The organism is Kitasatospora sp. NPDC041917 (assembly GCF_055589745.1).
Window position 1 is genome coordinate 1 of the sequence record NZ_JBVJBI010000054.1, and the last position, 47,161, is coordinate 47,161.

Here is a 47,161-nt window from a genome sequence, read left to right on the forward strand (position 1 = left end):
TTCCGGCTGTCTGTGCGCCGCCAGGGACTCGAACCCCGGACCCGCTGATTAAGAGTCAGCTGCTCTAACCAACTGAGCTAGCGGCGCCTGCTGACGTGGAGAACATTACCTGGTCAGCAGCCGAAACTCACAATCGGCCCGGGGCGGGGAGCCGGGCGCGTTCACATGGTCAGCACCACCTTGCCCCGGACGTGCCCGGCGCCGACCAGCTTGTGGGCCTGGGCGACCCGCTCGATCGGGAACGACTCCGCGATCTCCAGCCGCAGCCCGCCGGCCTCCCAGAGCTCGACCAGCTCGGCCAGCCTTCCGGCCGTCCGCTCGCCCCGCAGCCCCCGGACGCCCAGTCGCTCGGCGCCGGGGTAGTCGACCACGGTGCCGATCCGGGTCCGGTCGGCGACCAGTTCGACGGAGGCCTCCAGGGCGCCCCGCCCGGCGGCGTCGAAGGCCGCGGTCACCCCCTGCGGTGCCACCGCCCGGACCCGCTCGACCAGCCCCTCGCCGTAGGTGACCGGCACCGCGCCCAGCTCCCGCAGGTAGCCGTGGTTGCGCTCGCTCGCGGTGCCGATCACCGTGGCGCCCCAGGCCCGGGCCAGCTGGACGGCGACCGTGCCGACCCCGCCCGCGGCGCCGTGCACCAGCAGGGTGTCACCGGGGCCGACGCCGAGCCCGGTGAGCGCCACGTGCGCGGTCTGGCCGGAGGCGGAGAGGGAGCCGGCCTGCTCCCACGGCATCCCGGCGGGCTTGGCCACCAGCCGGTCGGCGTCCACCGTGACCAGGTCGGCCTGGCCGCCCAGCACCCGGAAGCCCAGCACCTCGTCCCCGACCCGCCAGTGCCCGGCGTCCGGGCCGAGGGCGTCCACCACCCCGGCGAACTCGTTGCCGAGGACGAACGGCGGCTCGACCGCCAGTCCCGGCGGGCGGAACCCCTCGCGGATCGCGAGGTCCACCGGCTGCACGCCGGCGGCGTACACCCGTACCCGCACCTCGCCCGGCCCGGGCCGCGGGTCGGGCACCTCGGCGACCCGCAGGACCTCCGGACCGCCGTTCCCCGTCACGGTGACCGCTTTCATGCTGTTCCCGCCCCTTCTCGATCCCTCCGATGTCGACGATCATCCGACCTGAAGTGTGCTTGAGGTCAAGTCATTGTTCAGCGTGTCGACACCGATGGGCGCATTGTCAGATTTATCCTGGGCGGCGCTCAGCCGTCCGTCGTCGAGAGGAACCTCCCCGTGGGCCAGCTGCCCCTGTTCTTCCTGGTGCTGCTCGCCTCCGTGGTGACCATGCCGCTCGGTCGGAGGATCGGCGTGCCGCAACCGGTGCTGATGACCCTGCTCGGCATCGTCATGGCGCTGGTCCCGCAGATCCCGGACGTCACCATCGAGCCCGAGCTGATCCTGCCGCTGGTCCTGCCGCCGCTGATCTTCGCGGTGGCCCGGCGCTCCTCGGTGCGCTACTTCAAGGCCAACGCCCGCTCGATCCTGCTGCTGGCGGTCGCCCTGGTGGCGGTCACCACGGTCGCCGTGGCCGGCACCGTGCACTGGCTGCTGCCCACCCTGCCGCTGGCCGCCGCCATCGCGGTCGGCGCGCTGGTCTCCCCGCCCGACCCGGTCGCCGCCGTCGCGGTGGCCGGGAGCGTCGGGCTGCCCCGCCGCCTGGTGGCGATCCTGGAGAGCGAGGGGCTGTTCAACGACGTCACCGCGATCGTCATCTACTCGCTGTCCATCGAGGCCATGGTCAGCGGCGACTTCTCGGCCGGCGACGCGGTGCTGCGCTTCGTGCTGTCCGCGGTGCTGGCCGTGGTGGTCGGCGTCGCGCTCGGCTGGGTCAACACCCGGCTCGCCGAGCGCCTGGACGACCCGACCCAGCAGGTCGCGCTCAACCTGCTGGTGCCCTTCGCCGCCTACACCCTGGCCGAGGAGATCCACGGCTCCGGCGTGCTCGCCGTCGTGGTCTGCGCGCTCTACCTCGCCGAGCGGGCCTCCGACGCGGACGCCGTCTCCTACCGGCTGGTCGGCAACGCCTTCTGGGAGGTGGTCGAGATCCTGATCACCGGCGTCGCCTTCGGCCTGATCGGCCTGGAGCTGGCCACCGTGCTCAAGGAGGCCGGCCGCGGCTGGACCGGATTCCTCGGCGACGCCGCCGTGGTCATCGCCGTGGTCGTCCTGGTCCGGCTGCTCTGGCTGCTGCCGGCCGGCTGGCTGTCGAAGAAGCTGCGCTCCGGCGACGACGAGGACACGCCGTTCAGCTGGAAGGAGAGCATGATCCTCTGGTGGTCCGGCATGCGCGGGGTGGCCACCGTCGCCCTGGCGCTCGCCATCCCGCTCACCCTGCACTCCGGCGAGAACTTCCCCGAGCGCGGCCGGCTGGTCTTCATCGCCTTCAGCGTGGTGCTCTTCACCCTGCTGGTGCAGGGCCTCACCCTGCCCTGGCTGGCCAAGCGGTTCGAGCTGGACATCGACCAGGACAAGCACGAGCAGGCCGTGCGCCAGCTCTGGTGGCGGGCCGCCAAGGCCGGGCTCAGCCGGCTCGGCGAGCTGGAGGAGCAGGACCGGCTGCCCGCCGAGGTCGCCGACCGCCTGCGGGACCGTCAGCACGACCGGCTGGCCCGGCTCTGCCCGGAGAACTACGCCGAGGAGGAGGCCGCCGAGGCCAAGCTGCGGATGGCCCAGTGGCGCGCCGCCCGGGACGTCGAGCAGGAGATGATCGCCGCCTCCCGCCGCGAGATGCTCGCCGCCCGCAGTGAGCTCGGCGCCGATCCGGAGCTGGTCGACCAGGTGCTGCGCGGACTCGACCTGCGCTCCGAACGGAAATGACGGGGCGTCCGCTCCCCGCGGGCGCACCGTCCGCGCCCGCGGGGCGGAATGTGCGCGACCGGCCCCGGGGTTGCATAGGCTGAACCCGGGCAGGCCGTCAACGGAGTCGGCGCACCACCAGTACCCGCACGACCTCGGCGAACCCTCACGCCTGGCCCTGCCGGTTTCTGCACCCAGATGAATCGAGGACCCACCGATGTCGGAGACCCGCGCCGACGCCCGCACCCCGCTGGACCGGACCCCGCAGTGGGCCGCCCTGGCCAAGCACCGGGCCGAGCTGGGCGACACCCACCTGCGTGAGCTGTTCGCCGCCGACCCCGAGCGCGGCCGCCGCCACACCCTCCGGGTCGGCGACCTGCACGTGGACTACGCCAAGCACCTGGTCACCGACGAGACGCTGGAGCTGCTGCGCGAGCTGGCCGCCGCCACCGGCGTCGCCGAGCTGCGGGACGCCATGTTCCGCGGCGAGAAGATCAACAACACCGAGCACCGCGCCGTCCTGCACACCGCGCTGCGCGCCCCGCGCGGCGCCGTGATCGAGGTCGACGGCGAGAACGTGGTGCCCGAGGTGCACGCCGTCCTCGACAAGATGGCCGCCTTCGCCGAGCGGGTCCGCAGCGGCGAGTGGAAGGGCCACACCGGCAAGCCGATCCGCGCCGTCGTCAACATCGGCATCGGCGGCTCCGACCTCGGCCCGGCGATGGCCTACGAGGTGCTCCGCTCCTACGCCAAGCGCGACCTCGACGTCCGCTTCGTCTCCAACGTCGACGGCGCCGACCTGCACGAGGCGGTCCGCGACCTCGACCCGGCCGAGACGCTGTTCATCGTCGCCTCGAAGACCTTCACCACCATCGAGACCATCACCAACGCGGTCTCCGCCCGCAACTGGCTGCTCACCGGGCTGCGCGCCGACACCGACGCGGTGGCCAAGCACTTCGTCGCGCTGTCCACCAACGCCCGGGGCGTGCAGGACTTCGGCATCGACACCGCCAACATGTTCGAGTTCTGGGACTGGGTGGGCGGCCGCTACTCCTACGACTCGGCGATCGGCCTGTCGCTGATGATCGCCATCGGCCCGGACGCCTTCCGCGAGATGCTGGACGGCTTCCACCTGGTCGACGAGCACTTCCGCACCGCCCCGCCCGAGCAGAACGTCCCGCTGCTGCTCGGCCTGCTCGGCGTCTGGTACGGCGCGTTCTTCGACGCCCAGGCGCACGCGGTGCTGCCCTACTCGCACTACCTGTCCAAGTTCACCGCCTACCTCCAGCAGCTGGACATGGAGTCCAACGGCAAGTCGGTGACCCGCGACGGCACCCCGGTGGACTGGCAGACCGGCCCGGTGGTCTGGGGCACTCCCGGCACCAACGGCCAGCACGCCTACTACCAGCTGCTGCACCAGGGCACCAAGGTCATCCCGGCCGACTTCATCGGCTTCGCCAAGCCGGTCGCCGACCTGCCCCCCGGCCTGGTCGCCCAGCACGACCTGCTGCTGGCCAACTTCTTCGCCCAGACCCAGGCGCTGGCCTTCGGCAGGACCCCGGAGGAGGTCGCGGCCGAGGGCGTGCCCGCCGATCTCGTCCCGCACAAGACCTTCAAGGGCAACCACCCGACCACCACCATCCTGGCCGGCGAGCTGACCCCCTCGGTGCTCGGCCAGCTGGTCGCGCTCTACGAGCACAAGGTGTTCGTCCAGGGCGCGATCTGGAACATCGACTCCTTCGACCAGTGGGGCGTCGAGCTGGGCAAGGTGCTCGCCAAGCGGATCGAGCCGGTGCTGCTCACCGGCGAGGGCGCCGAGCAGCTGGACAGCTCCACCGCCGAGCTGGTCGCCCGCTACCGCGCGCTGCGCGGCCGCTGAGCCCGGGTCGGGCCGTCCGCTCCGGCGCGGGCGGCCCGGTCGCCCGGGGCCTCGGGCGACCGGGCCGGAAACGCCGGAAGGCCCTTCGCTCTCGCGAAGGGCCTTCCGGCTGTCTGTGCGCCGCCAGGGACTCGAACCCCGGACCCGCTGATTAAGAGTCAGCTGCTCTAACCAACTGAGCTAGCGGCGCCTGCTGACAGAGAAGACTGTAGCAGCGCCGTGCGGCCGAGCCAAAATCGAATACCGGCCGCCCCGCGTTCACCCTCCGGTCACGACGGGCGCCCCGGTGGGAACCGGCTCGCGCGCCGCCCGCACGCAGGCCCAGAGCACCACCGCGGCGCCGGGCAGCCGGGGACTGCGCTGTTCGGGTGCGACGATCCACCGGCCGGCGCCCTGCCCGGGGGAGTCCGGGCTGTTCACCATCCGCTGCAGGGGCGGCACGGTCACCGCGTCGCCCCTGCCGTGGCACAGCAGCGGCGGCACGTCCCGGGCCCACTCCTCCCAGGCCAGCAGCCGGCGCAGCCGGGGCGCGGCGCCCGGCTGGACGAACAGCAGCATCCGCCCCCGGTGGACGGCCACCGGCCCGCAGCCCGGTCCGGAGGCCCACAGCTCGTCCAGCACCCGGCGGCCGAACAGCGCCGGCATGCTGATCACGTCGAAGGCGCGCCCGCAGGGCAGCACCGACGGCGCCCAGGGGCGGCTCTCCCACAGGGCGCGCATGCTGCGCGGGTACTCGCTGGCGGAGGCGAGCCAGGCCTCGCCGGCCGCGCCGACGTACTCCACCGACGGGTGCATCACCGACGGGTATGTCGCCGACGGGTACGTCACCGACTGCTGCGTCACCGACTGCTGTGTCCAGATCTCCACGGGGAGCAGCCTGCGCGGTGCCCGCCCGCGCCGGGACGGAAAGCACGGTTCGCCGGACAGCGCGGCGGGGGACGGCGTACCCTTCCCCGCCGCGCATATGCCAGTGGCCCGTGTCCGGCGGACGGGCGCGGGGCTCAGTCCTCGTGCCGGCGCGGCTGGAGCAGGCTGCGGCCGTACTCGATCATCTTGGCGGCGTAGTCCGGGGTCCAGTCCGCCCGCCGGGCGACCTCGGCGTCGGACAGCGCGTCGAACCGGCGCGGGTCGGCGAGCTGCGCGGCGGCGACCGCCTGGAAGTCCGTGGCCCGCTCGGCGGCGGCCCGGAAGGCCAGGGCCAGTTCCGTGGAGCGGCGCAGCAGCTCCGCCGGGTCCTCGATCGACTCCAGGTCGAAGAATCGTTCCGGCTCGGGTTCGGCGGACTGCGGCTCGAACAGCAACTGCACCGGACGCAGGCGCCTGGTGGGCTCGGACGACTCTGGGGAGTCGGGCATGGACGGACACCTCCGGGTCTCGGGTGGGGGGAAAGAATCTGCTCCGGGCCGCGCCGCCCGGTCGTGGCCGCCGTCCATTGTCTCGCGGCGGTGGCCGGTAGCGGAACGGTGCGCACCCGAGCGCTATTCCCCGGCCCGCGCCGGGCGTGCGCCTCCCGCGCCGCGCTTCCGGATCGCATGCGAACCGGTTGTCCCGGTGTACCCGGTCGTCCGACGAAGCTGGAGAGAACCCCCCATGCGAGTGAGAAGAGGCCTCACGGCCCTCGCCCTGTCCGTCCTGTCCCTGCCGGGCGCGCTGCTCGCGGTCGCCGCCGTCGCCCCGCCCGCCGCGGCCGCCGAGACGGCCCTGGTGGTCACCGGGGAGCCGAGCGGCGCGGACGGCGTCTCGACGGCGACCTGCCCGTCCGGAACCCACCTGACCGGCGGCGGCTACCGGCTCCAGCCGGACGCGGACGGTCCGGTGCGCGCCACCGGCCCCACCGCCGACGGGCGCGGGTGGAGCGCACAGACGGAGCGGGGCCCGGTGGTGGCGTTCGCGGTCTGCGAGACCGAGGACTGACACCGGCGGCTACCTCAGGTGGACCCGGTGGCCGCCCAGGTGGTGCAGCACCTGGTGGTTGGCCTCCCAGCCGTCCGGAAAGGTCACCGGCACGCCCAGCTGCACCGGCTCGGTCGCGGGGTGCTCGTCCAGCAGCTCGGCGATCCCGGCCCGGGCCACCACGATGCAGGCGTGCCGGTGCCGGGAGGCGAGCACGCAGAGCCGGCCGGTCTCCAGGTGGAAGGCGGTCGCGTCGGGGCGCCCGGAGAGCGGGTGCAGCACCACGGTGACGTCGTACTCGCGGCCCTGGAGGCGGTTGGCGGTGTCCACCGTGACGGCCGGACCGGCCGCGCCGTCCACCGGCACGCCCGCCTTGAGCAGCGCCGCGCGCACGGCCGCCGCCTGGTCCCGGTGGGCGGTGCCGACCGCGACCCGGTCCGCGGTGAGCGGGGCCTCGCCCTGCTCGGAGTGGGCGGTCAGCCCCCGCTCCAGCAGCCGGCGGACGGTGGCCGCGACGGCCGCCACGGCCTGCGGGTCGGTCCGTACGGTGTGCCGGGCGGGCAGCTCCAGCAGCGCCCAGCCGTGCTCGGCGGCCCGGTCGATCACCGCGTCCAGGGCCGAGCCGTCCGGGCGCACGGAGGCCGTCAGCCGGCGGTCGTCCGGGCCGGTGCCGGAACGGAACGGCGTGTACGGGTAGAAGGCCCGTGAGATCAGCGGCGCGGCGCTGGCGGGCAGCCGCCAGGAGACCGGCAGCCGGTGCGGCTCGATCTCCGGGTTGTGCGCCAGCATGGTGACCACCGCGCTGCCGGACGGGTCGTACGACAGCCCGGCCCACTGCTCGGTGCCGACCACGGTGAACGGGTCCAGCTGGCCAGGGTCGCCGACGAACAGCGCCCGCTCGAACAGCCGGGCCACCGCGAGCAGGGCGTCCGAGCGCATCTGGTACGCCTCGTCGACGATCGCGTGCCGCCACGGGGCCTCGGCCCGCACCCACTGCCACTTGGCCGAGGTGGAGATCACCACGTCGTGTTCGACCAGGTCGGCGACCTTGTCGGAGGGCGTCACGTTGGCGTGCTTCAGCACCTCCGGGCCGGGCCGGGAGTCCGCGGCGTGCAGTCGGCCGATCGTCAGCTCCGGCGCCTTCCCGGCCAGCCGGCCGACCAGGTCGTCCACCTGGCCGTTGGTCTGGGCGACGATCATCAGCCGCTCGCCGGCCTCGACCAGCTCGCGCGCGGCCCGCACCACGAGCGTCGACTTCCCGGCGCCGGGCGGGGAGTCCACCACCACGCCGCGCGGGGCGCCGGCCGGCGGCCGGACGGTGGCCGCCAGGATCCGGGCCACCGCGGCGTCGGCGGCCTCGCCCGGGGCCTGCTCGGGGGTCATCGGACGGCTCACTCCCACTCCTCGGAGACGGACGGGGCGGACGGGGCGGGTACGGGCGCGGCGCCGGGCGGGCCGCCGTGGGTCCAAGGGGTGTCGTCCGGCTCGGGCAGCGGCGCGGACTGGCGCACCGTCAGCTCGAACAGGGTGAAGGTGACCGACTCGCCGGGCTCGGGCAGGCTGCCCGGCTCCGGCTCCTTCCGGCGGCCCATGCCGGAGAGCACCCGCAGGGTGAGGGTGCCCCCGGCGGTGTCCACCGCGACGATCTCCGCCTTCTGCGCGGACGCGCCGTGCACGCGGTGCACCTCGCGGCCGAGGTCCGCGTGCGGACGGTCGGCGGTGCGCAGGGTGACCAGCGGGCGCGGCTTGGGGGAGCGGCCGGTGGTGTCCCAGTCCGGCACCACCTCCGTGACCACGCCGCTGAACGCCTCGCCGGCCAGCCGGTGCTCGGCCATCGCCAGCGGGTCGTCCAGCGCCTCCTGGACGTCGAGCCGGGCCTGCTCGCGTTCGCGCTGGGCGAGCTTGCGGGCGGCGGTGACGGCGTCGTCCTGCCGGGGCTGCGGCGGCTCGCCGGCCGCCAGCCGGTCCCGGTGGCCGGTGTAGGACCAGCGGTCGCCGGTCCAGCGTTCCTCCAGGTGACCGGCCGGCGGCAGGGTCCGCAGCAGGTCCAGGCCCTGCCAGACGTCCCGCCAGGTGGGCAGCAGGACGGTCGACAGCGCCTCCTCCAGCGCCGTCACCGCGGCCCGCACGGCAGCCCGGGCGCGTGCGGCGGCGGCCTCGTCGCGCTGCTCGGTGCTGTGCTGCAGGGCGCCCACCGCGGAGTCGTAGCGGGTGATCGCCGGGGCGAGCACGAACTCGTCGAAGCGGGGGTCGGTCGTCGGCCCGGCCGGCGGGTGCAGCAGCTGCCCCCGGTCGTCCCGGGCGGACTCGGCCAGCTCGGCCGCCTGCGCGCCGGTCAGACCGGCCGGCGGGTGGTGCCAGGCGAGCCGGGCCGCCAGGTGCTGGTCCTCCAGGTGGCTCTGGCCGGTCGCCCAGTGCCGGGCCAGCAGGCCGGTCATCGGCAGCAGCAGCGAGGACCCGGGCACCTGGGCGCGGTCGGTGAGGTGGGTCAGCCAGCGGCCGAGCAGCGGCACCCGGACCGGCGCCGGGTACGGGCCCGGCTCCGCGTCCTCGGCGGTGCGGCGGAAACGGGTCGAGCGGCCGATCAGGGCGAGGTGGTGCACGCCCGCGCCGTTCGGCACGATCAGCTGCGGGGCGTCCGCGCACAGCTCGCGGAACACCTGGGTCTTCTCGCCGCTCTCCGGGTCCTTCTCGGAGCCCTCGATCTGCTCGACGTCCTCGGCGAAGGACTCCAGGTAGGGCAGCAGGTCGGCGGCCAGCTCGGCCAGGAAGTCGAACCGCAGGGTGCGGTTGAGCGGCTGCGGCACCAGGTGCAGCCGGGGCGCGTCCCGGTCGGTGCCGAGCAGCACCGCGAGCGGCGCGCCGGACTCGCCGGCGGCGGTCAGCGGGACCAGCACCATCGGGCGGTCGGACAGGTGCCGGTGCCGGACGGTGGCCAGCGGCTCGGCCCGGCCGCTGCGGACGGCCTCCAGCCGGGCGAGGGTGGTGAGCAGACTCATGCGCCCGCCCCGCTTCGCCCGGCGGTGCTCTCGCGGCCCTCGGCCGGGGCCGCTCCCGCGTCGCGCCCGCTCATGCGACGGCCCCCGGGGCGCCGGCTCCGGCGGCCGTGGCTGCCGCGGCCGCCGCTTCCAGGGCCTCGGCGCGCAGTGCGGCCGCGTAGGCCAGGCGTTCGGCGGCGTCGTCCGCGCCGTCCAGGTCGTCGCCCTTGGTGCCGGCGGCGGCCAGCGCCCCGGACACCGTCCGGATGCTGCCCAGCTCGCCGCGCACGCCCCGGCCGAGCTGCTCGACCCGGTCGCCGCAGCGGGCCCGGGCACGGCAGTGGAAGCCGAGTTCGCAGGTGGAGAGGCAGTCCGGGCTGTACGCGGCGGGCACCGCCTCGACCGAGGCGGCCAGCTGCTCGGTGGTCCGGGCCGGCGCGCCGTCCTCGTCGGCGGCCAGGTCGAAGCCGGCGTCCGGCGGCAGCGCCTCCAGCAGCCGGCCGATGCCGGTCATCCGGCTCAGCTGGCGCCGGGTGGTGGCCAGTTCGCGGCGGACGTCCACGGCCACCGCGGTCGGCCGGTTGCCGAAGTCCTTCGGGCAGACCAGCAGCACGCTGGTGCGCGGGCTGCCCGCGAGCCGCTGCTCGGTGTACGGGTCCCCGGCGAGCGGCTGCCCGGCCGCCGCGGCGGCGGCCTGCTGGAGCGCCAGCACGTACACGGCGGCCTGCCGGGCGGCGGCGCCGACCTTGGCCGGGTCCGCGCTGCCGTCCAGCACCGGGAAGGACTTGATCTCGACCACGGTGCACCGCCCGCCGTGCACCACCAGGGCGTCCGGCTCCAGGTAGGCGGTGCTGCCGGCCACCGCCAGGCGCAGCATCGGGTGGTCGAGCAGCGTCCAGGCCTCCGGGTCGGCGGCGGCCGCGGCCAGTGCCTCGGCCGTCCGGTCGGCGCGTACGGCCGGGCCGGAGCGGTGCAGCAGGTCCGGCACCCGGAGCGGGGCCCGGTCGTCCGCCGGGAGGCCCAGGTGGTGGCGCAGCGGCTCCAGCAGCGGGGCGTAGCCGTCCGCCTTCAGCCGGGACTCGAAGATCACGCCGCGGGCGATGGCGAAGGGGGACTGGCCGAAGGGGGCGGGCCGGCCGAGCCGGGCCGCCAGCGCGGACTTGTCCACCCCGGCCGCGTCGAGCACGGCGCGGCGGTGGCAGCCCGGATTGGCGGCGAGCGCGGCGAGGGAGCGGGCGTTCAGACTGCGTTGCGGGGCCGGTCCGCGCAGCTCCGCGAGCCGCTGGGCGAGCGGCTCAGCGGGCCCGCCCGGCGGGACGTTCGTCGAGACGTTCATGGTGCGGCCCAGTGTCGCATCCGGGTCCGACAACGCGGTGCGGACCGGCCGTTGGACGACCGGGCGGCACGGCGGTCGACACGCCGGCCGGTGCACCGGCCGGCACCCGGGGCGGCCGTGGTCGGACCCCCCGGCGGACCGCGCCCGCCGGCGTGCGGCCGCGCCCGCCGCCGCGGCCCCGCGATCGTGGCCGCCGTCCGGGTGGGGGATCATGGAGCCCGGTGCTCAATGGTGAGACCGACCGTTGCCACCGCCCTGCTGTCGCTAGGAGCCCCCATGCCCGCCCGCATCGTGCTGGTCCGCCACGGCGAGACCGAGTGGTCCGCCACCGGCCGCCACACCGGCCGCACCGACATCCCGCTGACCGAGGAGGGCCGCGCGATGGCCCGGGCCCTCGGTGCCCGTCTCGCCAAGGCCCCCTGGAACGGGCTGCCGGACGCGCTCGTCCGCACCAGCCCGCTCGGCCGGGCGAAGGAGACCTGCGAGCTGGCCGGTTTCGGCGACCGCGCCGTGGAGCGCCCGGAACTGATGGAGTGGGACTACGGCGCGTACGAGGGCCGCACCGGCGCGGACATCCGGGCCACCGACCACCCCGGCTGGCTGATCTGGCGCGACGGGGTGCCCGGCGGCGAGAAGCTCTCCGACGTGGCCGCCCGGGTGGACGCCTTCCTGGCCGGCCTCAACGAGGAGCACGGCGTCCCGGAGCCGGACACCACCGTGATGCACTGCGCCGACCGGGACGTGGTCCTGTTCGCGCACGGCCACCTGCTGCGCATCCTGGCCGCCCGCTGGCTGGGTCTGCCGCCCGAGTTCGCCCAGCGGTTCAAGCTCGGTACGGCCGCGCTCTGCGTGCTGTCCTGGGAGTACGGAGCGCCGGCGGTGGAGATCTGGAACGACCTGTCCCACCTGGACGGTCTGACCGCCGGGCACTGACCCCGGGCGGGCGCCGACCGCGCCGGTTCCCGGTCCGCCGGGCGGCTCGGGGCTTCCCGCGGGGGTCCTGCCCGGGCCCTGTGCGGGTCCTACGCGGCCGCCGCCCGGTCGTAATCGGTCAGGAACCGGCGCACCTCGGGCACCGCGACGTGCCGGCGCAGCCGTCCCGCGGTGTCCGCGAGCATGCTCCGGATCCGGGCCGAACCGACGGCGTCGAACAGCGCGACGGCGGCCGAGCCGTGGTGCGCCGCGCCCGCCAGGTCCCCGCGGCCGAGCCGGTCGTGGGCCAGCTCGGCGGTGTACAGCACCCGGTTGCGGACGAAGTGCGGCTCCTGGAGCGTTATCGCCAGCACGGCCTGCTCGCTGGCGCGGTCCCAGTCGCCGAGCGCCGACCAGCACTGCGACTGGAGCCCGGCGATCTCGGCCTCGCCGAAGAAGGACATCCACTCCGGGTCCCGCGCACCGGGGCCCCGGTCGAACAGGGCGTACGCCCGGCCGAGGGCGCGCTCGCAGGAGGCGCGGTCCTGGAGCAGGGCCCAGGCACCGGCCTCGCGCATGGTCAGCAGGGCGAGCAGCCGCTCGGAGTCCAGCTCCCGGGCGGCGACCTGCCCGGCCTGGGCGGCGCGCAGCGCCTCGCGCGGGCGGCCGGCGTCCCGGGCGAGGAAGGCGCTGTTGCAGAAGACGTGCGCCTCCAGGCCGGAGTCCCCGGCCATCCGGGCGGTGGCGAGCGCCTCGGAGTAGAACGAGCGGGCGTCCGCGAGACGGTTCGAGTCATGGGCCAACCAGCCGACGGAGATGGCGAGTTCACCCGCCCCGGCCTGGAGTCGGCGCTCCGTCTCGGCGCTGTACTCGCACTCGTTGAGCAACACGTAGGCGTTGCGCAGCGACCGCCCGGCGAGCTCGTACAGGGCGTCGGCGCCGTGCGCGTCGTCGGCCAGCCGGATCTCCCGGACGGCCTGTTCGACGCCGAACACCTCGGCGGCGCCGACCCGGCGCGACGGCGCCACCGGCCCGGGGCGGCCGGGCACCAGCGGTTCGCCGCCGAGCAGCGACGGTGCGGTGAACTCCGCACCGGGGAAGGCGCCTCGGCCGGTGAGCGCACCGGAGGCGCCGTCGGCACCGGCCTGCCGGCCGGCGGCCGATGCGGGTCGGTCGATGCCGATCACGGCGGCCAGCGCGGTGGTGCCGCCGGCCAGGAACGTACGGCGACGCACGTCGTCGTTCTCCTCGTCGAGATAGGGCGATCCATCGAGCCCCCGGGGCGCCGTCCCGGGACTCGGCCACGGGGGCCCGTCCGGAGCGGCTGGATCCGCGTACGGCGAGGCAGCGTACGGGAGTTGAGTGGAGAGTGGTGAGCGCGGGGCGGGCGGGGGCGGGAACGTCGGGTGGAGCGGAGGCGGTTCGCTCCACCCGCCGGATCCGGCCACCGGGCGGCGGCGGACGGAGGTCCGGGGGGCGAAGCCGAGGTCGGTGAGCGTGCGGTCCGGCCACATGTGCCGGAACACCCGCTCGTAGGCGTAGTTGGGGCAGCGGATCTCACCGGATTCGACCCGTCCGACGTAGCGGGCGTCGCAGGACACGTGCTCGCCGATCTCGCGGGCGGCCCTGCGGACGGCCGTGGCGAACTCGCCGGGTGAACGGTCGCCGCGCAGTGCGCGCATCACGGGGTTGGGGGACGGTCGGTTCGGCTCGGCCGGTGGGGTGGCTGCCATGGCGCCGAGAGTACTCGGAGTCACCGAGCGGCCACATTCGGTTGGCTGGACATTCAATGTCAATACAGGGCAAAAGGGGCGATGTTGCTGGGTATCCGCCATGAAATGCCATGCCTTGCTGTAATGCGCCCCGTGGCCTGCGGCGCTGGCCCCGCGTTGTCCTGGTACGCGGAAAAAGCCCATGCCGTCGCCCCGGCCCGTCCCAGCCCGGCGGCCCCGCCCAACGGCTGTGCTTCCGGACCGACGAGGTACAGGAGAGCCCATGATGGCCACCGGACTGCCGCAGTACCGACCCGTCCGCGGGGGAGTGCTCGCCGGCGCGGCTCCCGCCCTGCTCCCCGAACCCGCCGACGACCGGCACTCCGGCCGGGGACCGGTCGAGGGCGGCCGCACCCCCTGCGGCGGCCGCCGGCGCGAGCGCACGACCCCCGACGAGGGGACCTCCGTCACCGCCTGCGACACCGTGACCGTCGCCCTGCGGCACGGCCTGGAAGCCGTCGACATCCTGAGACTGCGCCGCGCCTGCGGAGCCGTCCTGCAGAGCCGCAACGGCAGCACCGTCTCCTTCCTCGTCCCGGCCGGCACCTGGGAGACCTGGCACCTGCCCGGCAGCTCCTGTACCGCGGGCGCGCTCGTGCCCGCCACCACCGACCCGCGCTGGGTGATCCCGCCCTCCGGCGCCGGCCGCACCGCCCGCCCCACCGACGCCTGGGTGCTCCGCTCCGCCCTCTGCGAGGCCGCCTGCACGCTCACCGCAGGCGGCCTCGGCCCGTTCTAGCGGGCGTGCCGCGCGGATCCCGCCGGGCCCCCAACCTCCGGCCGGGTCCCCGGGGCACGCCCCTGACCTGTGGGTGTTCCACCCCGACGGCGATAATGGCCGGTATGGGACGAAGCAGCAGAGCCGCGCGCGGCCCGGAACCGGCGGCCACCACCGGACCGGACGGACGCACCCACGCCCAGGGCCCGCTCAGCCGCCCCGTCGGCTCCGGCCTCGCCGAACTGCGCCCCGACCGCGACCGCCCCGCCGCCTGGTCGCTGCTGATCGACGGCGCCCCGCAGTCCCTGGTCGACCTCGCCGACCCCACCCACCTCGGCTTCGAGTACCAGCGCCGGCTCGGCCACCTGATCGACCTGGTGGCCCCGCCCGGCCGCCCGCTCACCGTCCTGCACCTCGGCGGCGGCGCCCTCACCCTGGCCCGCTACACCGCCGCGACCCGGCCGCGCTCCCGCCAGCAGGTCGCCGAGATCGACACCGCGCTCACCGAACTCGTCCGCACCGAACTCCCCCTGGACCGCGGCTGGCAGATCAAGGTGCGCGGCGCGGACGCCCGCAGCGTGCTGGAGCGCACTCCCGAGGACAGCGTCGACCTGGTGATCACCGACGTCTTCTCCGGGGCCCGCACCCCCGCCCACTGCACCACCGTCGAGTTCACCACCCTCGCCGCCCGGGCCCTCGCCCCCGGCGGCTGGTACGCCGCCAACATCGCCGACGGCGGCGCCCTGCCCTTCGCCCGCTCCCAGGTCGCCACCCTCGGCGCGGTCTTCCCCGAGCTGTGCCTGATCGCCGACCCCGCCGTGCTGCGCGGCAAGCGCTTCGGCAACCTCGTCCTGGCCGCCGCCCACACCCCCCTCCCGGTCGCCGACCTCACCCGCCGCGCCGCCTCGGACTCCGCCCACGCCCGGGTCGAACACGGCCGCGCCCTCACCGACTTCGCGGCCGGAGCCGTTCCGGCGACGGACGCCACGGCGGGCCCGTCCCCGGAACCGCCGCCGGGGGTGTTCCGCTGACGGCCGCGGTCCGGCGCGTCCAGCGGTGAACCCCGGCAGCACCGTGCCGCCCGCCGCAAATCCGTTGGCGGACGACCGGATCGCGGCCGACAATGGCGTTGCCGTCCGGCCACCGACCCGAGGGGGCGCCATGGAGATCAGACCGGCCCGGCCGGACGAGGCCGCGCTGCTCACCGGCATCGCCCTGCGGTCCAAGGCGTACTGGGGCTACGACGAGGCGTTCATGGCCGCCTGCCGGGCGGAGCTGACCGTGGACGCCGGCGTGATCGAGCGGTCGGCCACGGTGGTGGCCGAGCACGGCGGGCGGGTGCTGGGGTTCGTCTCGCTCTCCGGCGCCCCGCCGACCGGGTCGCTGGACCAGCTGTTCGTCGAGCCGGAGTCGATCGGCCGAGGCGTCGGCCGCGCGCTGTTCGAGCAGGCCCGGGGCCTGGCCGTGGAGCTCGGCCTGCGCCGGCTCACCATCGACTCCGACCCGAACGCCGAGCCGTTCTACCTCGCGATGGGTGCCACCCGGATCGGCAGCGTCCCGTCCGGCTCGATCCCGGGACGCGAACTCCCGCTGCTGGTCCTGGACCTGGCCGCGCCATAGGCGGGCTGCCGCTGCCGCTGCCGCTGCCGCTGCTGCTGCCGCTGTCCCGGCCCGCGCCCGGCGGCGGGAGGCGCCTCGGCGGCCCCAGGACGCGCGCAGCCCGACGCCGCGGCTCGACCGACCCGGGACCGTTCGCTGCCGGAGCGGCACCGAGTCCCGGGCCTTCGGTCTTCGGCCGGGCGGTGCCCCCGCCCGTGCCTCGCGATGCGCGTACCCCGGCGTCGGCCCGCTCGTTCTCCGGGCGGACGCCGGGAGTTCGAGTTCAGTGCCCGCGTGGCAGCCCGCGGTGCTTCCACATGGCCGCCCCGGTGAGCAGCAGCCCGGCGGCGATGGGGGCGAGGACGGCGGTCGCGGTGGCGGAGCCGTCATGGGAGGTGGCCGCCGTGGCGGTGTCGGCGATGGCCACCGCCGCGGGCGTCCGGCCGAGGCCGGCTCCGGCGGGGGCCGTGGAGTCCGCCGGCCGGTCGGACTCGGCGGGGGGTCCTGCCTGGTCGACGGTCGTGGCCGTCGCCTCCTGGACCAGCGTTCCCTCCGCGGCCTGGCGCTGCCGGGGAACGGCGGGAAGGGTGCCGTCGGGTCGGCGGCGGGCGGCGGAGGACAGGCCGGCGGGTCCGCCCTCGCGGGAGGCGCGGGGGTCGTCGGGCGGGGCCTGGGCGGGGAGGGTGTCGAGGAGGCCGGATGCGAGCGCGAAGGCGTCGGGGACGGCCGCCCGTTGGCCGGGCAGGGGAAGGCCGCCGGCCCGGATGCGTTCCTGGAGGGTGCCGCCGACCGCGCCGACCGCTCCGGTGGTCCCGTCGGTCGGACCGTTGCCGGCCGGTTCCCCGGCGGCCCCGGGGGAGCGGTCCGGCAGGCCGCCCGCCGACGGTCTGCCGGCCGAGGGTCCGGACCCGACGGGACGTTCGGCTGACTGCCCGTCGAGGGCGGGTCCGTCGAGCACCGGCCGGTCGAGTGCCGGGGCGCCGTGCAGCGCGCGCCGGACGGCGGGCCGGGCCGGGTCCGGCGGTGGGTCGGCGGCGGCCGCGTACGCCCCGGGGGCGCCGACTCCCCAGAGCTGCGTGAGCAGGGCTCCTGCGGCGGCGACGACCCGGGGGCGGGGCAGCCACCGGGCGATCCCGCGGCGGGCACCGGCGCCGCCGCGAGGGGCGGGTTCCTGGGGCTTGGTCGCGTGATTGGCTCGCACGTGAATCGAGAACGAGCGGCCGGGTGGTGAGGTCACGCCCACCGTCACGGACGGTCATCGCGCGGGTGGCCCCGGGGCCGGCGCTCCCGGGGCCAACGGCCGCGTGGTGGTCAGGAGTTGGGGCGCAGGGTCCAGGTGACCGTCATCACGCCGGTGACGGCGCCGTCGGCGCGGGTGATCTCGACGGTGACCGGGAACTCGGGGCGGCCGCCGGCGTCCAGCTCGGCGACGATCTCGGCGGCCGGGCGGCCGAGCACGGCGGTGGCGGTGACGTCGCCCATGGCGAGCTTCTTGTACGCGATCTCGGCGTTCACGGCGAGCGGCACGGCCCGGGACAGCTGGTCGCCGAAGGCGGCGAGCACGATGCAGCCACTGGCGGACTCGGCCAGCGTGAACATCGCGCCGGCGTGCGGGCCGCCGACGTGGTTGTGGTACGCGGTCTGGTCCGGCAGGCGGAGCACGGCCCGCTCCGGGGTGGTCTCCAGGTAGTCCAGGTTGAGGGTGTGCGCCATCGGCACGGTGTCGTCGAGCAGCTTGCCGATCGTGGGTGTGGTCATGGCGACGATGTTACTAGCCGGTAGCTTCCGGCGGCAGGGGGTCGGCCGGAAAGTCGACGTGGCGGGCACGTGTGAGGGAGCGCACATCCGGGTGGGGGGCGTGCAACTGAGGCCGTGCACAGCTGAGGGAACGCGAAAACGCCTGAGGGGCCGATCTCTTGAAGAGATCGGCCCCTCAGGCTCTGGGGTGAGTGACGGGACTCGAACCCGCGGCCACCTGGACCACAACCAGGTGCTCTACCAACTGAGCTACACCCACCATCTGTCCGGTCCGTTCGCGCTCTCGCGTTCCCGTTCCGACAGGAAGAACTCTACAGGATCCGAGAGGGTGCTCGCGCCAGGGTTTCGATCCGGCCGACGCGGGCACCTTCTCCGACCCTGCAGCGGGGTTCCGCCGGGCCGTTCCGGGAGCGGCCCGGACCGGCGGCCCGGGTTCAGCTCGCCGGGGACCGGTACTTCCCGGCGATCGCCCGCGCCGTGTCGGCGTCCGGGCCGGGCTGCGGGACGAACACCGCCTCGCGGTAGTACCGCAGTTCGTCGATGCTCTCCCGGATGTCGGCGAGCGCCCGGTGGTTGCCGCCCTTCGGCGGGCTGTTGTAGTACGCCTTCGGGTACCAGCGGCGGGCCAGCTCCTTGATCGAGGAGACGTCCACGATCCGGTAGTGCAGGTGCTTCTCCAGAGCCGGCATGTCCCGGGCCAGGAAGCCGCGGTCGGTGGCCACCGAGTTGCCGCAGAGCGGGGTCCTCCCCGCCTCCGGTACGTGCTCGCGCACATAGGCGAGCACCCGCTCCTCGGCCTCGGCCAGGGTCACGCCCTGCTCCAGCTCCTCCAGCAGCCCGGAGGCGGTGTGCATCTCGCGCACCACCTCGGGCATGTTCGCCAGCGCCTCCGCCGGCGGCCGGATGATGACGTCCACGCCCTCGCCGAGGATGTTCAGCTCGGAGTCCGTCACCAGCACCGCGACCTCGACCAGGGCGTCCCGGTCGAGGTCGAGGCCGGTCATTTCACAGTCGATCCATACCAAACGGTCATTCACACAACTCACCCTACGGCGCGATCACGCGCCGCGGGGACCGGTGGAGCCGAGCGGGGTGCCTCGGCCTGGTGATCCTCCGGCCCGTCGTGCGTACCGGGGCCGTCCGGGTGCTCGCCCTCCCGGCCGGCCCGGACCGCATGGCCGTCCCGTCCGGCCCGGACCTCGCGCGCCGCCCGGGCGCCCTCGGCCGAGGGCCGGCCGGCCGCCTGGCCGCGGACCTGCGGAGCCCGGGCCTGGCGACCGCGGAGCTCACCCGGCCCGGAGCCCGGCTGCCCGGCCGGGGCCGGCATCCGTCCCGAGGCCGCGCCGTGACCGCGCCCGGCCGCACCCGGCTCGTCCGCGGGCCGCTCGGCCGCGCTCCGGTGCCCCTGGCCCTGACCGCGGACCCCCGGCTGCGGGAGACCGTCCTCCGCCGCCGCGTGCTCCGCGGTGCGCGGCGGACGTCCGGTCCCCGCCCCCGGTCCGGCCTGCGCCGGAACCACCGGCGGCCGCAGCGGACCGCGCCCTGCCGCACCCTGCTGCCCGGGGTGCGACTGCTGCGCGGCCTGCTGGTGCGGGTACGGCTGACCGGCCCGGACGTGGAAGGGCTGGCCGGTCGGCGTCCCGACCTGGCCCGGACCGAACCCGCCGGGCTGGCCGTGCGCTCCCGGCTGCCCGTGACCGATCTGCTGCCCCTGCTGGCCGTGCGGCACCGGTTGCCCGTGCTGCCCGACCGCGAGCGGCGCCCCCGGACCGGCCGGGAACGGCTGCGCCGACGGCACACCGTGCGCCCCGCCGAACAGCGGCCCACCCGCCGGCGCGACCGCGCCCGCCGGGTGCGGCAGCGCTCCGGGCAGCCGCAGGTCGCCGAGCGCACCGGCCGGCGCGCTCGGCTGCTGACCGGGACGGCGGGCCCGGTAGCTGGTCCGGTACGCGGCCGGGGAGACCCCGAGCTGGCGCCGGAAGTGCCCGCGCAGCGCCACCGGCGAACGGAACCCGCACCGGCGCGCGACATCGTCCACCGACAGCTCCGAGGTCTCCAGCAGCCGCTGTGCCTGGAGCACCCGCTGGGTGATCAGCCACTGCAACGGCGCGCTGCCGGTGAGCGTGCGGAACCGCCGGTCGAAGGTGCGCCGGCTCATGTACGCGCGAGCCGCCAGCACCTCGACGTCGAACTGCTGGTTGAGGTTCTCCAGCGCCCACGTGACCACCTCGGCCAGCGGGTCGTTGCCGATCTCCTCCGGTAAAGACTGATCGATGTACTGGGCCTGTCCTCCGCCGCCGCGGCGGCTCGGCACCACCAGGCGGCGGGCCAGCGCGTTGGCCGCCTCGGCGCCGTGGTCGCTGCGCACCACGTGCAGGCACAGGTCGATGCCGGCGGCGGTGCCGGCGGAGGTCAGCACGTCGCCGTCGTCGACGAACAGCTCGCGCGGGTCGACGTGGACCCGCGGGTAGCGCTTGGCCAGCGTCGGCGCGTACATCCAGTGGGTGGTCGCCGGGCGGCCGTCGAGCAGACCGGCGGCGGCCAGCACGAAGGCGCCGGTGCAGAGCCCGATGATCCGGGCGCCCTCGTGGTGGGCCTTGCGCAGGGCGGTGATCGCCTCGACCGGCGGCGGCTGGGAGATCGAGCGCCAGGCCGGAACGACGATCGTGCCGGCCCGGGCGAGCGCCTCCAGGCCGTACGGGGCGGAGAGGGTCAGGCCGCCGGTGGTGGCCAGCGGCCCCTCCTCGCCGGCGCAGACCAGCAGGCGGTAGCGGGGCACCCCGGCGTCCTGACGGTCCACGCCGAAGACGGAGAGCGGGATGGAGCTCTCGAAGATCGGGGCACCGCCGAAGATCAGCACGGCGACGGTCTCCCGGCGGCGCCGGCCGGACAGCTTGCGCGGGGCGGAGGACGTCATCGGGGTCGGGGAGCCGTTCGCGCCGGGCCCGCCGTGGCCCAGCGGGCCGTGGCCGTGGCCGGAGCCGAGGGCGAGGCCGCCGAGCGGACCGCCGCCCGGGCCGGCGGCGGGTGCGCCGTTCAGGCCCGGGGTGCCGCCGCCGTAGCCGGGGTGGCCGGAATGACCGGGGTGGCCGGCGTGGCCGGCGTGGCCGGGATGGCCTCCGTACTGGCCGGGATGGGCGAGGTGCCCGGGGTGGCCGGAATGGCCCGGGTGCTCGCCGCCGTAGGACTGGCCGGGACTGACGGGTCCTCGGCTGACGGGCTGTCCGCCGAACGACGACTGTCCGCCGAAGGCGGGCTGGCCTCCGTAGGGGGACTGGCTCCCGTAGGGCGTCGCCACGCCGTGGTCCGCGGCGGTCGGCGTCGCACCGGGACCGCCGCCGGCGCCCGCCCCGGGGGAGGGCACCGTGGAGTACGAGGAGTGCGAAGCGGCGCCCTGGGGGCCGGAGGTGCGGGTGGTGGCGATCGCGGTGGTGCCAGTGCCTCTCGCGGACCGACCCGCGCCGCCGGCCGCCGCCTGGCCGCTGTCAGGACCCGCGTCGCTCCTGCTCACCCTGCTCAAGGCGCTCAAGCCCCCTCGGTGGTGTGGTGTGGGTGGTGCGGCACTGCTGGCCAAGATCGAAATCTATCGGGTGGACCATTGCCGTTGTGACAAGTTCACCATCCGACGCTATGTCGACATGGCAATTTGGCGTGATGCATTCGATCACGAAGCGTGGCACCCGTCGACCTTTCTGGGAAGAGGGCCGGGGCAACGGTGGCTGGTTGTCGCGGGACGGTTCCTGGGGCGTCCGGCTCCGGTGCGCCCGGCCGGCTGGTCTGGGCTGCGGATTTGCCCAAGCGGGAGGGATCGGCGCGAAATTGACCGAAAATCGGCGGTGCACGAGGGGGCGCACGGGGAGAAGTCGTGCGCCTCCCAGGCTTCATCCGGCCAAGCCCAGAACGGGGGAACCGGGAACCGGACCGCCGGGTTACGGTCCTGCCGTGAACACCAGCAGCCGGCTCGAACGGGCCAACGACAACGCCGCCGCCTTCTGGCTCGCCCAAGCCCGCGTCCACGGCTGGCAGTCCCGCACCCGCCCGGGGCTGACCGCGGTCCGGTGTGCCCGGACCCCGGACGACGCGCACCGCATCGTGGTGACCCGCCCCTACGACGAACCGGCCTCCTTGGCGCAGGAGTTGGCGGACCTGATGGCCGAGTGGTCGACCATACGCTGCACCGTGGAGGACCCGTACGACGGGCTCGACCTCACCGGCCTCGGGGCCACCCGGATGCCGCTCATGCCGGTGATGGTCCGGGACCCAGGACCGGTCGAAGGCGCGACCGCCGTCCTGCCCGCGGTCTCGGAGGCGCGCGGGGGCGGGGTCCTGACGGTGGATGAGGCGCGGGACGGCGACGGCTTCGCCATGGTCGAGCGGGCCATCGTGGAAGGCTTCCCGCTGCCCGCCCGACAGCCCTGGGTCCGGGGCGGAGCCCTCCCGGAGCAACTGCTGGACGTGCCCGGCTGGCGGGGCTGGCTCGGCCACGTCGACGGCGCGGTGGCGGGCACCTGCCTCACCTATGACGACGGCCGGGCCACCGGCGTGTACTGGGTCGCCACCCTGCCCGACCGGCGCGGCCGGGGCGTGGCCGGCGCCGTCCTCCGGACCGCGCTGGCCCACGCACACCCGGACCGCCCGGCCACCCTGGTCGCCACCTCGCTCGGCGAACCGCTCTACCGCAAGCTCGGCTTCGTCGAGCAGGCCCGCACCTGCTGGTGGACCCGCACGTCGACGGAGCCGGTGGGGTAGCCGGAGTGGGGCGGTGGGCGGTGGCTGCCGGGTGCCGGGTGCCGGGTGCCGGCCGCCGGGTGCCGGGCGGCGGGCAAGGGCGCGGTGGCGCTGGGGTGCGGCGGGGACGGTGGGGACGGCGGGGATGTGAAGGGGGCGGCCGGGCGCTACTGGGCGGCCGCCACGGCGGCTGCGGACGCGGTGGTCGCCGAGCGCGATGCGGAAGATGCGGACGATGCCGTGCCGGGCGCAACGGTGAGGGCGACCGGGGCGGGTGCGGCGCCGTCGGGCCTCGGGCGGACGGTCGTGGCTGCGGTCGTGGCTCTGGCCGTCGCTGTGGCCGTCGCTGTGATCGGTGCGGGGCGGAGGCCGTCCGAGGCCGGGCCCGGTCTGCCGGCCGCACGGGTCCCGGAGTCCGCTCCGGTGTCCGTGCGGGCCTCGGCGATCACGGCAAACCCGCCTGATCGGTTTCGGACACCGGGCCCGCCCGCGGGGGCGGGCTCGCCGGCCGGCCCGGTCGTTGCGGAAACGGATGCGCTCGGGCCGTCCAGGGCGGCCATCGCGGGACGTGCGCCGGACCGTGCGCCGACCAGCGCCGTCGTGTAGCCCGGCATCCCCGCCGCCGTCCTCCGGAGCGGCCCGTCGGAGCGGACGCCCGGTCGGGGCGAGGGTGCGTTCCGTGCGGCGAGGACCTGGCCGACCGCCTCCGGCAGGCCGGCCGCCTTCAGCGTCGGCCGGTAGCCGCTCTCCGCCCACGGCCGCCCGTGGTGCAGCCAGACGCTGCGCAGCCCGGTCAGTTCGGCACCGGCGATGTCGGCGGGTGCGTGGTCCCCGATCATCCAGGTGTGTTCGGCCCAGTCCCCGGTGGGTGCGATGCCGCACCGTTGGGCGGCCATCTCGAAGATCAGCGGGTCCGGTTTGACGCAGTCGGCCTCCTCGGAGATGACCCAGCCGTCGACCAGCGGGCCCAGTCCGGTCCGCCGGATCTTCTCCAACTGCGGCCGGGTGCCGCCGTTGCTGACGATCCCGAGCGTCCACCCGGCCGCCCGGGCGGCTCGCAGCGCCTCGATGTGCCTGGGCGGGCAGTGGATATGGGAGTTGATGCCGCGTCGGTAGTGGGCAATCAGGAAGTCGGCGGAGACGTCCAGCCCGTAGCGGCGCCGGACCGCCGACAGTACGGTGCTGCGCGGAACGTATCCGCCGCCGTCGAGGGTGACGAACCACTCGAGGTCGCCCGGCGGGAGATCGTGTTCGGACAGGAAGTCCTGCGCCCAGGCCCGGTAGGCGGCGTCCCGGGGCAACAGGGTGTTGTCGAGGTCGAACAGGAGCAGGGGCATGCCAAGCATGGTGCCAGCGGCCGAGCCTATGCACCTGGCAAATGCCAGACGGCGTCGCGAAGCCGTACGGAGTGGCCGAAACGGCCTCCGTACGCCTGCGGCGGGCGATGACGCGCGGGCTGTCCGGGGCTGTTGGGGCAGGTCGGACGTCACGGTTCGCGACGCGCCGCAACGGATCGTCGCCGATCCATGACAGTCCGGTCACGGTGTCCCGTGAGGCTGTTGCGCCGCCCGGTCCGCTCAGTCAAGCTCCAGGGAACCTCCTTTCCGGAGGGGGCGCGATCGCCTGTGGGCGGGGCGCACTGCCTCGGCGGGCGCATCCCCCTTTCGCGGGAACAACGTCGCTCAGGGGCTTCCTCGCTGGGCGGGGCCCCAGGCCCGTCGTACTCTGAAAGGAACAGGTCCATACGGTGCTGCGCGGCGCAGACCGACGTCATCCCGTGGGCGGGCCTGCTGCCCGGGCAGCGTTGTTCTCCTCTCCTGTCGGCCCCTCTCCATCGAAGAGCCGTGAGCCATGGCTGGTTTTGAGCCTCCCCGACCGGTCGAACCGGACACGCCCCGCAGCGTGGGCCCGGCGGGCGGGTCTGCCTGCGACCGTCCCGACGGGCCGGCCGAAGTCCGCGCCGACCGGCACGGTGACGACGGCCGTGATCGCCGCAGTGGCCGCCTCGGTGAGGGCCGCGAAGGCGGTCCCGACGGCGACCGTGACGACGGCCGCGACGGTGGCCACGGCGACGGTCGCCGGGACGGCGGCGCGGGCGGGTCTGTCGGCCCGCGAGCCGATGGACGAGCCGATGGACGAGTCGATGAACGAGTCGATGGACGAGCTGACGCGCGCGCCGAAGCCCCGGGCCGCGTCCCGGGCGTACGGACGGGACGCGAGCGAGCCGACGCCGCCGAGGAATCCGAGGCGGCCGGAGCGGCCCGTGCGGTCCAGCCGATCGGCGCGGCCCGGCCGACCGATGTGGCCCGGCCGGCAGAGCCAGGGGAGTCCGGCCCGGGGCGTGACGGCCCGCCGGGCTTCGCGCGCGCTCTGCGCGGCCTCGCCCGTCGGGGCAGCCTCGCCCGCCGTGAGCGCCAGGGGCCCCGCCAGCGGCGTGGCGAACCCCCGGCCGACCCTGCCGGGTCTCCGGTGACGGGCCGCCTGGGCCCGGGCGCCGAGCGTCCGGAGGCGGCTGCCGGCGCGGCCGGCCCGCTGGGTGGCCATGCCGAGCCGTCCGGGCAGGAAGCTCCGGCGCCGTCCCTCGACCCGGTGTTCCAGCACGGTGTGGTGGTCGGCTTCGACGGCTCGCTGTCGAGCGAGCGCGCCCTCGCCTACGCCGTCGGCATGGCGCGCCGTTCGCAGTGCGGTCTGGTGATCGTGCACGTGGCCAACCGTCTGCCCGCCACCGTCTGGGCAGGCTGCGAGCCACCCGTCTTCGTCGACCTCCCCGACCACCGGACCGAGGTCCTCGGCCTGGAGCTCGCCTGCGCGGACTTCCTCACCGGGGTGCCGTGGATCCTGGTTGAGCGCGGCGGGGACATCTGCCACGAGATCGAGGAGGTCGGTCGTGAGTACGCCGCCGACGCGATCGTCGTCGGCACGACGCACGGCCTGCTCGGCAAGATCTTCGGCTCGGTCTCCGGACGGCTGGCGCGGCGGGCCAACCGTCCGGTGATCGTGATCCCCTGAGGTCTCTCGTTCCTGAGGCTTCTCACGAAGCCTCCCCGAGGTCTCCTCCTGCTGCCTCCTCCATCGTCGGGCTCCCCAACTCTGTGCGCGGGGAAGCGCGTTGAGTGGTACGTGACCCGGTGGGCGCGGCTCAGGAGGTGACCATCAGGGTGTGGTCGTCACGAACCGACGCCCAGTTCCCGGGCGATGAGCATGCGCTGGACCTCGGACGTGCCCTCCCCGATTTCCAGGATCTTGCAGTCGCGCCAGAAACGGGCGACCGGGAATTCGTTCATGAAGCCGTACCCGCCGTGGATCTGGGTCGCCTCGCGGGCGTTGTCGACGGCGGCCTCGGACGAGTACAGCTTCGCGATCGCGGCCTCCTTCTTGAACGGTTCACCGTGCAGCAGCCGGGAAGCGGCGTCCCGCCAGGCCAGGCGGGAGGTGTGGGCGCGCAGCTCCATGTCGGCAAGCTTGAACTGGATGGCCTGGTTGGCGCCGATCGGCCGGCCGAAGGCCCGGCGCTCGCCGGCGTACTTCACGGACTCGTCGACGCAGCCCTGGGCCAGGCCGGTGGCCAGGGCCGCGATCGCGATGCGGCCCTCGTCGAGGATCCGCAGGAACTGGGCGTAGCCTCGGCCACGCTCGCCCAGCAGGTTGGCCGCGGGAACGCGGCAGTCGGTAAAGGACAGTTCGCGGGTGTCGGATGCGTTCCACCCGACCTTCGAGTACTTCTTCGAGACCTGGAATCCGGGGGTCCCGGTGGGCACGATGATGGAGGAGATCTCCCGTACAGGCGAGCGGAATTCGCCCTCTTCACTCGAACGAGCGATCGGTTCGGTGAGTGCGGTGACGGTGACCAGACCGGTGATGTCGGTACCGGAGTTGGTGATGAAGCACTTGGTCCCGTTGATGACCCACTCGTCGGTGGCCTCGTCGTAGCGCGCCGTGGTGCGGGTGGCCCCCGCGTCCGACCCGCCCTCCGGCTCGGTGAGGCCGAAGGCGCCGAGGAGTTCGCCCGAGGTCAGCCGGGGCAGCCACTCGCGCTTCTGCTCCTCGGTGCCGAACCGGTAGATCGGCATCGCGCCGAGCGAGACGGCGGCCTCCAGGGTGATCGCCACCGAGGAGTCGACGCGGGCGAGTTCCTCCAGGGCGAGGCCGAGGGCGAAGTAGTCCCCGCCCATGCCGCCGTACTCCTCCGGGAAGGGCAGGCCGAAGAGCCCCATCCGCCCCATCTCCCGGACGATCTCGTAGGGGAACTCCTCCCGCTCGTAGAACCCGCCGATCTTCGGCGCCACCACGTCCTGGGCGAACTCGGCGACGGTGCGCCGCAGTTCCTCGTACTCGCTGCTGAGCCTGTGGTCGAGCATGGTGATCCTCCTGGCGCCCGGCCGGGTCGGCCGCGGACGTGAGCGGGGTGACCGGCGTCCGTCGGACGGTGTGACGGACGCGCGGTGTGATGTGAGGGACGGGTGTCGGGCGGTGCGGGTGGTGCGCGGCGCCGGCCGGGTTGCGGGCGGTCGGCGCCGGGACGGGTGCGGGCGGGTCAGCTCCCGGTGGGGCCGAGCAGCGCCTGGACGGCGCGGGAGGGACTCGGGCGGCCGAGGCGCTCGGCCATCCAGCCGCTGGTCGCGACGAGCGCGCGCAGGTCGACGCCGGTCCGGACGCCGAGCCCGTGCAGCATCCAGACCAGGTCCTCGGTGGCCAGGTTGCCGGTGGCGCTCTTCGCGTACGGGCAGCCGCCCAGGCCGCCCGCCGAGGCGTCCACGGTGGTGACGCCCTCGCGCAGTGCCGCCAGGGTGTTGCTGAGCGCCTGGCCGTAGGTGTCGTGGAAGTGCACGGCGAGCCGGTCGACCGGGACGCCGGCCCGCTCGAAGCCCGCCAGCAGGGCGGTGACCTGGCCCGGAGTGGCCACCCCGATGGTGTCGCCGAGGCTCAGCTCCGCGCAGCCCTGCTCCAGCAGCTGCACGCCGTACCGGACCACCTGGTCGACCGGGACGGGGCCCTCCCACGGGTCGCCGAAGCACATCGAGAGGTAGCCGCGGACCGCGACCCCGGCCTCGGTGGCCCGGGCCACGACCGGGCGGAACATCGCCATGGCCTCGTCCGCCGAGCGGTTGAGGTTGCGGCGGGCGAAGGTCTCGGTGGCGCTGGCGAACACCGCGATGTCGGAGGCGTGGTGGGCGAGCGCGCGGTCCAGGCCGCGCTCGTTGGGCACCAGCACCGGCAGCCGCAGGCCGGGGTGGCGCTCCGGCAGGCCGGCGAGCCGGGGGAACAGCTCCTCCGCGTCAGCCAGCTGCGGTACCCATTTCGGGTGAACGAAGCTGGTGGCCTCGACGGTGCGCAGCCCGGCGGCCGCGAGCCGGGCGATGAACTCGGCCTTGACCTCGACCGGCACCGAGGACTTCTCGTTCTGCAGGCCGTCGCGCGGTCCGACCTCGTGGATCCGGACCGCCTCGGGCAGGCCGGGGGCGCGGACCGGGTCGGGCAGGCCCAGGTCGAGGGCGTCGGGCTCGCGGGCGGGGGCGGGGGTGGTCACGACCGGACCTCCGCGGGCTCGGCGGGGGTGGCGACCGGGTCGGCCGCGGCGTCCTCGCCCGCCGCGTCCTCGACCGGGGTGACCACGACCAGCAGGTCCTCCATCGCGACGGTGGCGCCGGCGGCGGCCCGCAGTTCGCTCACCACGCCGTCGTGCGGGGCGGCGATCACGTGTTCCATCTTCATGGCCTCCAGCACGAGCAGGGGCTGCCCCTTGCGGACCGTCTCGCCCGCCGTGGTCTTGACGACGGTCACGGTGCCGGGCATCGGGGCGGTGAGGGCGCCGTGGTGCGCCCCGGCCCCGGCGGTGCTCTCGACGACCGGGTCGTAGGCGTGCAGCGGCCAGGCGTCGCCCTCGATGCCGAGCCACGTCACCGGTCCGCCGGCGAGGCCGGGGGTGGCGTCGGTGGCCAGCGAGAACGTGGTGCGGAGGCCGTCGACGGTCAGGTGCAGCCGGTCGCCGGCCAGGGTCGCGCGGGCGCGGTGCGCGGGGCCCTCGTCGAGCCGGAGCTCCACCTCGCGGGTGGTCCCGGCGGAATTGTCAGTGGCGTCGGCTACGTTGCCCGCAGTGATCGAACGGATGCGCACCGCCACCGGGTCCTGGCCGGGGGTACGGAGTCGGTGGGTGGTCCAGGCGGGGGTGCCGCCCAGGCGCCAGCCGGAGGGAAGGGAGAACGGGTCGGTCCAGCCGTCGGGGTCGGCGGCCGGGGTGAGTTCCAGGTGCCGCGCCAGTGCGGCCGCGTAGTAGAGGAGGTGAGCGGGTGACGGTGCTTCGACCGCCGCGGTCGGGTCCGCCGCGGTCGCGTCCGGGGTGATCGCGTTCGCGGGGGAGTGCGGCGAGGTGAGCAGGGCCGGCTGCTCCTGGGCCGTCCGCTCCACCAGGCCGGTGTCCAATCGGCCGGCGGCGACCTCGGGGTGTGCGAGCAGTCGGCGCAGGAAGCCGGTGTTGGTGGTGATGCCCAGGATGCGGGTGTCGGCCAGCGCCGCGCGGAGCCGGCGCAGCGCGGTCGGGCGGTCGGGCCCGTACGCGATGACCTTGGCGAGCATGGGGTCGTAGGCGCTGGTGACGACGGTTCCGGCGGCCACTCCGGAGTCGACGCGGATGCCCTCGCCCCGGGGCTCGTCCAGGGTGAGGATGCGGCCGCCGGTGGGCAGGAAGTCCCGTTCCGGGTCCTCGGCACAGATGCGGGCCTCGATGGCGTGGCCCAGGAAGGAGACGTCGGACTGGGTGAAGGAGAGCGGTTCGCCGGCGGCGACGCGCACCTGCCACTCGACCAGGTCGAGCCGGGCCGAGTCCGCGCCGACCGCGACGGCGAGTTCGGTGACGGGGTGTTCCACCTGGAGACGGGTGTTCATCTCCATGAAGAAGAAGTCCCGAACCCCCTCGGCGTCGGAGGCGGCGGGGGCGTCCGGGTCGATGCCGGGGACGATGAACTCCACGGTGCCGGCACCGGTGTAGCCGCAGGACTTCGCGGCGCGGACGGCCGCGGCGCCCATCGCGGCGCGGGTCTCGGCATTGAGGAGAACGGAGGGAGCCTCTTCGATCACTTTCTGGTGGCGGCGCTGCAGGCTGCACTCGCGCTCGCCGAGGTGGACGGTGGTGCCGTGGGCGTCGGCCAGCACCTGCACCTCGATGTGGCGCGGCCGGTCGACCCAGCGCTCCAGCAGCAGGGTGTCGTCGCCGAAGGCGGTGCGGGCGACGCGGCGGGCGGCGGCGATCTCGGTGGGCAGGTCGGCGCGGTCCCGTACGAGCCGCATGCCCTTGCCGCCACCGCCGGCGGACGGCTTGAGCAGTACCGGGTAGCCGATCTCGTCGGCGGCGGCGACGAGTTGATCGTCGGTGGGCGCGGTGGCCTGGCTGCCGGGGACCACCGGGACACCTGCGGCCCGGACGGCCTCCTTGGCGTTGATCTTGTCGCCCATCAGCTCGACCGCACCGGGAGGAGGTCCGATGAAGGCGAGGCCCGCGTCGGCGCAGGCGCGGGCGAAGCCGGGGTTCTCGGCGAGGAAGCCGTAGCCGGGGTGGACGGCCTGGGCGCCGGTGCGGCGGGCGGCGTCGAGGATCCGGTCGGTCCGCAGGTAGGTCTCGGCCGCCGAGCTGTCGCTGCGGTCGGCCGGGCCGAGCCGGACGGCGACATCGGCCTCGCGGGCGTGCGGCGCGTCGGCGTCCGCGTCGCTGAACACGGCGACCGAGCGGATGCCGAGCCGCCGCAGGGTGCGGATCACCCGGAGGGCGATCTCGCCGCGGTTGGCGACCAGAACTGTGTCGAACATGGGAGGCGTTCCTCCGGGTCGAGGGGAGCCGTACGAAGGAGGTGGCGGTGGGCGGTCGGGGCGCCGGCCCGGGTGGGCCGGCGCCGCGGGGAGTCACACCCGGAAGGGAGGGGTCACGGACGCAGGGGTGACACGAGGCGGGATCACATGCGGAAGACGCCGTACGGAGCGGGCGGTGCCAGCGGGGCGTTGGCGCAGGCGGTGAGCGCGAGACCGACGACGGTGCGGGTGTCCATCGGGTCGATCACACCGTCGTCCCAGAGTCGGGCGGTGGCGTAGTAGGCGTTGCCCTGGCGCTCGTACTGCTCGCGGACGGGGCGCTTGAACTCCTCCTCCGCCTCGGCCGGCCACTGCTCGCCGCGCGCCTCCAGCTGGTCGCGGCGGACGGTGGCGAGGACGGAGGCCGCCTGCTCGCCGCCCATCACGGAGATCTTGGCGCCCGGCCACATCCACAGGAAGCGAGGTGAGTAGGCCCGGCCGCACATCGAGTAGTTGCCGGCCCCGTACGAGCCGCCGACCACCACGGTCAGCTTCGGGACGCGGGTGCAGGCGACGGCGTTGACCATCTTGGCGCCGTGCTTGGCGATGCCGCCCGCCTCGTACTGCCGGCCGACCATGAACCCGGTGATGTTCTGGAGGAAGAGGAGGGGGATGCCGCGCTGGTCGCACAACTCGATGAAGTGGGCGCCCTTGACGGCCGACTCGGAGAACAGCACGCCGTTGTTGGCGACGATGCCGACCGGGTGGCCGTGGATCCGGGCGAAGCCGGTGACCAGGGTGGCGCCGTACTCCGCCTTGAACTCGGCGAACCGGCTGCCGTCCACCAGGCGGGCGATCACCTCGCGCACGTCGTAGGGCGTGCGCGGGTCGACCGGCACGGCGCCGTACAGGCCCGCCGGGTCGACGGCGGGCGGCTCGACCGGGGTGAGCGGCCACGGCCTGGCCTCGCGCGGGCCGAGCCCGGCGACGATCGTGCGGACGATGGAGAGGGCGTGGGCGTCGTCCTCGGCCAGGTGGTCCGTCACGCCCGAGGTGCGGGAGTGCAGCTCGCCGCCGCCCAGCTCCTCGGCGGTGACCACCTCACCGGTGGCGGCCTTCACCAGCGGCGGGCCGCCCAGGAAGATCGTGCCCTGGTTGCGGACGATCACGGCCTGGTCGCTCATCGCCGGGACGTACGCGCCACCGGCCGTGCACGAGCCGAGCACCGCGGCGATCTGCGGGATGCCCGCGGCGGAGAGCCTGGCCTGGTTGTAGAAGATCCGGCCGAAGTGGTCGCGGTCCGGGAACACCTCGTCCTGCATCGGGAGGAAGGCGCCGCCGGAGTCCACGAGGTAGACGCAGGGCAGCCGGTTCTCCAGCGCGACCTCCTGGGCGCGCAGGTGCTTCTTCACCGTCATCGGGTAGTAGGTGCCGCCCTTGACGGTGGCGTCGTTGGCGACCACCACCACCTCGCGTCCGGCGACCCGGCCGATGCCGGCGATCACCCCGGCCGCAGGCGCCGCGCCGTCGTACATCCCGTCGGCGGCCAGCGGGGCCAGCTCCAGGAAGGGGGAGGCCGGATCGAGCAGGGTGTCCACCCGGTCGCGGGGCAGCAGCTTTCCGCGGGAGGTGTGCCGGGCGCGGGCCTTGGCACCGCCGCCCAGGGCGGCCGCGTCGAGCTTCGCGCGCAGCTCGGCGACCAGGGCCCGGTGCGCTTCGGTGTTCGCGCGGTAGGCCTCGGAGGCCGGGTCGACGGAGCTGCCGAGCCGGGGCGCCGGTGCGGCGGCCGCGGACGGTGCGGCGCCGGGCGCGGCAGTGCCGGCCGCTGCGCCGAGCCGGAAGCCGGTGGATGTTCCGGCAGTTGAGATGACCATTCCCAAGAGCTCCCTTGCCCTCGGCACCAGGTGGGCAGCCGGGTGCGTCCGCCCGTGATCGCCACGTTAATTAACGTTAACTTACGCGCCCAGGTTAACGGCCGATAACCCGACTGTCTACGATGGACGGCATGCCGAACGTCCCCGCCGCCTCCGCGCTCCCCCGCCGCGACCAGATCCGCCGGGAGGCCGCGAGGCTGTTCGCGGCCCGGGGCTTCCTCGGTGTGGGGGTGGACGAGATCGGCAAGGCGGTCGGGATCAGCGGCCCCGGGCTCTACCGCCACTTCGCCGGCAAGGACGCGATGCTCGCGGACCTGCTGATCGGCATCAGCGAGCGCCTGCTGGACGAGGGGCGCCGCCGGGCCGGTGGCGGCGAAGGCCCGGCCGCCGCGCTGGACGCGCTGATCAGCGGCCACGTCCACTTCGCCCTGGACGACCGGGACCTGATCACCCTGCACGACCGGGAGCTGCTGAACCTCAAGGAGGAGGACCGGCGCACCGTCCGCCGGCTCCAGCGCGGCTACGTCGAGCTGTGGGTGGACGTGGTCCGGCAGGCCTACCCGCCGCTGGCCGGCCCCGCCGCCGAGCCGGTGGCGCGGGCCGCCGTGCACGCCGTCTTCGGCCTGATCAACTCGACCCCGCACAGCCTCGGCCCGAACCCCGACCACGGCGAGCGCGTCGCCCTCCAGCGCGACGGCATGGCCGCCCTGCTCCACGCCCTCGCCCACGGCGCGTTCGCGGCGGCCGCGGAATCGGCGGGCGTCCCCGCCGACGGTTCGGCGTCCGCGGGCGTTCGAGGCGCTCGGCGGCAGTCCGTCCGGAGGCCTGGTCCCAAAGGGTGACGCCCGACCCGTCCCCGGCCGCTGGGCGCGCGAGGGGTCGTCGGCGATCCTGGAGACGGCCGGGGGAGTGGGCCGTTCGAGTGTCCGTCCGGGAATCACCGCAGGCCGTCGGCTGTTGGCCAGTCCGCTGGGCCGGATGATCGGGGCTCCCCCGGCCGGCCCCGAACCCCTCCGGCTCGGAAACGCCATGGCGGCCACCCGACGAAATGGTTAGCATCCCTAAATATGCCTGAGACTCACGGATCCACGGTGGAGCAATCCCCGAGCGGCCCCCCGGCCCCCGGCCCGACCCCGGAGGCTCCCGCCGACAGCCCGCAGACCGCCGCCGGGAACACCGGTCCGGCCGCGGCGGCCGCCCAAGGCGCCGAGGCGGCCGGCTGGCTGCGCCGTCTGGTCGGCTACAGCTGGCGGTCCCGGCGCAGCCTGCTGCTCGCGTTCGGCGCCTCGCTCCTCGGCATGGCCGTCACCGCGCTGGTGCCGCTGGTCACCAAGCTGATCATCGACGACGTCATCATCGCCCACACCCGTTCGCTGGCCCCCTGGGCGGTGGTGCTGCTGCTCGCCGCCCTCGTGGTCTTCGGCTGCACCCAGGTCCGCCGCTACTACGGCGGCCAGCTCGCCGTCGACGTCCAGCACGACATGCGCAGCGACCTGTTCCGCTCGCTCGGCCGGCTCGACGGCCACCGCCAGGACCGGCTGGACACCGGTCAGGTGATCGGGCGGGCGACCTCCGACCTCCAGCTGGTCAACGGCCTGCTCTCGATGCTGCCGATGATGACCGGCTACCTGCTGATGTTCGTCATGTCGCTGGCCGTGATGGTCTGGCTGTCCCCGCCGCTCACCCTGGTCGCCCTGGTCATGGCCCCCGCGCTGTGGTGGGTCTCGGTGCTCAGCCGCAAGCGCCTCTTCCCCGCCACCTGGGCCGCCCAGCAGGAGGCGGCCGCCGTCGCGGGCGTGGTGGACGGCGCGATCGGCGGCGTCCGCGTGGTCAAGGGCTTCGGACAGGAGGCGCAGGAGCTCGACAAGCTGGAGGAGGCCTCCCACAACCTCTTCGCGGCCCGGCTCCGGTCGATCCGGCTGAACGCCCGGTACAACCCGGCGATGCAGGCGATCCCGGCGCTCGCCCAGGTCGGCGTCCTCGCCTTCGGCGGCTGGCTGGCGGTCGATGGCCGGGTCACGCTGGGGACCTTCGTCGCCTTCTCCACCTACGTCGCCCAGATGACCGGCCCGGTGCGGATGATGACCATGGTCATCACCGTCGGCCAGCAGGCCCGGGCCGGCGTCGAGCGGGTCCTGCAGCTGATCGACGAGCGCCCGCTGGTCCAGGAGCGCCCGGACGCCCGCACCCTGGACCTCGCGCACGGTGGCTCCCCGGCCGGCGCCTCGGCGATCGGCACCCCCGCCGACGCCCCCGCCGACGCTGCCGCCAACGCCCTCGCTGCCGCCCCCGTCGGCCCGCGGACCCCCGACGTCGCCCTGGAATTCGACCGGGTCGAGTTCCGCTACGACACCGAGCACCCCGCCCCCGTCCTGCACGGCCTCAGCCTGAAGCTGGCCCCCGGCGAGACCCTCGCCCTGGTCGGCGCCTCCGGGTCCGGCAAGTCGACGGTGGCCCAGCTGGTGCCCCGCTTCTACGACCCCGCCTCCGGCACCGTCCGCCTGTACGGCCACGACCTGCGCGACCTCACCCTGGACTCGGTCCGCGCGACGGTCGGCATCGTCCCCGAGGAGAGCTTCCTCTTCTCCGAGTCGGTCCGCACCAACATCGCCTACGGCCGTCCGGACGCGACGGACGAACAGGTGGTCGCCGCAGCCCGCGCCGCCCAGGCCGACGAGTTCGTCCGCGCGCTGCCGGACGGCTACGACACCAAGGTCGGCGAGCAGGGCCTGACCCTCTCCGGCGGCCAGCGCCAGCGCATCGCACTGGCCCGGGCGATCCTCACCGACCCCCGGATCCTGCTGCTGGACGACGCCACCTCGGCGGTGGACCCGCAGATCGAGGCGGAGATCCACGACGCGCTGCGCTCGGTGATGACCGGCCGCACCACGCTGCTGATCGCCCACCGCCGGTCGACCCTCCAGCTCGCCGACCGGATCGCCGTCCTGGAGCGCGGCCGGCTGCTGGACCTCGGAACGCACGAGGAACTCGAAGCCCGATGTCCCCAGTACCGGGCCCTGATCACCGACCCCGAGGCCGGCTCCGCCGACCGGCACTCCGCCCCCGAACCGGCATCCGATGAACCGGCGTCCCCGGCGGCGCCCCCGGCGGCGTCCCCGGCGAAGCCCGGGCGGGCGACCGGGCAGCGCGCCGCCGACGGCACTCCCACCGACGGCGCTCCCGGCACCGCCGGAACCGACGGCACCGCCGGAACCCGGGCCACTCCCGGAACGGACGACACCGACGACACCGCGGGAACCCCCGGAACCCGGGCGACCCCCGTCCTCCCCACCCCCGCCCTGGCCAAGGCCGCCCGCACCGCCGACCCCGACCTGCTGGACCGGGTCGCGGCCCTGCCGCCGGCCTCCGACACCCCGGACGTCCCCCGCGCCGAGGCCGAGGCCGGCGACCCCGACTTCACCCTGCGCCGCCTGTTGCGCTCCTTCCGCACCCCGCTGCTCATCGCCCTCCTGCTGGTCGCCCTGGACGCGGCGGCCGGACTGGTGCTGCCGGTGCTGATCCGGCACGGCATCGACGACGGCGTCCGCAAGGGCCTGATGTCCGGCGTCGCGGTCGCCTCGCTCACCGCACTCGTCGTGGTGCTGCTGGACTGGGTGGTGCAGGGCGCGGAGAACCGGGTCAGCGGCCGTACCGGCGAGCGCGTCCTCTACACGCTCCGGCTCAAGATCTTCGCCCACCTCAACCGGCTCGGCCTGGACTACTACGAGCGCGAGCTGACCGGCCGGATCATGACCCGGATGACCACCGACCTGGACTCGCTGACCTCCTTCCTCCAGACCGGCATGGTCACCGCGGTGGTCAGCCTGCTGACCTTCGCCGGGATCTTCGCCGCCCTGCTGATCATCGACGCCGGCCTGGCCCTGGTGGTCTTCGCCGTCCTGCCGCTGCTGGTGATCGCCACCCTGGTGTTCCGCAAGAAGTCCAAGGACCAGTACGAGCGCTCCCGCGACCTGATCGGCACCGTCAACGCCGACCTCCAGGAGAACGTGGCCGGCATGCGGATCGTCCAGGCGTTCCGCCGCCTGGACACCAACACCGACCGCTTCGTGGCCCGGGGCATCGCCTACCGCGAGGCCCGGGTCAGGGCCCAGCTCTACATCTCGCTGTACTTCCCGTTCGTCCAGTTCCTCTCCAGCGTGGCCGCCGCGCTGGTGCTGATCGTCGGCGCGGCCCGGGTCGACGCCGGGACGCTGACGGTCGGCGCGCTGGTCGCGTACCTGCTCTACATCGACCTGTTCTTCGCGCCGGTCAACCAGCTGTCCCAGGTGTTCGACGGGTACCAGCAGGCCTCGGTGGGCCTCGGCCGCATCCGCGAGCTGCTGCGCACCCCGACCACCACGGCGGAGGCGGCCGACCCGGTCCCGGTGGTCAAGGGCCTGCGCGGCGAGATCTCCTTCGAGGGCGTCGGCTTCGCCTACAACGGCGGTGCGGACGGCGCCCCGACCGTGCTGAGCGACGTGGACCTGCACATCCCGGCCGGGCAGACGGTGGCGCTGGTCGGCGAGACCGGCGCCGGAAAGTCGACGCTGGTGAAGCTGGTCGCCCGGTTCTACGACGCGACGGAGGGCACCGTCCGCGTGGACGGGGTCGACCTCACCCGCTACGACCTGGCGCAGTACCGCCACCGCCTGGGTGTGGTGCCGCAGGAGGCGTACCTGTTCGCGGGCACGGTCCGCGAGGCCATCGCCTACGGCCGGCCGGGCGCCTCGGCGGCCGAGGTGGAGGCGGCGGCCCGGGCGGTCGGCGCGCACGACATGATCGTCCGGCTCTCGGGCGGCTACGACCACGAGGTGGCCGGCCGCGGGCGCAACCTCTCGGCGGGTCAGCGCCAGCTGATCGCGCTGGCCCGGGCGGAGCTGGTCGACCCGGACATCCTGCTGCTCGACGAGGCCACCGCGGCGCTCGACCTGGCCACCGAGGCCGCGGTCAACCAGGCCGCGGACCGGCTCAGCGGCGGACGGACCACCCTGGTCATCGCCCACCGCCTGACCACCGCCGAGCGTGCCGACCGGGTGGTCGTCCTGGACCACGGCCGGGTGGTCGAGGACGGCACGCACGCCGAACTGCTCGCCCTGGGCGGCACCTACAGCCGGCTCTGGCGGGCGTTCATCGCCGACGGCCACCCGGCGGCCGAGGCCGTCGCCGCCGGATAGGCCGCCCCGCACCGGGCCGGGGGCGGCGTCAAGCCGGCCCCGGCCGGCCGCGATCCCGAACCTCTGCGATCCCGAACCTCTGTGACCTCGAACCTCCGCGTCCCGTCCGGCGGTCCTTCGTACGAACCGTCAGGCGGCGATCAGCGAGGCCAGCAGTCCCGAGGCGTCGATCCCGCGCGGCAGGTCGCTCACCTGCCCGTCGCCGACCTCGACCACCCGCCAGCCGGAGCCGTCCGCCCGGCTGGCGAGGTCGGTGGTGACGAAGCGGCAGCCGAGCCTGCGGACCAGCGCAGGGACATCGGTGAGGTCGGGCTCGACGGTCCGGCGCGGGGCGTCCGGGTGCGGCCCGACCAGGACGGGCCGGCCGTCCAGCCACCACACCCGGGCCTCCACGGGCCGCCCGCCGCTGCCCGGCGCGTCGCCGTCGGCGTGCTCCGGGCCGGCCGCACCGGCGGCACCGGACACCTCGCTCACGTCGGACACCCCGCTCGCGTCGGCCGCGCGGTCGGCGCCGTTCGCGCCGGCCGGCCCCGCCGGGACGCCCGCGCCCTCGAACTCCTCGTACCGCCGCAGCACCACGCCGCCCGCCAGGAACTCGCCCTGCAGCTCGACGAACCGTTCCACCACCCGTCCGACGGCCGCCAGGTCGGCCAACTCGGGCACGTAGCAGGCCTCGTGCCACTCGTGCTTGCGCGACTTCACGTAGTCCTTGACGATCGCCGGCCCGTGCCCGCCGATCCGGGCCGCGGCCTCCGCCAGTTCCTCGGGCCCGGGCGCCACCGGCCCCTCCGACGGGATCCACGCGCTGGCCGGCGTCGCACCCTCGAACACGTCGTACCAGCCGGGCAGTTCGTGGGCCGCCGCGTACCCGGGCGGGCTGGTCAGCAGGGTGCCGCCGCGGGCGGTGAGCGCGGCGGCGAAGTCGGCGTACCGGGTGGTGGGCAGCATCCAACCCCGGTACCAGAGCGGCCCGCTGTCCGCCGGTACCCGTCGGACGGCCTCCTCGGCCCGCCCGGCGAGCAGCCCGTCGTGGTCGACCAGATGGTGCTCGCCACCCAACTCCCGCAGCATCCTGGCCTCCCAGGCGAAGTGCGGGTCGGGCCGGCGCGGGTTGAGCGGATCGGCGGGGAAGATGATCGCGGGTACGGGCATGGCCGTCAGAGTACGGTCGGTGGGCTGATCCCGGGCCCGCCACGACGGACGGGTCGACCCGAGCACCCGACCGGAGTGCCGAATCCGCTCGACGCCCCGGGCGGCCACTGCGAGAGTGACCCGATGCGAAATCTGCTGAGCTCCCGCAAGCGCAGGCCGAGGCGGGCCGCCCGCACGGTGGTCCTGGACGAGAACGGCTCGGTCTTCCTGCTCCGTTCGGACAACGACGAGGTCGGCGTGCACTGGACCATGCCGGGCGGCGGGCTGGAGCCGGGCGAGACCCCGTGGGACGGCGCCCGGCGCGAGCTGTGGGAGGAGACGGGCTGGAGCGACCTCGAACCCGGCCCGCTGCTCTGCACCTGGGAGCACGACTTCACCTGGCACGGCACCCCGGTCCGCCAGCACGAGCACATCTACCTCGCCGCAGGGCCGCACCGCGGCCCGGTCGGCGACGTCAGCGCGGTGCACGCGGTCGACCGGATCCTGGACTGGCGCTGGTGGACCCCGGCCGACCTCGCCGACGAGAACGCCGACGCGCTCTGGCCGCCCGCGCTGCCGGAACTGCTGGACACGGTCCGCGCGGGCTGGGCCGTGGACGGTCGACCGCCGGTGCCTGTCGACCTCGGATACGTCCCGAACGGCCCGGTCACCCGTCGGGCCCGCTAGCGCCGTCGGGCCCGCTAGCGCCGCTGGGCCCGCTGGGTCCGCTGGACCCGCGCGGCCCGGCGCCCTCCCGGCCTGTCGGGCCCGCGCGGCCCGGCACCGAACGGCGCCCGGTGGAGCGGCTACCCGCGCCCGCCGCGCCGGGTCCGCGCGGCCGGACCGGGCTCCCAGCCGTGCAGTTCCAGCTCCCGGTCGTGCAGCGCGGCGGGGTTCATCAGCACCGTCAGCGGGGCGCCGACCAGCTGGTCGGCCGCGAGCCCGGTCGCGGACAGCAGCTGCTCGGTCGGCACCGAGACGGCGATGGCGGGCCGCCAGGAGGGCAGCACCACCAGGCAGGTGCCGCGGCCGACCCGGATCGGCCGGGCCGCCACCCGTACCGGTGCCCGTTCCTCCGGCCGACCGAGGGCCTCGGTGGGCCCCGGGCCGGCGCCGATCAGGATGCCGAGCGGCGGTTCGGCCCACGAGGCCCCGGCGGAGGGGCCGACGGTGCCGTCGACGGCAGAGCGGTCGACGGCGGCGGGGTCGGTCCCGGCAGAGCTCCGGCTGGCGACGCCGGTTCCGGAGCCGGCATCGAGAGCCCCGGCTCGGGGAGCTCCGGTTCGGGGAGCTCCGGTTCCGAACGACGGTCCCTGCGCCGCCGCTCCCGCCGCGCCGGCCCGTTCGCCCCGTTCGCCGGCCCGTTGGTCGGCCCGGCCGGTGGCACCCGGCAGGCCCGTGCCGGTCGGGCCGGACGCGGCCGTCTCCCGTGCGGTCGCCCCCTGCCCGCTCCGGGCGGCCTGCGGGTGCATCCGGCGCAGTCGCCGTGAGGGCGACGGCCGCCGGGATCCCAGGATCCGCGGCTCTTCGCGCATCGTGCGCTGTGTCGGCACGGACGGACCGGCCTCCGAGGGCGCGGCGGCGGACCCGAACCGGACGAACCCGGTCTCGGCTCCGTCCGGCCCGTGGAGGGCGTCGGGCGCCTCGGTGGCACGCTCGTCGGATGCGCCGGGAGCGACCGGACCGTCCTCGGTCTCCGCGTCCACGCCGGGCGGGGCCGGTACCTCCGCGACCGGTAGACGGCACGCGTCCGCCGGCGGGACGGTCGGCGCCTCCGCGTCGTACCGGCGGCGCGGCTGCGGCACCGAGTCGAGGCGTGCCGGGCCGGTCCGGCGCGCCCCTCCCTCCGGGAAGCCGGGCGCGGCCGCACCGGGCTCGACGACGGTCGCGATCGAGCACACCGGGACGGCCGCGGCGGGCGGGCCCGGTACGGCGGGCGGGGGCGAGGATCCGGCGCTGTCCCCGGGCGGGCCGGGCAGGGACGGGTCGGTTGCGGCGGGGTGGAGCGAAGTCATCTGCGGGCCCTTCGGGGAACGGTCCCGACGATCCTCCCGCACCACGCGATCAGCTCCAAGCGTCGAACCCGACGGTGTGCGCGATACCACCGCGACACCACCGCGGGATCGTCGTGGGATCACCCGGGATCGCCCAAGACGGCGCAGGGCGAACACCGTTGCCACACGACCGGAACGGCACCGTGTTCTGCCCGCGGGCCCCGATCCCGCCCCGCCGGGCAGGATCGGCCGAGCGACCGGTCAACGGTTGGTCGAGCGACCGGCGAGCGACCGGCCCTCGGGCCGGTCAAGGACCGGCCGGGAGATCAACCAGCGGGCGCGACAAAGCCCTTGAGGTCGGCGAGCACCGCGTTCGCCGCCATGACGCCGAGCCCGAGGAACCAGGTCTCGTCCGAAACCGGCCGGGCCTGACCGGACTTGACCGCACCGAGCGTCTTCCAGAGCGCGCCGCCCAGCACCGCGTCCTGGTTGGTCGAGCTGGGGCTTCCGTACACGCCGTAGAAGATCCAGTCGGCGTCGGCCTTGTCGATCTGCTCCGGGCTGACCTCCACCGCGAGCTCCTGGACCTGCTCGATCCCGGGCTGCGGCAGCGGCACGTCGGTGAGGATGGTGCCGATGAAGGAGAGCTCGGCGTAGAGCCGGGTCCGGCCCGGCATGAAGCGCAGCGGAGTGATGGTGGGCCGCTTGTCGCCGAGCTTCGCGCCGATCGCCGCGGCCGCGGCCTGGTACGCGTCGAGCTGCGCCTTGGCCTCGGCCTCCAGGCCGAACGCACTCGCGTTGAGCAGGAAGTTCTGCTTCCAGGGGTAGCCGGGGCGCAGCGAGAAGACGGTCGGCGCGATCTTGGACAGCTGGGCGTACTGGTCCTGGGCCCGCAGCTGGCTGCCGAGGATCAGGTCCGGCTTGAGCGCGGCGATGGCCTCCAGGTTGAGGCTGTTGATGGTGCCGACGGCGGCGGGGCTGCCGGCCTTGTCCTTGAGGTAGGACGGCAGGGACTTGGAACCGTCGGTGTACACGACGCCGACCGGCTGGATGCCGAGGGCGACGACGTTGTCGAGCTCGCCGGTGTCGAGCACCACGACCCGGGTGGGCCTGGCCGGGATGACGGTCTCGCCCATCGCGTGCCGGAGGGTGCGCGGGTAGACGCCGGGGGCGGCGTCGGTGCCGAAGCCCTTCATCTTCTCGATCACGGCCGCGTAGTCGTCGCCGCCCTGCTTGACCGACTTCTGGTTCGGGGAGGAGCCGCCGCCGGCCGGGGTCGAACCGCCGCTGCCGCCCGATCCACCCGCGCCGCCCGAGCTGCCGCAGGCGGTGAGCAGTCCGCCGAGGCCGAGCACGGCACCTCCGGCGATCCCGGCGGTGAGGAACCTGCGGCGGGTCGCGGTGCGGGGGGCGAGGGCCAGGTCGTCGGAGGTGGGGGGCACGCGACGCTCCTTTCACGATCGAATTTAGGTTAGGCAAACCTATCCGATGAGAGGGAGGCGGGGGTGCGGGCCGTCCGCGCCGAAGGGGCAAACCATGTCGAACCTTGGCAAAAGGGAGAAAATTTCTTGGCCCAACTCCTTTGAAACAAAGGTACATGGGTGAACAAGCCATAAATACAGCAACCCCAATGCCCTTCAGGCGAACGAATCGAAGCAAGTGGTTTAGATCACCAAGGGTTGGTCTACTCAACCTTCCATGCCCGCCTCTAGGGTGCGCTGGTGTTTGATCAGCAGCTCTCAGAGCACACGAGCAGCGGCCGGGCAATGGCGCCCGGCGCTCCGCAGGGTGCCCCGGTCAGTGGCATCAGTGGTGGAGTCCCCGGCAGTCAGGGGACCGCTGGGGGAGCGGGGGACAAGGGTCTACGGGGCGGTTCCGTCGGCCTGCTGAGCAGTGTGGTGCTGGGCGTCTCGACGGTCGCCCCGGTCTACTGCCTGACAGCGACACTCGGACCGACCGTCACCGCGGTCGGCGTCCAGATGCCCGCGGTGTTCCTGGCGGGCTTCCTGCCGATGCTGCTCGTCGCGTTCGCGTACAAGGAGCTGAACAAGGACTTCCCGGACTGCGGCACGTCCTTCACCTGGGGCGTCCGGGCCTTCGGCCCCCGGGTCGGCTGGCTGGCCGGCTGGGGGCTGACGGTGGCGACCATCATCGTGCTCTCCAACCTGGCCGGGGTCGCGACCGACTTCCTGTACCTGATGCTCGGGGAGATGACCGGCAGCGGCTGGGTCACCGAACTCGACCAGAACAAGGCCGTCCACCTGCTCACCGTGGTCCTGCTGATCGCCGGCGCCACCGCGATGAGCTACCGGGGGATGACCGCCACCAAGTGGTTCCAGTACAGCCTGGTCGGCCTCCAACTGGCCGTGCTGCTGCTCTTCTCCGCCATCGCCATCGGCAAGGCCGCCTCCGGTGACCTGCCCGACTCGATCGGCTTCTCCTTCTCCTGGCTCAACCCGCTCCAGGTCAGCTCGTTCAGCGCGTTCACCGCCGGACTGTCGCTGTCGATCTTCATGTACTGGGGCTGGGACACCTGCCTGACCATGAACGAGGAGACCCAGGGCAGCGCCAAGACCCCCGGCCGCGCCGCGATGATCTCGATGGTCACCCTGGTCGGCTCGTACCTGCTGGTCGCGATCGCCTCCCAGATGTTCGCGGGCGTCGGCAGCACCGGCAACGGCCTCGGCAACCCGGCCACCGCCGACAACGTCTTCGCCGCACTGGCCCGTCCGGTGCTCGGCTCGCCGTGGAGCATCCTGCTCTTCCTGGCCGTCGTCGCCAGCGCCGCCGCCAGTCTGCAGACCACCTTCATCCCGGTGGCCCGCACCCTGCTCGCGATGAGCGCCTACCGCGCCGTGCCGCCGCGCTTCGGCGCCGTCCACCCGCGCTTCCGCACCCCCGGCTACGCCACCGTCGCGGCGGGCATCGCCACCGCGGTCTTCTACGTCGGCATGAGCCTGATCAGCGAGAACGTCGTCCAGGACACCATCCTGGCGCTCGGCCTGATGATCTGCTTCTACTACGCGCTGACCGCCTTCGCGTGCGTCTGGTACTTCCGCCGCTCGCTGCGCGGCGGTGTCCGCGACCTGCTGCTCAAGGGCGCCGCCCCGCTCCTCGGCGGCGTGCTGCTCACCGCGGTCTTCCTCCAGACCCTCACCGACGCCTGGGACCCGGACTACGGCAGTGGTTCGGTCTTCGGCATCGGCTCGGTCTTCGTGATCGGCGTCGGCATCCTGCTGCTCGGCGCCGCGCTGATGACCTGGTACGGCTTCATCCGGCCGGAGTTCTTCCGCGGCGAGACGCTGCACAAGGACACCCCGGCACTGGTCGTGGAGGACTGACGCCGTTACTGTGGGCTGCATGAAGCGCTTCGTGGGCCTGTGCTGGTGGCCGTCCTAGGACGGCCACCACACCTGCCTGACCAGGGCCGTCCGGGATGGACGGCCCTGCTGCGTTTCCCCGCAGGACGGGTTCCTCGCCCCGGACGGCCGCCACCGCCGCCGCACCGAGGAGATAGACCTTGACCACCGCCGCCGCCGTGACCACCACTGCGACCACCGCTTCCGCGCGCACAGCTTCCGGGAGCACAGCCTCCGCGACCACCGCTCTCGCGACCGCCGCCGCCAACACGTCCGTTCCGTCCGCCCCGGTCGACGATCCGACCGCCCACCGCGTCCTCACCGGGGACCGGCCCACCGGACCGCTCCACCTCGGCCACTACTTCGGCACCCTGCGCAACCGGGTCCGGCTCCAGGACCAGGGAGTCGAGATGTTCGTCGTGGTCGCCGACTACCAGGTCATCACCGACCGCGACCTCGCCGACCGGCTCGCCGAGCACACCGAGAACCTCGTCCTCGACTACCTCGCCGCCGGCCTCGACCCCGAGCGGGCGACGATCTTCCCGCACAGCGCCGTCCCCGCCCTGAACCAGCTGCTGCTCCCCTTCCTCAGCCTGGTCAGCGTCGCCGAACTGGGGCGCAACCCCACCGTCAAGGACGAGATCACCCACTCCCGGCAGGCCGCCGTCAGCGGGCTGATGTTCACCTACCCCATCCACCAGGCGGCCGACATCCTCTTCTGCAAGGCCGACCTGGTCCCGGTCGGCCAGGACCAGTTGCCCCACCTCGAAGTCGCCCGCACCGTCGCCCGCCGCTTCAACGAGCGCTACCCGCACGCCGACGGCAGCGCCGTCTTCCCCCGACCGCAGGCCCTGCTCTCCGACGCCCCGATGCTGCTCGGCACCGACGGCGGCAAGATGAGCAAGAGCCGGGGCAACGCGGTCGCCCTCGGCGCCACCGAGGACGAGACCGCCCGGATCATCCGCGGCACCAGGACCGACGCCGACCGCCGGATCGGCTACGACCCGGTCAACCGTCCCGAAGTCTCCAGCCTCGTCCTGCTCGCCGCCCTCTGCCAGGACCGCGCCCCCGAGGCCGTCGCCGAGGAGATCGGCGACGGCGGCGCCGCCGCGCTCAAGCGCACCGTCACGGAGTCCGTCAACGAGTTCCTCCGCCCGATGCGCGCCCGCCGCGCCGAACTCGCCGTCGACCGGGGCCACCTGCGGCAGGTCCTGCGCGACGGCGCCGAGCGGGCCAACGCCGTCGCCGACGCCACCCTCGCCGAGGTCCGGGAGGTGATGGGGGCGGCCATCTGAAGAGCGCTCACCCGCCGGAGCCCGCCGAAGCCGTCCGGACAGCGGACCGCCTCCCGCGGACATCGGCCGGTTGACACGGGGCATATCGTCACCGGGCGGTCGCGGCCACAGCGCGACCGCCCGCACCCCGCTCCCGCGCCCGAAAGGTGGCCCGGCCCATGGACCAGCACCCGACCGCACCCGGCCAGGGGCTGACCCGCCCGCCGCACCTGCGCCCCGGCGACCACATCGCCGTCGTCGCGCCCAGCGGCCCGATCGACGCGGCACGCCTCACCGCCGGGTGCGCGATCCTCCGCTCCTGGGGACTGCGCGTCACCGTCGCCCCGCACGTCCTCGACACCCACCCCTCCCTCGGCTACCTGGCCGGCACCGACGCGGACCGCGCCGCCGACCTCCGGAACGCCTGGCTCGACCCCACCGTCGACGCCGTCATCTGCGCCCGCGGCGGGTACGGCGCGCACCGCATGGCCGACCTGCTCGACTGGACCGCGATGCGCGCCGCCGGGCCCAAGCCCTTCATCGGCTTCAGCGACGTCAGCTCCCTCCACGAGGCGTTCGCCCAGCGCCTCGGCCTCGCCACCCTGTACGGACCGCTGGCCGCCGGGGCCTCCTTCGTCTCCGACGGCCCGACCGCCGAGCACCTCCGCCGCACCCTCTTCGACCCCGCCGCCGTCACCGTCCTCACGTCACCCACCGCCGCCCCGCTCGTCCCCGGCCGGGCCCGCGGCGTCACGGCCGGCGGCTGCCTCCACGTCCTCACCGCCGAGCGCGGCACGCCCGCCGCCCGGGCCTCGTACGAGGGAGGCATCCTGCTGCTCGAAGACGTGAACGAGCACCCCTACCAGCTCGACCGCCTGCTCACCCAGCTCCTGCGCTCCGGTGCCCTCGACGGCGTGGCCGGTGTCGCCCTCGGCTCCTGGGAGGGCTGCGGACGGCCGGAACGGGTCCGGGACGTGATGCTCGACCGGCTCGGCGGGCTCGGCGTCCCCGTGCTCTGGGAACTGGGCTTCGGCCACTGCCCGTCCACCCTCACCGTCCCGCTCGGCGTTCCCGCCCTGCTCGACGCCGACGCCGGCACCCTCACCCTGGACCTGCCCGCCCTCGCCGAACGCTGAGCCGGCTCGGCCCGGCGGCCCCGTGCCCGGCACGGGGCCGCGCCGAGCACGGGCGTGCTCAGTAAGACGGGCGCGCTCAGTAAGGTGCGGCCATGAACGAGGACCGCCTCACCGCCCTTGCCCTCGCTTTCCTCCGCGGCCCGGGCAGCAACGCCCGCACGATCCTGGGACTTGCCGGCCCGCCCGGCGCCGGCAAGTCCACCCTGGCCCGCCACCTGGTCGCCGAGGTCGAGCGTGCCGAAGGCCCCGGCACCGCCGCCTACGTCCCGCTCGACGGCTTCCACCTCTCCGGCGCCCAGCTCGACCGCCTCGGCCTGACCCACCGCAAGGGCGCCCCGGTCACCTTCGACGCCCACGGCTACCTCGCCCTGCTGCGCCGCATCGCGGGCGACCGGTTCCAGGACATCTACGTCCCGGACTTCGACCGCACCCTGGACGAACCGGTCGCCGCCCGCCACGTGGTCCGCCCGCACACCCGGCTCGTCATCACCGAGGGCAACTACCTCGCCTCCGCCGACACGCCCTGGTCCGATGCCCGCCGACTCCTGCGCGAGCTCTGGTACGTGCACACGGATGACGAGGTCCGCGAGGAGCGTCTGCTCCGGCGGCACCGCGACGGCGGCCGCGACGAGGCCACCGCGCGCCAGTGGGTCACCGGCAACGACCACCCCAACGGCGCGTACGTGAAGCCCGGGCGGGCGCTCTGCACCCGCACCGTCTCCGGGACGGGTTTGCCTTCGATCCCGGACAGGGGTAGTGTTTCCTAGTCGCTCGGCAGGGAGCACCGGACACGCATCGGCGCGGACGGTCCCGGAGCGGCCAATCCCCAGAAACACCACTTCCGGTTCGTGCCGGTCGTTTTCGCTTTTCGCGTCTCGACCTGGTGCTTATTCGGCGTGCGCGTTTTATCGGATTGCGGTCGGATTCGCTTTTTGGAGCGGGGATCGGCTAGAGTTTGAAACGTCGGACAGGGCGTCAAGCCCCGGAAGACACCGGCGAGTTGGATGAACGAAGCCCCGGAAACGGAGCGGAAAACATCTGATAAGCTGGAAACACGAAAGAACGAAGCCCGGAG

General features: G+C 74.5%; 35 protein-coding genes, 3 tRNA genes and 1 pseudogene. 16 read left to right on the forward strand and 23 right to left on the reverse strand.

Annotation, left to right across the window (positions count from 1 at the left end; translation table 11 throughout):
* Nucleotides 1–13 precede the first annotated feature (13 nt).
* Nucleotides 14–87: transfer RNA gene (locus ACZ6EM_RS36335), tRNA-Lys, on the reverse strand.
* 74 nt (nt 88–161) lie between these two features.
* Nucleotides 162–1,070, reverse strand: coding sequence for an NADP-dependent oxidoreductase (locus ACZ6EM_RS36340; RefSeq protein ID WP_401050954.1), 909 nt, complete (start codon nt 1,068–1,070; stop codon nt 162–164).
* Between the two features lie 159 nt (nt 1,071–1,229).
* Here ACZ6EM_RS36340 and ACZ6EM_RS36345 point away from each other — a divergent pair, with 159 nt between their 5' ends.
* On the forward strand, nt 1,230–2,813 hold the full coding sequence (locus tag ACZ6EM_RS36345; protein WP_465774282.1) for a Na+/H+ antiporter: 1,584 nt from the start codon (nt 1,230–1,232) through the stop codon (nt 2,811–2,813).
* 196 nt (nt 2,814–3,009) lie between these two features.
* Nucleotides 3,010–4,671: a glucose-6-phosphate isomerase gene (gene pgi, locus ACZ6EM_RS36350; protein ID WP_401050956.1), complete on the forward strand. Its 1,662-nt coding sequence runs from the start codon at nt 3,010–3,012 to the stop codon at nt 4,669–4,671.
* 116 nt (nt 4,672–4,787) lie between these two features.
* On the opposite strand, the gene ACZ6EM_RS36355 is transcribed toward pgi, so the two are convergent.
* The 3 genes from ACZ6EM_RS36355 to ACZ6EM_RS36365 form a co-directional block, all read right to left on the reverse strand.
* Nucleotides 4,788–4,861, reverse strand: a tRNA-Lys gene (locus ACZ6EM_RS36355).
* 68 nt (nt 4,862–4,929) lie between these two features.
* Nucleotides 4,930–5,466, reverse strand: coding sequence for a bifunctional DNA primase/polymerase (locus ACZ6EM_RS36360; protein WP_401050960.1), 537 nt, complete (start codon nt 5,464–5,466; stop codon nt 4,930–4,932).
* Nucleotides 5,467–5,672: 206 nt separating this feature from the next.
* The gene (locus tag ACZ6EM_RS36365; RefSeq protein ID WP_401050958.1) at nt 5,673–6,026 is read right to left on the reverse strand and encodes a hypothetical protein; all 354 of its coding nucleotides are present in this window, start codon (nt 6,024–6,026) and stop codon (nt 5,673–5,675) included.
* Between the two features lie 235 nt (nt 6,027–6,261).
* On the opposite strand from ACZ6EM_RS36365, the gene ACZ6EM_RS36370 reads away from it, so the two are divergent.
* Complete coding sequence (locus ACZ6EM_RS36370; protein ID WP_465774283.1) at nt 6,262–6,585, forward strand: hypothetical protein; 324 nt, start codon at nt 6,262–6,264, stop codon at nt 6,583–6,585.
* A gap of 9 nt (nt 6,586–6,594) precedes the next feature.
* Here ACZ6EM_RS36370 and ACZ6EM_RS36375 read toward each other — a convergent pair whose 3' ends face one another.
* From ACZ6EM_RS36375 to ACZ6EM_RS36385, 3 genes are all read right to left on the reverse strand, one after another.
* A complete protein-coding gene (locus ACZ6EM_RS36375) occupies nt 6,595–7,947 on the reverse strand; it encodes an AAA family ATPase (RefSeq protein ID WP_452179048.1) in 1,353 nt (450 codons plus the stop codon).
* Nucleotides 7,948–7,955: 8 nt separating this feature from the next.
* Nucleotides 7,956–9,563, reverse strand: coding sequence for a hypothetical protein (locus ACZ6EM_RS36380; protein WP_380539095.1), 1,608 nt, complete (start codon nt 9,561–9,563; stop codon nt 7,956–7,958).
* A 70-nt stretch (nt 9,564–9,633) separates the two neighbouring features.
* Nucleotides 9,634–10,878, reverse strand: coding sequence for a hypothetical protein (locus ACZ6EM_RS36385; protein ID WP_401051889.1), 1,245 nt, complete (start codon nt 10,876–10,878; stop codon nt 9,634–9,636).
* Between the two features lie 276 nt (nt 10,879–11,154).
* Here ACZ6EM_RS36385 and ACZ6EM_RS36390 point away from each other — a divergent pair, with 276 nt between their 5' ends.
* Nucleotides 11,155–11,811: a histidine phosphatase family protein gene (locus ACZ6EM_RS36390; RefSeq protein WP_401051892.1), complete on the forward strand. Its 657-nt coding sequence runs from the start codon at nt 11,155–11,157 to the stop codon at nt 11,809–11,811.
* 89 nt (nt 11,812–11,900) lie between these two features.
* On the opposite strand, the gene ACZ6EM_RS36395 is transcribed toward ACZ6EM_RS36390, so the two are convergent.
* On the reverse strand, nt 11,901–13,523 hold the full coding sequence (locus ACZ6EM_RS36395; RefSeq protein ID WP_401045930.1) for a tetratricopeptide repeat protein: 1,623 nt from the start codon (nt 13,521–13,523) through the stop codon (nt 11,901–11,903).
* Nucleotides 13,524–13,785: 262 nt separating this feature from the next.
* On the opposite strand from ACZ6EM_RS36395, the gene ACZ6EM_RS36400 reads away from it, so the two are divergent.
* The 3 genes from ACZ6EM_RS36400 to ACZ6EM_RS36410 all read left to right on the forward strand — a co-directional run bounded on the left by ACZ6EM_RS36400 (nt 13,786) and on the right by ACZ6EM_RS36410 (nt 15,900).
* A complete protein-coding gene (locus ACZ6EM_RS36400) occupies nt 13,786–14,301 on the forward strand; it encodes a hypothetical protein (protein ID WP_401045933.1) in 516 nt (171 codons plus the stop codon).
* 104 nt (nt 14,302–14,405) lie between these two features.
* Complete coding sequence (locus tag ACZ6EM_RS36405; RefSeq protein ID WP_465774284.1) at nt 14,406–15,311, forward strand: spermidine synthase; 906 nt, start codon at nt 14,406–14,408, stop codon at nt 15,309–15,311.
* A gap of 130 nt (nt 15,312–15,441) precedes the next feature.
* Complete coding sequence (locus tag ACZ6EM_RS36410) at nt 15,442–15,900, forward strand: GNAT family N-acetyltransferase (RefSeq protein WP_452179043.1); 459 nt, start codon at nt 15,442–15,444, stop codon at nt 15,898–15,900.
* Between the two features lie 262 nt (nt 15,901–16,162).
* Here ACZ6EM_RS36410 and ACZ6EM_RS36415 read toward each other — a convergent pair whose 3' ends face one another.
* The 5 genes and pseudogenes from ACZ6EM_RS36415 to ACZ6EM_RS36435 form a co-directional block, all read right to left on the reverse strand.
* Nucleotides 16,163–17,080, reverse strand: a complete 918-nt coding sequence (locus ACZ6EM_RS36415; protein WP_465774285.1) for a hypothetical protein — start codon at nt 17,078–17,080, stop codon at nt 16,163–16,165.
* A gap of 110 nt (nt 17,081–17,190) precedes the next feature.
* Nucleotides 17,191–17,637 carry a DUF4442 domain-containing protein gene (locus tag ACZ6EM_RS36420; RefSeq protein ID WP_465774286.1) on the reverse strand — a complete coding sequence of 149 codons (447 nt, stop codon included), beginning with the start codon at nt 17,635–17,637 and terminating at the stop codon, nt 17,191–17,193.
* A 183-nt stretch (nt 17,638–17,820) separates the two neighbouring features.
* Nucleotides 17,821–17,896 (reverse strand) — tRNA-His (locus ACZ6EM_RS36425).
* A gap of 175 nt (nt 17,897–18,071) precedes the next feature.
* A complete protein-coding gene (orn, locus tag ACZ6EM_RS36430) occupies nt 18,072–18,674 on the reverse strand; it encodes an oligoribonuclease (RefSeq protein WP_401045941.1) in 603 nt (200 codons plus the stop codon).
* Nucleotides 18,675–19,548: 874 nt separating this feature from the next.
* Nucleotides 19,549–20,554, reverse strand: a pseudogene (locus ACZ6EM_RS36435) (helix-turn-helix domain-containing protein); the annotation flags it as partial.
* Nucleotides 20,555–21,579: 1,025 nt separating this feature from the next.
* Here ACZ6EM_RS36435 and ACZ6EM_RS36440 point away from each other — a divergent pair.
* Nucleotides 21,580–22,386: a GNAT family N-acetyltransferase gene (locus ACZ6EM_RS36440; protein WP_465774287.1), complete on the forward strand. Its 807-nt coding sequence runs from the start codon at nt 21,580–21,582 to the stop codon at nt 22,384–22,386.
* Nucleotides 22,387–22,532: 146 nt separating this feature from the next.
* On the opposite strand, the gene ACZ6EM_RS36445 is transcribed toward ACZ6EM_RS36440, so the two are convergent.
* A complete protein-coding gene (locus tag ACZ6EM_RS36445) occupies nt 22,533–23,702 on the reverse strand; it encodes an HAD family hydrolase (protein ID WP_465774288.1) in 1,170 nt (389 codons plus the stop codon).
* A gap of 433 nt (nt 23,703–24,135) precedes the next feature.
* Nucleotides 24,136–24,966 (reverse strand): hypothetical protein, encoded by an 831-nt coding sequence (locus ACZ6EM_RS36450; RefSeq protein ID WP_465774299.1) that lies wholly within the window; start codon nt 24,964–24,966, stop codon nt 24,136–24,138.
* Between ACZ6EM_RS36450 and ACZ6EM_RS36455 the strand changes: the two genes are divergently transcribed.
* Nucleotides 24,898–25,374 carry a universal stress protein gene (locus ACZ6EM_RS36455; protein ID WP_380351429.1) on the forward strand — a complete coding sequence of 159 codons (477 nt, stop codon included), beginning with the start codon at nt 24,898–24,900 and terminating at the stop codon, nt 25,372–25,374. The genes ACZ6EM_RS36450 and ACZ6EM_RS36455 overlap by 69 nt on opposite strands.
* Before the next feature lie 158 nt (nt 25,375–25,532).
* Here the strand turns inward: ACZ6EM_RS36455 and ACZ6EM_RS36460 are convergent, their stop codons facing one another.
* The 4 genes from ACZ6EM_RS36460 to ACZ6EM_RS36475 all read right to left on the reverse strand — a co-directional run bounded on the left by ACZ6EM_RS36460 (nt 25,533) and on the right by ACZ6EM_RS36475 (nt 32,018).
* Nucleotides 25,533–26,723, reverse strand: coding sequence for an acyl-CoA dehydrogenase family protein (locus ACZ6EM_RS36460; RefSeq protein ID WP_380539122.1), 1,191 nt, complete (start codon nt 26,721–26,723; stop codon nt 25,533–25,535).
* Nucleotides 26,724–26,899: 176 nt separating this feature from the next.
* Nucleotides 26,900–27,892: a hydroxymethylglutaryl-CoA lyase gene (locus ACZ6EM_RS36465; RefSeq protein ID WP_465774289.1), complete on the reverse strand. Its 993-nt coding sequence runs from the start codon at nt 27,890–27,892 to the stop codon at nt 26,900–26,902.
* The gene (locus ACZ6EM_RS36470) at nt 27,889–30,165 is read right to left on the reverse strand and encodes an acetyl/propionyl/methylcrotonyl-CoA carboxylase subunit alpha (RefSeq protein ID WP_465774290.1); all 2,277 of its coding nucleotides are present in this window, start codon (nt 30,163–30,165) and stop codon (nt 27,889–27,891) included. The genes ACZ6EM_RS36465 and ACZ6EM_RS36470 overlap by 4 nt, the downstream gene beginning before the upstream one ends.
* A 143-nt stretch (nt 30,166–30,308) precedes the next feature.
* Nucleotides 30,309–32,018, reverse strand: a complete 1,710-nt coding sequence (locus ACZ6EM_RS36475) for a carboxyl transferase domain-containing protein (RefSeq protein ID WP_401052854.1) — start codon at nt 32,016–32,018, stop codon at nt 30,309–30,311.
* Nucleotides 32,019–32,149: 131 nt separating this feature from the next.
* Here ACZ6EM_RS36475 and ACZ6EM_RS36480 point away from each other — a divergent pair, with 131 nt between their 5' ends.
* The gene (locus ACZ6EM_RS36480) at nt 32,150–32,860 is read left to right on the forward strand and encodes a TetR/AcrR family transcriptional regulator (RefSeq protein WP_465774291.1); all 711 of its coding nucleotides are present in this window, start codon (nt 32,150–32,152) and stop codon (nt 32,858–32,860) included.
* Nucleotides 32,861–33,085: 225 nt separating this feature from the next.
* Nucleotides 33,086–37,192: an ABC transporter ATP-binding protein gene (locus ACZ6EM_RS36485; protein ID WP_465774292.1), complete on the forward strand. Its 4,107-nt coding sequence runs from the start codon at nt 33,086–33,088 to the stop codon at nt 37,190–37,192.
* Nucleotides 37,193–37,321: 129 nt separating this feature from the next.
* On the opposite strand, the gene ACZ6EM_RS36490 is transcribed toward ACZ6EM_RS36485, so the two are convergent.
* Nucleotides 37,322–38,344: an ATP-grasp domain-containing protein gene (locus ACZ6EM_RS36490; RefSeq protein ID WP_465774293.1), complete on the reverse strand. Its 1,023-nt coding sequence runs from the start codon at nt 38,342–38,344 to the stop codon at nt 37,322–37,324.
* 123 nt (nt 38,345–38,467) lie between these two features.
* Here ACZ6EM_RS36490 and ACZ6EM_RS36495 point away from each other — a divergent pair, with 123 nt between their 5' ends.
* Nucleotides 38,468–39,010, forward strand: a complete 543-nt coding sequence (locus tag ACZ6EM_RS36495; RefSeq protein WP_401050208.1) for an NUDIX hydrolase — start codon at nt 38,468–38,470, stop codon at nt 39,008–39,010.
* 119 nt (nt 39,011–39,129) lie between these two features.
* On the opposite strand, the gene ACZ6EM_RS36500 is transcribed toward ACZ6EM_RS36495, so the two are convergent.
* Both ACZ6EM_RS36500 and ACZ6EM_RS36505 read right to left on the reverse strand, forming a co-directional pair.
* A complete protein-coding gene (locus ACZ6EM_RS36500; protein ID WP_465774294.1) occupies nt 39,130–40,338 on the reverse strand; it encodes a hypothetical protein in 1,209 nt (402 codons plus the stop codon).
* Nucleotides 40,339–40,643: 305 nt separating this feature from the next.
* Nucleotides 40,644–41,759, reverse strand: a complete 1,116-nt coding sequence (locus ACZ6EM_RS36505) for an ABC transporter substrate-binding protein (protein WP_401050202.1) — start codon at nt 41,757–41,759, stop codon at nt 40,644–40,646.
* A 324-nt stretch (nt 41,760–42,083) separates the two neighbouring features.
* Here ACZ6EM_RS36505 and ACZ6EM_RS36510 point away from each other — a divergent pair, with 324 nt between their 5' ends.
* The 4 genes from ACZ6EM_RS36510 (at nt 42,084) to ACZ6EM_RS36525 (ending at nt 46,853) form a co-directional block, all read left to right on the forward strand.
* Nucleotides 42,084–43,658 carry an APC family permease gene (locus tag ACZ6EM_RS36510; protein WP_465774298.1) on the forward strand — a complete coding sequence of 525 codons (1,575 nt, stop codon included), beginning with the start codon at nt 42,084–42,086 and terminating at the stop codon, nt 43,656–43,658.
* A gap of 179 nt (nt 43,659–43,837) precedes the next feature.
* Entirely contained in the window at nt 43,838–44,971 is a 1,134-nt protein-coding gene (gene trpS, locus ACZ6EM_RS36515) for a tryptophan--tRNA ligase (protein ID WP_465774295.1), read from the forward strand.
* Between the two features lie 158 nt (nt 44,972–45,129).
* Nucleotides 45,130–46,086 (forward strand): S66 peptidase family protein, encoded by a 957-nt coding sequence (locus ACZ6EM_RS36520; RefSeq protein WP_465774296.1) that lies wholly within the window; start codon nt 45,130–45,132, stop codon nt 46,084–46,086.
* A 92-nt stretch (nt 46,087–46,178) separates the two neighbouring features.
* On the forward strand, nt 46,179–46,853 hold the full coding sequence (locus tag ACZ6EM_RS36525) for a nucleoside/nucleotide kinase family protein (protein WP_465774297.1): 675 nt from the start codon (nt 46,179–46,181) through the stop codon (nt 46,851–46,853).
* Nucleotides 46,854–47,161: the final 308 nt, after the last annotated feature.

Bases quoted from the DNA above. Each gene is read 5' to 3' on its own strand.
- ACZ6EM_RS36340 (WP_401050954.1), bottom strand. From the start codon at position 1,070: ATGAAAGCGGTCACCGTGACGGGGAACGGCGGTCCGGAGGTCCTGCGG.
- pgi (WP_401050956.1), top strand. From the start codon at position 3,010: ATGTCGGAGACCCGCGCCGACGCCCGCACCCCGCTGGACCGGACCCCG.
- ACZ6EM_RS36360 (WP_401050960.1), bottom strand. From the start codon at position 5,466: ATGCACCCGTCGGTGGAGTACGTCGGCGCGGCCGGCGAGGCCTGGCTC.
- ACZ6EM_RS36365 (WP_401050958.1), bottom strand. From the start codon at position 6,026: ATGCCCGACTCCCCAGAGTCGTCCGAGCCCACCAGGCGCCTGCGTCCG.
- ACZ6EM_RS36370 (WP_465774283.1), top strand. From the start codon at position 6,262: ATGCGAGTGAGAAGAGGCCTCACGGCCCTCGCCCTGTCCGTCCTGTCC.
- ACZ6EM_RS36375 (WP_452179048.1), bottom strand. From the start codon at position 7,947: ATGACCCCCGAGCAGGCCCCGGGCGAGGCCGCCGACGCCGCGGTGGCC.
- ACZ6EM_RS36380 (WP_380539095.1), bottom strand. From the start codon at position 9,563: ATGAGTCTGCTCACCACCCTCGCCCGGCTGGAGGCCGTCCGCAGCGGC.
- ACZ6EM_RS36385 (WP_401051889.1), bottom strand. From the start codon at position 10,878: ATGAACGTCTCGACGAACGTCCCGCCGGGCGGGCCCGCTGAGCCGCTC.
- ACZ6EM_RS36390 (WP_401051892.1), top strand. From the start codon at position 11,155: ATGCCCGCCCGCATCGTGCTGGTCCGCCACGGCGAGACCGAGTGGTCC.
- ACZ6EM_RS36395 (WP_401045930.1), bottom strand. From the start codon at position 13,523: ATGGCAGCCACCCCACCGGCCGAGCCGAACCGACCGTCCCCCAACCCC.
- ACZ6EM_RS36400 (WP_401045933.1), top strand. From the start codon at position 13,786: ATGATGGCCACCGGACTGCCGCAGTACCGACCCGTCCGCGGGGGAGTG.
- ACZ6EM_RS36405 (WP_465774284.1), top strand. From the start codon at position 14,406: ATGGGACGAAGCAGCAGAGCCGCGCGCGGCCCGGAACCGGCGGCCACC.
- ACZ6EM_RS36410 (WP_452179043.1), top strand. From the start codon at position 15,442: ATGGAGATCAGACCGGCCCGGCCGGACGAGGCCGCGCTGCTCACCGGC.
- ACZ6EM_RS36420 (WP_465774286.1), bottom strand. From the start codon at position 17,637: ATGACCACACCCACGATCGGCAAGCTGCTCGACGACACCGTGCCGATG.
- ACZ6EM_RS36445 (WP_465774288.1), bottom strand. From the start codon at position 23,702: ATGCCCCTGCTCCTGTTCGACCTCGACAACACCCTGTTGCCCCGGGAC.
- ACZ6EM_RS36460 (WP_380539122.1), bottom strand. From the start codon at position 26,723: ATGCTCGACCACAGGCTCAGCAGCGAGTACGAGGAACTGCGGCGCACC.
- ACZ6EM_RS36470 (WP_465774290.1), bottom strand. From the start codon at position 30,165: ATGTTCGACACAGTTCTGGTCGCCAACCGCGGCGAGATCGCCCTCCGG.
- ACZ6EM_RS36475 (WP_401052854.1), bottom strand. From the start codon at position 32,018: ATGGTCATCTCAACTGCCGGAACATCCACCGGCTTCCGGCTCGGCGCA.
- ACZ6EM_RS36480 (WP_465774291.1), top strand. From the start codon at position 32,150: ATGCCGAACGTCCCCGCCGCCTCCGCGCTCCCCCGCCGCGACCAGATC.
- ACZ6EM_RS36485 (WP_465774292.1), top strand. From the start codon at position 33,086: ATGCCTGAGACTCACGGATCCACGGTGGAGCAATCCCCGAGCGGCCCC.
- ACZ6EM_RS36490 (WP_465774293.1), bottom strand. From the start codon at position 38,344: ATGCCCGTACCCGCGATCATCTTCCCCGCCGATCCGCTCAACCCGCGC.
- ACZ6EM_RS36495 (WP_401050208.1), top strand. From the start codon at position 38,468: ATGCGAAATCTGCTGAGCTCCCGCAAGCGCAGGCCGAGGCGGGCCGCC.
- ACZ6EM_RS36500 (WP_465774294.1), bottom strand. From the start codon at position 40,338: ATGACTTCGCTCCACCCCGCCGCAACCGACCCGTCCCTGCCCGGCCCG.
- ACZ6EM_RS36510 (WP_465774298.1), top strand. From the start codon at position 42,084: ATGGCGCCCGGCGCTCCGCAGGGTGCCCCGGTCAGTGGCATCAGTGGT.
- ACZ6EM_RS36520 (WP_465774296.1), top strand. From the start codon at position 45,130: ATGGACCAGCACCCGACCGCACCCGGCCAGGGGCTGACCCGCCCGCCG.
- ACZ6EM_RS36525 (WP_465774297.1), top strand. From the start codon at position 46,179: ATGAACGAGGACCGCCTCACCGCCCTTGCCCTCGCTTTCCTCCGCGGC.